The following is a 57671-nucleotide window of genomic DNA, read 5'->3' on the forward strand; positions in this document are numbered from 1 at the left end:
TCGTCGTGACGTTCATCAGCCGCTACACCCGCGACAGGTTCGCCTCGGCGTTCGGTCCCCGTGCGGCGCTGGAGCATCTGCCGCCGGGCGTCGACACCGACCGCTTCGTACCCGATCCGGTGGCCCGGGCCGAGTTGCGCGCCCGCTACGGGCTGGGGCAGCGCCCGGTGGTGGTGTGCCTGTCCCGGCTGGTGCCGCGCAAGGGTCAGGACATGCTCATCCGGGCCTGGCCCGCCATCCGGCGCCGCGTCCCCGATGCGGCGTTGGTCATCGTCGGCGGGGGACCGTATCTACAGCGCCTGCAACAACTCGCGCAGACGCACGATGTGGCCGCCGACGTCACCTTCACCGGTGCGGTGCCCGCGGCGGAACTGCCCGCCCACCATGCGATGGCCGACGTGTTCGCCATGCCGTGCCGTACCCGAGGGGCGGGTCTGGACGTCGAGGGACTCGGCATCGTCTACCTGGAGGCCTCGGCCTGCGGCGTGCCGGTGATCGCCGGAACCTCTGGCGGTGCACCGGAAACCGTGCTCGACGGTCAGACCGGCACCGTGGTGGACGGCACCGATGTGGCGGCGGTGGCGACGGCCGTGGGCGACGTGCTGGCCGACCCCGGCCGCGCCGCCGCGATGGGGGTGGCAGGACGCCACTGGGCAGTCGACAACTGGCAGTGGCGCTCGCAGGGCGCCCGGCTGACCGGGCTGCTCTCGGGCTGAGCCCGCGGGATCAGCCGTAGAGCGCCGCGATGTCGGTGGCGAACTTCTCGGCCACCACCTTGCGCTTGACCTTCAGGGTCGGGGTCAGTTCGCCGGTGTCCTCGGTGAAATCGACGGGCAGGATCCGGAACTTGCGGATCGACTCGGCATGCGACACCGCCTGATTGGCCTCCTTGACCGCCAGGTCGATCTCGGCCAGCAGGTCCGGGTCGTCGGACAGATCGCCGACCGAGGCGCCGGCGTCCTTCCCGTTGCGCTGCTTCCACCCGGGGAACGCCTCCGGGTCAATGGTGATCAGCGCGGCGATGAACGGCTGCTGGTCACCCACGGCCATGGCCTGGCTGATCAACGGGTGGGCCCGCAGCCGATCCTCGAGCAGCGCGGGTGCGACGTTCTTGCCGCCCGCGGTGACGATGATTTCTTTCTTGCGCCCGACGATGGTCAGGAAGCCGTCGTCGTCGATGGCACCCAGATCGCCGGTGTGGAACCAGCCGTCGGAGAACACCGCGTTGGTCTCGGACTCGTTGCCCCAGTAGCCGCTGAACACCACGCCGCCCTTGACCAGCAGCTCGCCGTCCTCGGCGATACGCATGCTGTTGCCCGGCATCAGCTTGCCGACCGAGCCGACCTTGAGGTCGTTGACCCGGTTCACGGTAATGGCCGCACTGGTCTCGGTGAGGCCGTAGCCCTCGTAGATGCTCAGCCCCACACCGCGATAGAAGTGGCCCAGCCGCGCACCCAGCGGTGCGCCGCCGGAGATCGCGGCCCGGCATTCGCCGCCGAGGGCCGCCCGCAGCTTGCCGTAGACCAGCTTGTCGAACAACGCGTGCTTGGCGCGCAGCAGTAGACCGGCGCCACCGGTGTCCTGGGCCTTGCTCCACTCGATCGCGGTGTCGGCGGCGATCGAGAAGATCTTGCCCTTGCCGTCGTTGCGGGCGTTCTGCTCGGCGGTGTTGTAGACCTTCTCGAACACGCGGGGCACCGAGACGACGAGCGTCGGCTTGAACACCCGAAGGTCGGGACCAGGTTCTTGATGTCGCTGGTGAAGCCGAGGGTCACCTTGTTGGTGAAGGCCGCGATGGTGATGGCCCGCGCCAGCACGTGGGCCAATGGCAGGAACACCAGCATCCGCTCACCCGGGGCCAGCTCGGCGGGGAAGCAGGCCTTGGCTCCCCGGATCTCGTAGAGCAGGTTCGAGTGGGTCAGCTGGCAGCCCTTGGGCTGACCGGTGGTTCCGGAGGTGTAGATGAGGGTCGCCGGGTCGGCCGAACGGATTCCGGCCAGGCGCTTGTCGAGTTCGGCGCCGTCGGTTGACTTACCAGCGTCGGCCATGGCCTCCAGCGCGGGCGTGCCGGTGCCGTCGATCCGCAGCACCTTGCGCAACTCGGGCAGCTGGCCGCGGAGCTGTTCCACGGTCTCCGCGTGCCCGTCGGTCTCGGCGAAGATGATGCGCGCCGCGGAGTTGTCGAGGACGAACCGCACCTGTTCGGCAGAGGACGTTTCGTAGATCGGCACAGTCACCGCGCCGACCGACAGGATCGCGAAGTCGATGATCGGCCACTCGTAGCGGGTGGCCGACAGGATGGCCACGCGATCACCGGGCTGGATTCCCTCGGCGATCAGGCCCAGGGCGACCGAACGAATCTGGTCGGCCGCTTCGGCGCAGGTCACGTCGGTCCAGGTGCCGTCGACCAGGCGCCGGAAGATGACGTGGTCGGGACTGTCCGCCGCGTGCGCGGATACCGAGCTGACGATGCTGTCGTGCTCGTCGACGGCAAATGACGCGGGCACGCTGTACTCCCGCATGAACTCAGGCACGATCTTGCCCTCCAGGCTTGTGGTACCGGCTTTGCGGGTCAGCCTAGTCGGCCCCGGTATGCAGGCGATCACGCATATGTGAAGCTAGTCCGCGATGAACAGCATTCAGATCGCCGACGAGACGTTCGTCTGCGCCGATCCGGTCGCCGTGGGCGCCGCGGTCGCCGATCCCGCCAGCTGGCGGCGGTGGTGGCCCGACCTGGTGCTCAAGGTCGTCGAGGACCGCGCTGACAAGGGCCACCGCTGGAATGTGACCGGTGCGTTGACCGGCACGATGGAGGTCTGGCTGGAGGCGGTGATGGACGGAGTGGTGCTGCACTACTTCCTGCACGCCGAACCGTCCGGCGCCACGGCCAAGCAGCTGGCCGAGATGGATCTGGCAAAGATGAACCACGAACGCCGGGTGGCGGGCAAGGCGATGTCCTTCGGCATCAAGCAGCGGTTGGAGTCGGCTCGCCCGGTCGGGGTGTCCCGACTGGCCTGACCTCTGGCGTGTTTGACCGGGTCTATCTGCGGGAGGGTAGATTTCTCGGCGAGAGCCAGGGCACCCCCGCGGGGCGGGGGAAGTAGGGGACCCCCGCGTGCGGGGAGATAGGGCGATGCGGTGGCCGACAAAACGACACAGACCATCTACATCGACGCCGATCCGGTGACGGTGATGGATGTCATCGCCGACATCGCCTCGTATCCCGAGTGGGTCAACGAGTACAAGGAAGCCGAGGTCCTCGAGACCGACGCGCAGGGCAATCCCAAGACCGCCAGGCTGGTGCTCGACGCCGCGGTGCTCAAGGACACGATGGTGCTGACCTACGTGTGGCCCGCGGATCGCGCCTCGGTGACCTGGTCGCTGGTGTCCAGTTCGCTGCTGCGGTCGCTGGAGGGGGCATACCGCTTGGCGCCCAAGGGATCCGGCACGGAAGTCACCTATGAGTTGTCGGTCGACCTCATCATCCCGATGATCGGGCTGCTCAAGCGCAAGGCGGAGCGCAGGCTCACCGACACCGCGCTCAAAGACCTCAAGAAACGTGCCGAGGCTGAGTGACGTCCTCGACTCCTGCGAGGATCAGCCTGTTCGTCGGCAAGGGCGGAGTAGGTAAGTCGACGCTGGCGACAGCCACCGCGGTTCGCGACGCCGCGTCCGGTCGGCGGGTGCTGATCGTGTCTACCGATCAGGCCCATTCCACGGGCGACGTCCTCGGGATCACGCTCGCTCCCACGGGGCAGCGGGTCCCCACGCGGGTGCTCAGCGATCTGGACACCGGACTGACCGACGCGGGCGGTGTCCTGGACGCGCTCGCGCTCGACACCCTGGCCCTACTCGGCGCGCGCTGGGTCGAGACGGCCGGCCCGCTGGCGGCCCGTTTCCCCGAGTCTGATCTGGGAGATGTTGCCCCCGAAGAACTTTCGGCGCTACCGGGAATCCAGGAAGTGCTGGGGCTGCACGAGGTGGGCGAGCTCGCTGAATCCGGGCATTGGGATCACGTGGTGGTGGACTGCGCCTCGACCGCCGATGCCCTGCGGATGCTGACGCTGCCGGAGACCTTCGGCCTGTACCTGGAGCGGGCCTGGCCGCGGCACCGACGGCTGTCGGGCTCACCGGATGCGGTGAGTGCGGCGATCGTGGCCCTGATCGAACGCGTGGACTCCGGTATCCGCCGGCTTTCGACCTTGCTCACCGATGGGTCCCGGGTGAGTGCGCATCTGGTGCTCACCCCCGAGCGGGTGGTGGCGGCCGAGGCCTCGCGGACCCTGGGATCGCTTGCCCTGATGGGTGTCGAGGTCGCCGAGATCATCGTCAATCAGATTTTGGTGCAGGATGATTCGTTCGAGTACCAGAATCTTCCGGCGCATCCCGCGTTCGACTGGTACACCGAGCGGATCGCCGAGCAACAGACGGTGCTCGACGAGCTCGATGCCACGATCGGCGATGTGCAGCTGGTGCTCGTACCGCACGTGCCGGGGGAGCCGATCGGTGCCAAGGCGCTGGGGGAGTTGATCGACAGTGCGCGACGGCGTGACGGGTCGCCGCCTCCGGGTCCGCTGCGTCCCATCGTCGATCGGGAGTCGGGGTCTGGACTCGAAGCGGTGTACCGATTGCGGCTAGAGTTGCCGCAGATCGATTCGGCCGGCCTCACGCTCGGTCGCGTCGATGACGACTTGATCATCGGCGTCGCGGGAATGCGGCGCCGGGTGCGGTTGGCCTCTGTCCTGCGTCGGTGCATCGTGACAGACGCGCAATTGCGGGGTAGCGAGCTGACGGTACGTTTTCGTCCGAATCCGGAGGTGTGGCCGGCATGACGGGGTCTCATCCCGAGCTGGGTTCGGAGCTGCGGCAATTGGCGCAGGACATTCTGGACCGGCTGGATCCGGCGGTGCGGTTGGCAGCGGCCAACTTCGCGGCGTCTGCCGGCGACAGCCCGGGCAAGTGTCAGCAGGTGTGGTGCCCGGTGTGCGCACTGGCCGCGGTGGTCAACGGTGAGCAGCATCCGCTGCTGTCGGTGATCGCCGAGCACAGTGTGGCCCTGCTGACGGTGATCCGCGCGGTCCTTGATGATGGGAGCGATGGGTCCGGCAGTGGTGGGGATAGTGGTCCCGGCGGAGATAGCCCGCCGCCTGACGGTGGGCCGGATGCGCCGCCGCCCGACGATTACCCGCCCCCGCCTCCTCCCGGTCGCTACCAGCACATCCCGGTCACGGTCGAAGACTGAGGCATCGCTGAGACTCAGCAGGCATCCAGGGCTTGCTGTGGTAGCCACAACATGGCCTGGGTACAGTTGTCGCAGAGCATTGCGCGGTGCGCACAAGGTGGAGGGTCCATGTGGTATTGGCTGTTCAAGTACGTCCTGTTGGGCCCCGTGCTGGCCGTCCTCGGCCGGCCCAAAATCACTGGGCTGGAACATGTTCCGACCGACGGACCGGCGATTCTGGCCAGTAATCACCTGGCGGTGATGGACAGTTTCTACCTGCCGCTGGTGGTCAGCCGCCGCATCACCTTCCTGGCCAAACAGGAGTACTTCACCGGTACCGGGATCAAGGGCCGGTTCCTGGCCTGGTTCTACACCGTCGTCGGCCAGGTGCCGATCGACCGCACCGACGCCGATTCGGCGCAGGCGGCGCTGACCACCGCCAAGCGCATCCTGGGCGAGGGCAAGCTGCTCGGCATGTACCCCGAGGGCACCCGCTCACCGGACGGCCGCCTCTACAAGGGCAAGACCGGGTTGGCCAGGCTGGCCCTGGAGACCGGTGTGCCGGTGATCCCGGTGGCCATGGTCGGCACCGACGTCGTCAACCCGCCGGGGTCGAAGGGGCTGCGGTTCGGCCGGGTCGAGGTCAGGTTCGGCAAGCCCATGGACTTCAGCCGGTTCGACGGTCTGGCCGGTAACCGCTTCATCGAGCGCGCGGTGATCGACGAGGTGATGTACGACCTGATGGATCTGTCCGGTCAGGAGTACGTCGACATCTACGCGGCCGCGATCAAAGAAAGCGTGCAGCAGACCAACGGCCAGCCGGTCGACGCGAGCAAGCCCGCGGCCCGGCTGCCGCACGCCGCAGCGGGTTAGGACGTTTCGCCGCCGCTGAGCGGCACCAGCGGGCTGGTGGTCACCGCGGTCGTCTTGGCAGCCTCGGAGGTCGACACGGCGCCGATGACGACGATGACCGCCAGCGCCCACCACAGGTAGGAATCGCCGGCCAGCTGCCGCACGACTGACGCCGCGGTCTCGTGATGCGGGGTCAACAGTGCGATGGGCGTCCACACCATCAAGGCCAGGCCGATCACCGTCACCAGGGCCAGATACAGCGACGCCATATGCATCCCGCGCATCCGGTAGGCGAGCACACCGGTCACCAACAGGGTGGGTAGCGACCAGACCCAGTGGTGCGACCACGACACGGGCGACACCACCAGGCCGAACATCGCAACACAGATCAGTGCGACCACAGGGCCCTCATCGGCTCCGGAGCGCAGGACTCGCCGGGCCGCCCAGACCGTCAGGGCCAGCACCGCGAAGCAGAGGGCCACCCACAACAGGAACCGCGGCCCCTCGGACAGGCCGAGCCGGGCCAGCGTGCCTGCGATGTTCTGGTTGGTGTTGAGCGTGGCCGTGCCGATCCGGTCGGTGTTGCGCACCGTCTCGGTCCAGTACTCGATCGAGTCGGTCCAGGCCAGCACGAATCCGGCGATGGTCGCCACCACTGCGGCCGCGGCGGTCCGCAGCAGGGTGTGGACGTCGCGGCGCAGCAGGAAGTACAGGAGGAAGACCGCGGGAGTGAGCTTGAGGGCGATCGCCAGGCCCAGCAGCACACCGCGTGGCCACGGCGTCCGACGCGGTACGCAATCGGCGACCACCAGCGTCATCAGCACCACGTTGATCTGGCCGAACTCGAAGTTCGACCGGATCGGCTCCAGCCAGAAGACCGCAGGCACCACCAGCGCGGTCGCCAGCCAGCAGCGGCGCAGCCAGGCCGGCTCCGAGGTGATCGTGGTCTCCGGCCAGACGTTCAGCCGGGTGAGCACGATGACGATCGAGACGACCAGGAGCGCCAGCGTGGTGGCGGTGATCGCCACACTTGCCGCGGGCAACGACAGCCAGGCGAACGGCGCGAACATGATCGCCGCCAGCGGGGGATAGGTGAACGGCAGGTCGAGGCCGCCCTGGGTGTGGAAAATCGCGCCGTCGGCGTACAGCGGCTGGTTGTCCAACCAGGCCCGTCCGCCCATCCGGTACACGTCGATGTCGATGCGATAGGGCACGTGGCCCAGTAGCCGCCAGCCGACCAGGATCAACCCGGCCACTGTGAGCAACTGAAAAAGCCGCCACCCGATCGTCGGTGCCCAACCAGCCCCGCCGGGCGACTGCCGCTTACTCATGTCCTCAACAGACTATCGGGGGCATCCCCGTGTGGGCGCATCCGCACTCGCGACGCGCGCAGGTCGGCGTAAGTTCTCTGTGCGTGCACGCGACCGTTCACCTCGATTTCCTCACGCGCGATCGCCTGCCGCTGCTGTGCTGCCTGGTGGCGTTCATCCTCACCTTCTTCGTGACCCGCATCGTGGTGCGTTACATCCGCAGGAACGCCGGCAGCGAACGACCGCCCCGGTGGTGGCAGCCCCGCAACATGGGCCACGGTTCGGTGCACATCCACCACATGGTGATCGGCGTGGTGCTGGTGATGGTGTCGGGGGTGACGATGGTGACGCTCGCGGTCAACGGCGGGGTACCGGAGTTCACCGTGGCCGCGATCTTCTTCGGCATCGGCGCGGCCCTGGTGCTCGACGAGTTCGCGCTGATCCTGCATCTGTCGGATGTGTACTGGGCCGAGGACGGCCGCACCTCGGTGGATGCGGTGTTCGCCGCGGTGGCGGTGGCGGGGCTGCTGATCCTGGGTTTCAACCCGCTGTCATTCTTTGATATCGGTATCTGGCGCGAGGACCAGTCTCTGGCCATGCGCGCATTCGTGGCCGCGGTGGCGGTGCTGACCCTGGCGCTGGCGGTGGTCGTCCTGCTCAAAGGCAAGGTGTGGACTGGATTGGTGGGCATGTTCATAACCCCGTTGTTGTTCGTCGGGGCGGTGCGGCTGTCGCGGCCGCATGCGCCGTGGGCGCGCTGGCGCTACACCAGCCGCCCCCGCAAGATGCACCGTGCGCTGGAACGGGAGCGCTGGCTGCGCCGGCCCGTCGTGCAGGCCAAGCTGTGGTTGCAGGATGCGATCACCGGGATGCCGAAGATCCCTGACGACGCCGCTGTCGACGCGCAGCTCGACCGGGAGATCCATGCGGCCCCGGCCCCGATCACATCGCCGGCCACGAAGACGGAGCAGATCGCCTGATGCGCTACTTCTACGACACCGAGTTCATCGACGACGGTCGCACCATCGAGCTGATCTCGATCGGCGTGGCCGCCGAGGACGGCCGCGAGTACTACGCGATCTCGACAGAGTTCAATCCGGACCGGGCGGGTCGGTGGGTGCGTAAGCACGTGCTGCCCAAACTGCCGTCCCCGTCCTCGCAGTTGTGGCGATCACGCCGGCAGATCCGGTCGGAGCTGGAGGACTTCTTCGACATCGACGGCGACGAGCCGATCGAGTTGTGGGCCTGGGTCGGCGCTTACGACCATGTGGTGCTGTGCCAGCTATGGGGCCCGATGACCGATCTGCCTCCGGCGATGCCGCGGTTCACCCGTGAGCTGCGCCAGTTCTGGGAGGAGCGCGGATCGCCGCGGATGCCCGCCCGGCCGACCGAAGCGCACGATGCGCTGGTCGACGCGCGGCACAATCTGCACCGGTTCCAGCTGATGACGGGTTTGGATCTCACACCCACGCGAGATCGCGGCATAACACAGCCCTGAAAACCGCCGTTCACCGGCGGCTACCATGAACGGGTGAACTGGACCGTCGACATCCCCATCGACCAGCTGCCGCCACTTCCTCCGCTGACCGACGAGCTGCGTCAACGGCTCGATGCGGCGCTGGCCAAGCCGGCCGTTCAGCAACCCAGCTGGGACCCCGAGGCGGCCAAGGCCATGCGCACGGTGCTGGAGAGCGTGCCGCCGGTCACCGTGCCCTCGGAAATCGAGAAGCTGAAAGGCCTGCTGTCCGACGTCGCGCAGGGCAAGGCGTTCCTGCTGCAGGGCGGTGACTGCGCCGAGACCTTCGTCGACAACACCGAGCCGCACATCCGGGCGAACATCCGCACGCTGCTGCAGATGGCCGTGGTGCTGACCTACGGCGCCAGCATGCCGGTGGTCAAGGTGGCGCGGATCGCGGGCCAGTACGCCAAGCCGCGGTCGTCGGATCTCGACGCGCTGGGCCTGAGGTCCTACCGCGGTGACATGGTCAACGGCTTCGCACCGGATGCCTCGGTGCGCGAGCACGATCCGTCGCGGCTGGTGCGCGCCTACGCCAATGCCAGCGCCGCGATGAACCTGGTCCGCGCGCTGACCTCGTCCGGATTGGCGTCTCTGCACCTGGTACACGACTGGAACCGTGAGTTCGTCCGGACCTCGCCCGCGGGCGCCCGCTACGAGGCGCTGGCCGGGGAGATCGACCGGGGCCTGAAGTTCATGTCCGCGTGTGGGGTGGCCGACCGCAATCTGCAGACCGCCGAGATCTTCGCCAGCCACGAGGCGCTGGTGATCGACTACGAGCGTGCGATGCTGCGGTTGTCCGACCCGGCCGAGAACCCGGACGGACCGGCCAAGCTATACGACCAGTCGGCGCACTACCTGTGGATCGGCGAACGGACGCGTCAGCTCGACGGCGCCCACGTGGCGTTGGCCGAGGTGATCGCCAACCCGATCGGCATCAAGCTGGGGCCGACGACGACGCCGGAACTCGCCGTCGAGTACGTCGAGCGGCTGGATCCCAACAACGAGCCGGGCCGGCTGACGCTCGTGACGCGGATGGGCAACAACAAGGTCCGCGACCTGCTGCCGCCGATCATCGAGAAGGTCCAGGCGACGGGCCATCAGGTGATCTGGCAGTGCGACCCCATGCACGGCAACACCCACGAGTCCTCGACCGGGTACAAGACCCGGCACTTCGATCGCATCGTCGACGAGGTGCAGGGGTTCTTCGAGGTGCATCACGCGCTGGGCACCCACCCCGGCGGCATCCATGTCGAGATCACCGGCGAGAACGTCACCGAGTGTCTCGGTGGGGCGCAGGACATCTCAGATGACGACCTGGCCGGCCGTTACGAGACCGCGTGCGATCCGCGGCTCAACACCCAGCAGAGCCTGGAGCTGGCGTTCCTCGTCGCCGAGATGCTGCGCAGCTAGCGCGATTTCGGGCGGTCGGCCGGCTAGAACAGGGCGCCGACGTTGCTACCGAGCGTCCAGGCCGCGGCGGCGATCAGGCCGGTCAACGTGAGTACCGCGATCACCCAGAATGCCAGCACCCGTTTGGCGCGCTGGCGGGCCCAGTAGAACTCGCTCAGCTCGATACCGGCGAATTGGCTTTCGCCGAGGGGTGTTCAGTGGGATCGGCCGGGACCGGTGCCCAGTCGTGCTGGTCCCGGGTGATCTCGCGAGTGGGCTGGCGCGGCGCAGGCGCCACCGGCGGGGTGGCCGGTGCGGCCGTCACGGCCGTGGTGGCCTCGACGCGGGCACTTTCAGGTTCCGCGAGATCATGCACGCGGGTGGCGGCCAGGTGCTGCGCCGAATACTGCGGTGCGGGCACCCGGAACGCGGGCAGGCCGAGGTCGTCGACGATGTGGAGCAGTTCGGCCCGCATGTCGTTGGCGTCGGCGAATCGCTGCCCGGCGTCGCGCGCGGTGGCCCGGCGCACGAACTGGTCGAATTGCGTTGGTACCCCTGCGATTACCGCACTGGGCGCCGGCACGTCATTGTCCATGCGCTGGTAGGCCACGGTGAGTGCGGAGTCGCCGGTGAACGGAGTGACGCCCGTGAGCAGTTCGTAGGTGAGGATGCCGACCGCGTACACGTCGCTGCGTGGGTCGGCATCACCGGTGCTGACCTGCTCGGGGGACAGGTAGGCGGCGGTGCCCAGGATCACGCTGGTCGATGTGATCTTTGCCTCGGCGACGGCACGCACCAGACCGAAGTCGGCGATCTTGACCTCGCCGTCATCGGAGATCAGCACGTTCTCGGGCTTGATGTCGCGGTGCACCAGCCCGGCCCGATGCGCCACCGCGAGCCCGCCGAGCACCGGTGCCAGGACGGCAGCGACCGCGTGCGGGGGCATCGGGCCGCGTTCGGCCAGCAGTTCGCGAAGCGTCCCGCCCTCGATCAGTTCCATCACCAGGAACGGTGGCTGACCACCAGGGCTTCCGCCGCCCTGGTCGTAGACCGCCACCAACCCGGGATCCTTCAACCGGGCCACGGCCTTGGCCTCGCGGCCGAACCTGGTCAGGAAATGGCTGTCGCCGCTGTAGCGGGAGTCCATCACCTTGAGCGCCACGGGACGGTCCAGGCGGACGTCGAGGCCGCGGTAGACGGTGGACATGCCACCGGTGGCGATGGCCGTGTCCACGCGATAGCGCCCGTCGAGCATGGTGCCGACGAGTGGATCCGATTGCTGCTCCACCGGACACATGTTACGAGTTGCCGCGGTGGCCCTAGAATCAGTGCGGTGAGCAGCATTCCAGCGGCCGATGACATATTGGACCCCGACGAGGCCGTCTACGACCTACCCACGGTGTCGGATTTGCTCGGCATTCCCGTCACCAAGGTGCACCAACAGCTGCGCGACGGGCAGCTGATCGCGGTGCGCCGCGACCGCGTTCTGGTGGTGCCGAAGCTCTTCTTCGATGACAACGGCCATGTGGTCAAGCCACTGCCCGGCCTGCTGGTCGTGCTGCGCGACGGCGGCTACCACGACACCGAGATCGTGCGCTGGTTGTTCACCCCGGACGAATCGCTGACGATCACCACCGACGGCAGCACCGAGCGGGTGTCCAATGCCCGGCCGGTCGACGCGCTGCATTCCCACCAGGCACGCGAGGTGCTGCGCCGCGCGCAGGCGCTAGCCTACTGACGGCTGGTTCTGAGCCTCGGCCTCAGCGGGCGCCTCAGGTGCGCGGTAGAGCGAGTACCACGCCACCAAGGCGCACGCCGTGGTCAGCAGGACATGGGCCCACGAGTACATGCCGTGCGCCCCATCGGGTTTCCACATCACCATGATCCAGGTGGAGAATCCGGCGACAGCGGCGATCGCCGGCCGGGTCTGGATCAGTGCGGCGGCCACCGCCAGCGGCCAGGTGTAATACCAGGGCAGTGCGGCCGGTACGAACAGCACGACCACCACCATGGCCAGGGTGATACCGGTCAGGGCTTCGCGGTCGGTGTGCCGGTAGCGCCACCACAACAACGGCAGCGCGATGACGATGGTGAGGATGCCGATGATGCGGGCGACCTCGAGTACCGCGTAGAAATTGACCGGAAAAAGCAGGCCGCCAATGGCATTGATGAGGTTGGCGGCCGCGGTGGGCACTGTCAGCCAGTTGATGATCTTGACCGAGCCGGCCAGCGCGGTCAGCCAGCCCAGGCCAACGCCTGCCAGCAGGGAGATGACCGCGAACACCGCCACGAAGATCAGAACCGAAGCGGCGGTGGCGACCGCGAACGCGCGCACCGCGGGCATGTCCCGCTTGTCCCTCAGTTGGCGCATCCACACCCAGACCAGGAACGGAAGGGCAAGCCCGGCGGTCGCTTTGACCGCGACGGCTATCGCGATGAGGCTGACCCCGATCACCGGCCGGCCGGCGAAGGTCAGTGCGATCGCGGCCATCATCAGGCCGACCATCAGCATCTCGTTGTGAACGCCGCCCATCAGGTGCACGATCACCAGCGGATTGAGCACGCAGATCCACAGTGACGCAGCCCCGTTGGCGCCGACATGGCGGGCCACGCGTGGTGCGGCCCAGATCAGCAACAGCAGACCGGGCAGCATGCACAGCCGCAGCAGCATGGTGCCGGCCACGACGTCGTCGCCCACCAGGATCGTGACGAACTTCGCCACCAGGATGAATGCAGGCCCGTAGGGCGCGGTGGTCGTCGTCCAGATCGGACTCACGTTGTCCAGCAAGGAGTTCGGATTGTCCACCGGACCCACCACATAGGGGTCGAAGCCGTCGCGCAGCAGCGCGCCCTGGGCCAGGTAGGAGTAGGTGTCGCGGCTGAACAGCGGCACGCTCAGCAGCAGCGGCGCGAGCCAGAAACCGGTGGTGGCCACCATGGTGTATTCGGTGGCGGTGCCGTCGATCACGCGTCGGCCCAGCCAGAGCCAGGCGATCAGCATCACTGCGACGCCGGCCCACAGCAGGATCGAGGACAGCACCAGGCCGTGCCCGAACCGCAACCAGGACAGGTGCAGTGACTCCAGGAGCGGGTCGTGCAGCCGGGTGCTGCCCGCGCCGAGCCCGCCGATGGTCAGCAGGGCCGCGCCCAGGCAACCCAGCCGGGCCGGTCGGGCTTCGGCGGACACCGCGAATGCGGCCAGACGCGAGATGTGTTGCGCCACCCCGGTGCTCGGGGTCTCGGTTGGCAAGGGTGTCATGAGAGAGATGTCATGTTGCGGTGACGGTCTTCTACGCCGACCGGTTCGCCGCGAACCGGGCGATCTCGGCCAGGCCGGTTTTCGCCGATTCGTGGATCGGTGCGGCCGCCAGCGTCTCGAGCGCGCGGCGGGTGAGCAGCTCGATGTGCTCCTCGACCGCCGCCAGGGCGCCGACAGATTCGATGGCCCCGCACAGCTCGCCGACCTGTGCGTCGGACAGCTCGGTGCCCACCGACGTGCGCAGCAACTCGGCGGCAGGAGGGTCGGACTTGTCGGCCAACTCGAGTGCCTCGGCCAGCAGCACCGTGCGCTTGCCTGACCGCAGGTCGTCACCCGAGGGCTTACCGGTCACCGCCGGATCGCCGAACACCCCGAGGACGTCGTCGCGGAGCTGGAAGGCGACGCCGAGATCGTTGCCGACCTGGTGGAAGATCTGCTGCACGTCGGGCCGGTCGGCCGCCGCGGCGGCGCCCAGCTGCAGCGGCCGGGCAACCGTGTAGGACGCGGTCTTGTAGGTGTTGACGTTCATCGCCGAGGCCACCGATTCGGCGCCGCTGGCCTCCGCGACGATGTCGAGGTACTGGCCACCGAGCACTTCGGTGCGGATGTGGCGCCAGACCTGCTGAACGCGCTGCTGCGCGTCGGCCGGGATGTCGGCGTTCGCGACGATGTCGTCGGCCCAGGACAGGGCCAGGTCGCCGGCCAGGATGGCCGCAGAAAGGCCGAACTGCTTGGACGAGCCGTGCCAGTTGCGGTCGCGGTGCCGGTCGGCGAAGGTCCGGTGCACGGTCGGCAGGCCACGACGGGTGGCCGAATCGTCGATGACGTCGTCGTGCACCAGGGCGCAGGCCTGCAGCAACTCCAGCGCGGCGAACAGCCTCAGCACGCCGGGCTCGGCGGGGCGGTCGGCCGGATCGATCACCGCGCGCCAGCCCCAGTAGGCGAACGCCGGGCGCAGTCTCTTGCCGCCGCGCAGGACGAATTCCTCGAGGGCCTCGGTCAGCTCTGCGTAGTCGGTTCCGATGTACTCGCAGTCGCGGCGGCGCTCGCGCAGGTAGTCGCGCAATTGGTCGGTGACGGCTCCGGCCAGCTCGACGGTTGACGGTGCCGATGTTTGCACGCTCAGCGCCCGCCCCTTTCTGTGTCAACGGTGTGTCCCCGAGTGCACTCAGCGTAGAGCGTGCCACGGGTTTTGTACCAAGCGAGTGTGGCGTAGCTGTGAGCTCGGCCGGGACGGTGCTGCCGGTCAGTCGCTGCCGGCGACCGGCTCACCCGGCTTGGGGGAGGTGTCACGGCTCATCCACGCCAGGGCCCCGATCACTCCAGCAACCAGAAACGCGCCGACGATGAGCCAGATGGTCGCGGTGGTGAACGACCGGGCACTCGGATCGGTGTAACGGGCCTGGGCGTTCATGGTGCTGACGATTCCCGGCCGTAGTTTCCATTCCACGATGGAGGAGCTCACCTGGTCGCCATTGGTCGATGTCACTTCGCCGGGGAACGACACGGTCAGCAGCACATCGGCCTGCGGATCGGACAGCGAGGTGAGATCGACCCGGCCTTCCAGGATCACCAGGTCACCGGCGCGGCGCAGGGATATGTCGACCCCGGCGGCATCTCGGCTCATCCCGGCCAGCTGCGGCAGCTCGGCGAACGTGAGGTCGGAGAACACCGCCTGGGAGCCGACGAAGTCGTCGCGGCTGTACTCCGAGACCGCGACCTTCGTGGCGAACGGGAGGTTGTTCAGCAGCTGCGGGCCCTTGTCGTCGGCGTCCCGCGGCTTTGCCGCCGCGATGATCTGGCCCGACACCCGGTCGTCGGGGGAGACCGTGATGGACGTGCGGACCCGGACGCAGCCCACCGCCATGGGCAGGATCAGCAGCAACATCACCAACGTCAGGAAGCGGGTCCGTCGGCTACGTCTGGGAAGGCGGCTCGGTGGTCGGACGTGCACGCTGGTCATCGTGCCAGATCTCACAGCGGCAGTGGGCGACCGAGGATGGCGAACGGTCGGGGATCACCGGCGAAGTGGTATCCGCGGATCACGTCGGTGAAGCCGAGCCGCCGGTACAACTGCCACGCGCGATTGGCCTCGCCGTTGATCTCAGGAGTCGACAACAGCACGTGCGATTCGTCGCGGCCGGCCAACAGTCGCCTGGTCAGGGCCTCGCCGAGGCCTTTGCCCTGGGCGCGGGGCTCGATGTGCAGCTCGGTGAGTTCGAAGTAACTGGCCATGAGTTCGGCGATGCGCCCGGGGCTCGCGCCCACGCGCTGCAGGCCGGAGATGACCTGTTGTTGCCACCATTGATCGGGCGCCCCGCTGTATCCGTAGGCGATTCCCAGCAGCGGGGCGTCGATCAGGTCCGCACCGGATTCAGTGCCCGCATCCGTGCCGGAGTCGGCGTTCGCGCCGGATTCGGCGACCTCGACGGCGGCCACACATTTCCAGCCCGCGCGCCGGGTGTGTTCGAGCCACAGGGCGGCGCGCTGCTCCTCGGTTCCGCGTGGATAGCGCATGGCGTCGACGTACACGCGCAGCGCCTCGGGGAGCCGGCGCTTCATGTCGTCCGGCGACAGATCTATGAGATACGTCGCCAATGCTTTCGCCTTTCGCCCGCCGGTGTCTGCCGAACTCATTATCTTCAGCATTATCCGGTTGGGATGCTGTCGGTCCCATCGACCGGGGCTATCTCGGAACGACTTACAATCGAAGGTGAACAAGGTGGTACGGCTCGGATCGACCTCGTATCATTAGGCTTAGGTGTCCGTGATTGCGGGCATGTGAAATGTTGAACAGCGACGGCGGCGTCGGCAAGGAGGGACGAATGCCACTCTCCGATCATGAGCAGCGCATGCTCGATCAGATCGAGAGCGCGCTCTATGCCGAGGATCCCAAGTTCGCGTCGAGCGTGCGCGGTGGGACCTTGAGGGCGCCATCGGCTCGGCGCAGGCTTCAGGGTGCGCTCCTGTTCGTGGTGGGCCTGGCACTACTGGTTGTCGGGGTGGCCGTGAAGGCCACCATGATCGGTGGTTTCCCGATCTTGTCGGTGGTGGGTTTCGTGGTGATGTTCGGCGGCGTGGTGTTCGCCGTCACCGGACCGCGTGTCACCGGGGGCCGTGACCGTGCGGCGCAGGGGTCCGGCAATGCGCCGCGCCAGCGTCGTCAGCGCGGTGGGTCGTTCACCACTCGGATGGAAGATCGGTTCCGCCGCCGGTTCGACGACTGAGCCGCTCGACGGCATCAAGGGGTAGCCCATAGCGGGCTGCCCCTTTTTTTGTGTTTTCTGTCGGTCCGGACCCGATGTCGGCGTCGTCCAGCGACACGCCGGGGCCGCCCGCCCGCGCACGGGTGTGGGGCGGTGTGGGGGACCCCGGCAGATTCTCAGGGATTTTTCGCCCCACAACGCCCCACCTTCTCGCCGCAGGTTCCTACCTGCGGTTTTTCTGTTTTCTGCTGCCCCGCGCCGGCGTTTGAGCGGTCGGTGTGGGTGGTGCTGGGGGGCGTTGGTGGGGAGAAACCCCAAACTGGACGACTCAAATGGAGCAAAGTGGGGGATCGTGGGGTAAAGTGGCGGCCAACGGGGAAAACGGAGTCCCGTTCGGAGGGCAGAAGGCCTGGCCTGGATCTCGCAAGCGACTCGGAGATCCGAACCGGGTGGCGGGAGGTGTCCAGATGTTTCTGGGTACCTACACGCCCAAGCTCGACGACAAGGGGCGGCTCACGTTGCCCGCCAAGTTCCGCGACGCACTGGCAGGAGGGTTGATGGTCACCAAGGGCCAAGATCACAGCCTGGCCGTGTATCCGCGCGACGAGTTCGAAAAGGTCGCCCGGCGCGCTGCTGACGCATCGCGCAGGAACCCCGACGCTCGGGCGTTCCTACGTAACTTGGCGGCCGCCACCGATGAGCAGCATCCCGACGCGCAGGGCCGGATCACCCTGTCGGCGGACCACCGTCGCTACGCGAGCCTGTCCAAGGAGTGCGTGGTGATCGGGTCGGTCGACTATCTGGAGATCTGGGACTCAGAAGCCTGGCAGGAGTACCAGCAGAACCACGAAGAGAACTTCTCCGCGGCCACCGATGAAGCTCTGCGCGACATCCTCTGATGCGACCCATCAACCGGCGGCTGGCCTGGACCTAGCCCGTGCAGCGAGGCCTCTGCCCGAATTGGCCCTGGCGTACTTCCCCAACGCCAGGTCCGTTAATTCGGACAGAGACCCCGGTGCAGGGGCCAATCCGAGCGGAGGTGTTTCAGCGGTGCCAGATTCCCCAGATCAGCCAGACTCCCAGGACCGCGAGGAACCCCAAGGCGCGGACTCCGATGGATACGGCCACGTCCCGGTCCTCCTCGACCGCTGCGTCGAGCTGCTGGCTCCCGCACTCACCCGCCGCCACGCCGACGGGGCGGACGCGGTTCTGGTGGACGCCACCCTCGGTGCGGGCGGCCACTCCGAACGCTTTCTGACCGACTTTCCCGGCTTGCAGGTCATCGGCCTGGACCGCGACCCCAATGCGCTCGGCATCGCCGGCGCCCGCCTTGCCCCGTTCGGCGACCGGATGCGGGCGGTGCGGACCCGCTACGACGGAATTGCCGGGGCAATCGCGGAATCGGGTTTCCGTCAGATCGACGGAGTGCTGTTCGACCTCGGTGTGTCCTCGATGCAGCTGGATCAGACCGAACGCGGCTTCTCCTACTCCGCGGACGCACCACTGGACATGCGGATGGATCCCGACGCGCCGCTGACCGCCGCTGACATCCTCAACACCTGGGACGCCAAGTCGATCGCCCGGGTTCTGCGGGATTACGGCGAGGAGCGCTTCGCCGGCCGGATCGCCGACAAGGTGGTCAAACGGCGTGCACAGCAACCGTTTTCCACTACCGGAGAGCTGGTGGAGTTGCTGTACGAGGCGATCCCGGCGCCGGCGCGCCGCACCGGAGGACATCCGGGCAAGCGGACTTTCCAGGCGTTGCGGGTCGCGGTCAACGGCGAATTGGATTCGCTGCGTGCTGCGCTGCCCGCCGCGCTGGCCGCGTTGACCGACGGCGGACGGATCGTGGTGATGTCCTACCAGTCGCTTGAGGACCGGATCGTCAAGCAGGCGTTCGCCGCGGCCACCGCATCACGGACCCCGCCCGGCCTGCCCATCGAATTGCCAGGCCACGAACCCGAATTCGTCACGTTGACCCGCGGTGCCGAGAAGGCCCGCCAAGTTGAGATCGATCGCAATCCGCGTAGCGCTCCGGTGCGGCTGCGGGCACTGGAAAAGGTGGGGGAAGGGGGCAACTCATGAAGGTGAAGCGACCCGAACAGCTGCGGGAGTCAGATCGCAGGCGTCCGGTGCGTCAACCCGCGCGAGGGGGCGCGCGGCGCACCGAACAGGCACCGCCGCGCAAGCGCCGGCCGGGTTCCGAGCAGCGCCCCGCGCGCACCGCGCCGGGTACCGGACCGATTCAGCGGCCGGGCACCCGTCCGGCCCGCCCCAAGAGCGCCAGTCAGGCCAAGGCCCGGGCGAAGGCTCGTAAGGCCAAGGCTCCCAAGGTTGTCCGCCCGCCACTGCGGGTCCGGTTGCGGGAACGCATGCTGGTCCGGCTCGCCTCGATCGAGCTCAATCCGCGGGTCCTGATCTCCCGGGTCCCGTTCGTCGTCCTGGTGATCGCGGCGTTGGGCCTCGGACTCGCGGTCACCCTGTGGCTGTCCACCGGTTCGGCCGAGCGGTCCTACCAGCTGGGTCACGCTCGCCAGGTGAATCAGGGTCTGATGCAACAGAAAGAGGCGCTGGAGCGCGATGTGCTCGAAGCGCAGGCTGCTCCGGCGCTGGCCGAATCTGCCCGCAACCTGGGCATGATCCCGTCGCGCGACACCGCGCACCTGGTGCAGGACGCGACTGGCAACTGGACCGTCGTCGGCACCCCGAAGCCCGCCGAAGGCGTCCCGCCACCCCCGCTGAACACGCCGCTGCCCGAGGAGGCCCCGCCGGCCCCGCCTGCGCCCCCGGCACCCAGGGTGCTCGATCCGCGCGAGTTGACTGTGCGGACGCCGAGCGCGGGTTCCCCTGTCGTACCGGGTGTTCCGGTCCCGCAGGCCGATGTGCTCCACGGCCTGCCGGGAGCCGTACCGCCGGTGCCCGGGCCGGTACCGGCTGCTCCCGCGCCTGACGTGCTCGCGGCTCCCGCCCCGGCGGTCGCCGACCCCGCGCAACAGGCGCCGGTACCGATGCATCTGCCCGGTGTGCCGACCGCGCCCGGTCCGGCAGTCGCCCAGGCACTTCCGGCTCAGCCGGAACCGGTGGCTCCCGCCCCGGCTCCGGCCGCACCGGCGCAGGCTGCGCCAGGACCCGCTGTCCCGCTGGAGCAGTTCAGCCCACCCGCGGCGCCCGCAGCACATGTCCCGGCCGTTGCCGTCAACGCCCCGGCGCCCGCGGCATGAATCGCCGCCCGGGCCGCCAGGGTCAGTCGCCGAAGCAGCAGGGGGCCAAGAAGGCCTCGCCCGGGCCGGGGCACGAGGCCCGCGTCCGCCGTACCAGGGTTGCCGCCGAAACCGGTTTGCGCAGCTCGTCTTTCGTGTTCCGGCACCGCGCCGGAAACCTGGTGATGCTGTCGGTGCTGGTGATTGCCGCCGTGCAGTTGTTCAGTCTGCAGGTGCCGAGAGCGGCGGGTCTGCGCGCCGAGGCGGCCAGCCAGCTCAAGGTCACCGATGTGAACCCGGCCATGCGGGGCAGCATCGTCGACCGCAACGATGACAAGCTGGCGTTCACCATCGAGGCCAAGGCGCTGACGTTCCAGCCGGTCCGGGTCCGCAAGCAACTCGCGGAGGCCAAGGCCAAGTCCAGTGAGGCCCCCGATCCGGATCACCGGCTCACCGAGATCGCCAAGGAGATCTCGACCCGGCTCGACAACCGGCCCGATTTCAAGACCGTGCTCAAGAAGCTCAGGAGCAACGAGACTTTCGTGTACCTGGCCCGTGCGGTCGATCCCGCGGTCGCCGGCGCGATCATGGACAAGTTCCCCGAGGTCGGTGCCGAGCGCCAGGATCTGCGGCAGTACCCGGGTGGTTCGCTGGCGGCCAACATCGTCGGCGGGATCGACTGGGACGGCCACGGCCTGCTCGGGCTGGAGGATTCGCTCGACGCCGCGTTGGCCGGTTCCGACGGCTCGGTCACCTATGACCGCGGTTCGGACGGCGTGGTGATCCCCGGTAGCTACCGCAACCGGCACGACGCGGTCAACGGGTCCACGGTGCAGCTGACGCTTGACGACGACATCCAGTACTACGTCCAGCAGCAGGTGCAGCAGGCCAAGGATGCCTCGGGGGCCAAGAACGTCTCCGCGGTGGTACTCGATGCCAAAACCGGTGAGGTGCTGGCGATGTCGAACGACAACACGTTCGATCCGAGCCAGGACCTCGGTCGGCAGGAGAGCCGGCAGATGGGCAACCTGCCGGTGTCCTCGCCGTTCGAGCCCGGTTCGGTGAACAAGATCATCACGGCCTCCGCCGCGATCGAGTACGGGCTGGCCAATCCGGACGAGGTGCTCCAGGTGCCCGGCTCGATCGACATGGGCGGGGTCACCGTCCGCGACGCGTGGAACCACGGCGTGATGCCCTACACCATGACCGGCGTGTTCGGGAAGTCGTCCAACGTCGGAACCCTGATGCTGGCGCAGCGGGTCGGCCCGGATCGGTTCTACGACATGGTCCGCCGGTTCGGGCTCGGTCAGCGCACCGGTGTCGGCCTGCCCGGTGAGAGCGGGGGCCTGGTGCCGCCCATCGATCAGTGGTCGGGCAGCTCGTTCTCCAACCTGCCGATCGGGCAGGGTCTTTCGATGACGCTGCTGCAGATGACCGGGATGTACCAGACCATCGCCAACGACGGGGTGCGCATGCCGCCCCGCATCATCAAGTCCACCATCGCGCCGGATGGCACACGTACCGATGAGCCGCGGCCGGAAGGTGTTCGGGTGGTGACACCGGAGACCGCCCGCACGGTGCGAAACATGTTCCGCGCCATCGTGCAGCGTGACCCGATGGGCGCCCAGCAGGGCACCGGTCCACAGGCCGCGGTCGAGGGCTATCAGATCGCGGGGAAGACCGGAACGGCGCAGCAGATCAATCCGGCATGCGGCTGCTACTACGACGACGTCTACTGGATCACGTTCGCGGGCATGGCGCCTGCCGACGATCCGCGCTACGTCGTCGGGATCATGATGGACGCACCGCACCGCGCGGCCGACGGGGCACCTGGTTCCTCGGCGGCGCCGTTGTTCCACAACATCGCGTCGTGGTTGCTGCAGCGTCACAACGTTCCGTTGTCGGCGGATCCGGGGCCGCGGCTGACCCTGCAGGCGACCTGACCGCGATAGTCGTGGGTGGTGCGGTCGGCGGACCGCAGATGGGTACTGTGGCATGGCCATGAAGCTGCGTCCCAGCCGTCCCGCCGGCCAATACCTTCTGCCGCTCGCCGAACAGGTCCAAGCGGTATCCGCTAGCGGAAATCCCCTGCCGGAACTTCGGGTGACAGGCGTGACCCTGCGCGGTCAGGATGCCCAGCCGGGAGATCTGTTCGCCGCGCTCCCGGGCGCGGCGGTGCATGGTGCGCGCTATGCGGCGGACGCGGTCGCCGCCGGTGCGGTGGCGGTGCTCACAGACGCTGCCGGCGCCGCCGAACTCGATGGCCTCGACGTCCCGATCCTGATCCATCCCGACCCCCGCTCGGTGCTCGGTGAGGTGGCGGCCGAGGTGTACGGGCGTCCGTCGGAGCGGCTGACCGTGATCGGGGTGACCGGAACCTCGGGGAAGACCACCACGACGTATCTGGTGGAGGCCGGCTTGCGGGCCGCTGGCCGGGTGGCCGGACTGATCGGCACCGTCGGGGTGCGGATCGCCGGACGCGATCTGCCGAGTGCGCTGACCACACCCGAGGCGCCGGATCTGCAGGCGCTGCTGGCCGTGATGGTCGAGGGCGGCGTCGACACCGTGGTCATGGAGGTGTCGAGCCACGCGCTGACTCTGGGCCGCGTCGACGGGATCCGGTTCGCACTCGGTGGGTTCACCAACCTGTCGCGCGACCACCTGGATTTCCATCCCACGATGGAGGACTACTTCGAGGCCAAGGCCCGGCTCTTCGATCCCGCGTCGCGCAACCATGCCGCGGCCGCGGTGGTCTGTGTCGACGACGAGGCGGGCGTCGCGATGGCCGGCCGGGCCGGGAACGTGACGACCGTCAGTGCCACGGGCGCGCCGGCCGACTGGCAGGCGCGGGACATCTCGCTGGTCGGCGTCGGATCCCAGGAATTCACCCTCGTCGACCCGGCCGGAATGTCCCACCACCTCGGGATCCGGCTGACCGGCGGATACAACATCGCCAATGCGGCCCTTGCGATCGCGCTGCTGGCCGGGGCCGGGGTGTCGCCCGAGCAGGCCGCTCCCGGGCTGCGTACGGCGACCGTGCCGGGCCGGCTGCAGCCGATCGACCGCGGGCAGCCGTTCCTGGCTCTGGTCGACTACGCGCACAAGCCCGGGGCGTTGCAGGCGGTGCTCGAGACATTGAGGGCGAGCGGAGCGACGGGAGAAGACGGCCTCCGCAGCTGCGGCCCGGGCCGCATCGCGGTGGTGTTCGGGGCCGGAGGCAACCGGGACACGGGTAAGCGCGCGCCGATGGGGCGGGTCGCGGCCGAACTGGCGGATCTCGTCGTGGTCACCGATGACAATCCCCGTGACGAGGACCCGGCAATGATCCGGGCCGCGATCGTGGCCGGAACCGCCGAAGCGTCCGGAGGCGCCGAGGTCGTGGAGGTCGGCGACCGGCGGGCGGCGATCGACCATGCGGTGGCTTGGGCGGGGCCCGGCGACATCGTGCTGATCGCGGGCAAGGGCCACGAGAGCGGGCAGACCGGTGGCGGCCAGACCCGGCCGTTCGATGACCGTGACGAGCTGGCGGCGGCGTTGGAGGCACTCAAGGCAGGGGAGTCGGGCTCGTGATCGAGATGACCATCGCCAGGATCGCCGACATCGTCGGCGGCGAGCTGGCCGACATCACTGCCGAAGAGGCCGCATCCACCCGCGTCACCGGAACCGTCGAGTTCGACTCCCGCGCGGTCGGCCCCGGCGGATTGTTCCTGGCGCTGCCCGGCGCCCGCTCCGACGGACATGACTTCGCGGCGGCGGCGGTGGCGTCCGGGGCCGCGGCCGTGCTGGCCGCCCGCCCGGTCGGGGTACCCGCGATTGTCGTCTCTCCCGAACCCGGGGCGGCCGATGCCGCTTCTGGCGCTTTGGAATTCGACACCGACGGTTCCGGTGCGGCCGTGCTGGCCGCACTGGCCAAGCTCGCGGCGGCGGTGGCCGCCGAGCTCGTCGCCGATGGCCTGACGATCGTCGGCGTGACCGGATCCTCCGGCAAGACCTCGACCAAGGATCTGCTTGCCGCGGTGCTGGAGCCGCTCGGGCAGGTCATCGCACCGCCGGGTTCGTTCAACAACGAGCTGGGGCATCCGTGGACGGTGCTGCGTGCCACGCCCGAGACCGACTACCTGATCCTGGAGATGTCGGCCCGGCATCCGGGCAACATCGCCGCCCTGGCCGCGATCGCCCCGCCGCAGATCGCCGTGGTGCTCAACGTGGGCACCGCCCACCTCGGCGAGTTCGGCTCGCGCGAGGCCATTGCCAATACCAAAGCCGAGTTGCCGCAAGCTGTTCCGGCCTCGGGCGTGGTCATCCTCAATGTCGACGACACCGCGGTGGCGGCCATGGCCGCCAAGACCGAGGCCCGCGTGGTGCGGGTGTCGCGCGAGCCCGGCTCCGAGGTCGACGTGTGGGCCGGACCGGTGGCCCTCGACGATCTGGCCCGCCCGCGGTTCACCCTGCACGCGAACGGTGGGGAAGTCGAGGTGGCGCTGGCGGTGCACGGCGATCACCAGGTCGGCAACGCGCTGTGCGCGGCGGCGGTCGCGCTGCAGTGCGGCGCCGGTCTGGACCAGGTGGCCGCGGCACTGGCGGGCGCCGGTCCGGTCTCGCGGCGCCGGATGCAGGTGGGTACCCGCGCCGACGGTGTGACGGTGATCAACGACGCCTACAACGCCAACCCGGATTCGATGCGCGCCGGGCTGAAGGCACTGGCGTGGATGTCCCGCCAGAGCCCCGGTGACCTGCACGGAAAGCGGCGCAGCTGGGCCGTGTTGGGCGAGATGGCCGAACTCGGTGACGACGCGATAACCGAGCACGACGCCATCGGACGCTTCGCGGTGCGCTTAGATGTGTCTCGGTTAATCGTCGTCGGAACCGGGAGGACTATGAACGCCATGCACCACGGCGCGGTGATGGAGGGTTCGTGGGGATCTGAGTCCACGATGGTCGACGACGCCGATGCTGCACTGGCCGTGCTGCGGGCCGAGCTGCAGCCGGGGGATGTGGTGCTGGTGAAGGCATCCAACTCGGTCGGGTTGGGTGCGCTGGCGGACGCGCTGGTCGCCGCTGAGGACGCAGACGATCGGAATGCCGACCGATGAAACTCATCCTGATTGCCGTCGGCATCGCACTGACGGTCTCGATCCTGCTGACGCCCGCGTTGATCCGGCTGTTCACCAAGCGTGGGCTCGGCCATGAGATCCGTGAGGACGGTCCGGCCAGTCACGCCAAGAAGCGCGGCACGCCGTCGATGGGCGGTGTGGCGATCGTGGCCGGCATCTGGGCGGCCTATCTGGGCACCCATCTGGTCGGGGTGGCGCTGGGCGGAGAGGGCCCGTCGGCGTCGGGCCTGTTGGTGCTGGGACTGGCCACGATGCTCGGCCTCGTCGGATTCGTCGACGATCTGATCAAGCTGCGGCGCTCCCGCAACCTGGGGCTGAACAAGACGGCCAAGACGGTCGGTCAGCTGACTGCCGCGGTGTTGTTCGGTGTGCTGGCGCTGCAGTTCCGCAACGGCGACGGGCTCACTCCGGGCAGCCCCGAGCTGTCCTATGTCCGCGAGATCGCCACCGTGACGCTGGCGTCGTGGGTGTTCGTGTTGTTCTGCGTGGTGATCGTCAGTGCGTGGTCCAACGCGGTGAACTTCACCGACGGCCTGGACGGGCTGGCGGCCGGCGCGATGGCGATGGTGTGTGCGGCCTACGTGCTGATCACCTTCTGGCAGTACCGCAATGCGTGCGCGACGGCGCCGGGGCTGGGCTGCTACAACGTGCGCGACCCGCTGGACCTGGCGATCATCGCGGCCGCGACCGCCGGCGCGTGTATCGGCTTTCTGTGGTGGAATGCCGCGCCCGCCAAGATCTTCATGGGTGACACCGGCTCGCTGGCCCTGGGCGGCATCATCGCCGGGTTGTCGGTGACGAGCCGCACCGAGATCCTCGCGGTGGTTCTGGGGGCATTGTTCGTGGCCGAGGTGACCTCGGTGGTGGTGCAGATCCTGGCCTTCCGCACGACGGGCCGCCGGGTGTTCCGAATGGCGCCGTTCCATCACCATTTCGAGTTGGTGGGTTGGGCCGAGACCACGGTCATCATCCGGTTCTGGCTGCTGACGGCGATCGCCTGCGGTCTGGGCGTGGCCCTGTTCTACAGCGAGTGGCTCACTGCAGTCGGGGCCTGACGTGGCCGGCCCATCCGGCGGGCACGGCGGTGACGACGATCTGTCGCTGCTGACCCCGGGAGCTCCGGTGTTGGTCACCGGCGCGGGGGTGACCGGACGCGCCATACTGGCGGCGCTGGCACCCCTCGGCGTCGCTGCGACGCTGTGCGACGACCGCGCCGAGGCTCTGCAGTCCTACGCCGAGCAGGGCACCGCGGTCATCGATCCTGCCTCGGCGATCGCCGGCATCGCCGACTACGCGCTGGTGGTTACCAGCCCGGGATTCCCGCCCACTTCCGCTGTCCTGGCCGCCGCCGCCGAGGCCGGTGTGCCGATCTGGGGCGATGTGGAGCTGGCCTGGCGGCTGGACGCCGCGGGCCGCTACGGTCCGCCCCGGCGCTGGCTGGTGGTCACCGGTACCAACGGCAAGACCACCACCACCTCGATGCTGCAGGAGATGCTGCTGGCCGACGGGCGGCGAAGCCTGTTGTGCGGCAACATCGGTGATCCCGTGCTGGCGGTGCTCGATCAGCCCGCGGAGTTGCTGGCGGTCGAGTTGTCGAGCTTCCAGCTGCACTGGGCGCCCTCGCTGCGCCCGGACGCCGGTGTGGTGCTCAATGTCGCCGAGGACCATCTGGACTGGCACGGTTCGATGGCCGCCTACGCCGCCGACAAGGCCAGGGCGCTGGCCGGCCGGGTCGCCGTGGTGGGCCTCGACGATCCGGTGGCGGCCGGCCTGCTGTCCACCTCCCAGGCCCTGGTTCGGGTGGGATTCCGGCTGGGCGAACCGGCCGACGGCGAACTGGGTGTCCGCGCCGGCAAGCTCGTCGACTGTGCCTTCGGCGCCGACGTGGAGTTGGCTGATGCCGCGACGATCAGTGTGGCCGGGCCGGTCGGCCGGCTCGACGCGCTGGCGGCTGCGGCGCTGGCCCGCGCCGTCGGGGTGGCTCCCGAATCGATCGCGGCCGCATTGGCGTCGTTCCAGGTCGGCAGGCACCGCGCCGAGGTGGTCGGGGAGGCCGACGGGGTGCGCTACGTCGACGATTCCAAGGCCACCAACCCGCACGCCGCGCAGGCCTCGATCACCGCGTTCGACCGCGTGATCTGGATCGCCGGGGGCTTGCTGAAGGGTGCCTCGGTCGACGAGCTGGTGCGCCAGGTGGCGAATCGGCTGGTCGCGGTGGTGTTGATCGGGCGGGATCGGCAGATGGTTGCCGATGCGTTATCGCGACACGCCCCGGATGTCCCCGTCGTCGAGGTTGTGACGGGGGAGGATTCTGGGGTGCTTGAGACAAATGAGTCTATTGGTGATCATGTGACTCGTGTGATCGAAGTCGCAGACCGTCCGGTCTCCGACGCGGTCATGACGGCGGTCGTTGATGTCGCGCGCGGCCTGGCGGCCTCGGGTGACACCGTGTTGCTGGCCCCGGCAGGCGCGTCCTTCGATCAGTTCAGCGGCTACGGCCAGCGCGGCGATGCGTTCGCCGGTGCCGTCCGCGCCGCGATCGGGTAGGCGAGGTGGCCAGCATTCTGGCCCGGTTGCGCGGCCGTGACGGTGACGCAACCGGCGAAGCCGCCGATTCCGCCGCGGGTTCAGCGGGTGGCTCCGCCGAGTCGACGGCTGCCTCCACCGCGCCGCGCACCCGTTTCGGGGCGTGGCTGGGGCGGCCGATGACGTCGTTCCACCTGATCATCGCGGTCACCGCGCTGCTCACCACCCTGGGCCTGATCATGGTCCTCTCGGCGTCGGGCGTGTACTCCTACGATTTCGACGGGTCGCCCTGGGCCGTGTTCGGCCGCCAGGTGATGTGGACCGTGGTCGGACTGGTCGCGTTCTACGTGGCGCTCCGGATGCCGGTGCGGACCCTGCGCCGGCTGGCTTTCCCCGGGTTCGCCTTCACGATCGTGCTGCTGATCCTGGTGCTGATCCCTGGGATCGGCAAGGTGGCCAACGGTTCTCGCGGTTGGTTCGTCGTCGCGGGTTTCTCGATGCAGCCGTCGGAGCTGGCCAAGATCGCCTTCGCCATCTGGGGCGCGCACCTGCTGGCGGCCCGCCGGATGGAACGGGCCTCGCTGCGCGAGATGCTCGTCCCGCTGGTGCCTGCCGCGGTGATCGCACTGGCGTTGATCGTCGCTCAGCCCGACCTCGGGCAGACCGTGTCGCTGAGCATCATCCTGCTGGGTCTGCTGTGGTACGCGGGCCTGCCGCTGCGGGTGTTCCTGTCCTCGCTGGCGGCCGCCATCGTGGCGGCCGGGGTGCTGGCGGTGTCCGCCGGTTACCGGTCCGACCGGGTGCAATCCTGGCTGGACCCGGCAGCAGACTCACAGGGGATCGGCTACCAGTCCCGGCAGGCCCGGTTCGCCCTGGCCAACGGCGGCATCTTCGGTGACGGGCTGGGGCAGGGCACGGCCAAGTGGAACTACCTGCCCAACGCCCACAACGACTTCATCTTCGCCATCATCGGCGAGGAGCTGGGATTCGTCGGTGCGCTCGGACTGCTCGGCCTGTTCGGGTTGTTCGCCTACACCGGGATGCGCATCGCCCGGCGTTCGGCCGATCCGTTCCTCCGTCTGCTCACGGCCACCACCACGCTGTGGGTGGTCGGCCAGATGTTCATCAACGTCGGCTACGTGGTGGGGCTGCTGCCGGTCACCGGGCTGCAGCTGCCGCTGATCTCGGCTGGTGGATCTTCGCAGGCGACAACGCTTCTGATGATGGGCCTGGTCACCAACGCGGCCCGGCACGAACCGGAGGCGGTGGCGGCGCTGCGGGCGGGGCGCGACGACCGGATGAACCGGCTGCTGCGGCTGCCGCTGCCGGAGCCGTACATCCCGACTCGCTTGGAGGTCGCCCGCAACCGGCTGCACGACCGGCGCAAGACGCCCTCGCGCACCGCGGGCAAGCCCAACGGCAAGGCCGGTGCCAAGCCGGCCGCCAAGCCCGCGGCCAAGCAGGCGGGCAAGCAGGCCAGGGCCAAACAGTCGGGTGCCAAACAAGCGGGGACCCGCCGCGCGCCGCGCAGCGGGGACCGGCCCGTGCGCCGGTCCGGACACGGTGCCGGTCAGCAGGCGGCCGGGGGCGGTAGGTCCTCGGTCCGATATCCTGCAGGCCAGCACAAACAGGGGCAACGAGCCCGAACTTTGGAAGGTCAGCGTTACGGGTGAGCGACGGTAAGACGGACCGGGGGATGTCTGGTCCTCGGGGGCAGGAGCGCAGCGAGCGCGGGATATCTGGTCCTCGGGGGCAGGAGCGCAGCGACCGGGGGATATCCGTTGTTCTCGCCGGTGGTGGCACGGCAGGTCACGTCGAGCCGGCCATGGCGGTGGCCGACGCGCTGCGTGAACTCGACCCGCAGGTGCGGATCACCGCTCTCGGAACCGCCCGCGGCCTGGAGACCCGACTGGTTCCGCAACGCGGCTATGACCTCGAGCTGATCACCCCGGTGCCCTTGCCGCGCAAACCGTCGGGAGATCTGGTGCGGCTGCCACTGCGCGTCCGCACCGCGATCCGCCAGACCCGTTCGGTGCTGGCCGGCGTCGAGGCCGATGTGGTGATCGGGTTCGGCGGCTATGTCGCGCTGCCCGCCTACCTCGCCGCCCGGGGCGGCTTCGGCCTGCACGGTCGCCGGCGCGCCGTCCCGGTGGTGGTCCACGAGGCCAACGCCAGCGCGGGCCTGGCCAACCGGGTCGGTGCGGTATCGGCGCGGCGCGTGCTCTCGGCGGTACCCGAACCGGGACTGCGCAAGGTCGAGGTGGTCGGAGTACCCGTGCGCGCGGCGATCACCTCGCTGGACCGCGCCGCGTTGCGCGCCGAGGCCAGGGCTTTCTTCGGCTTCGCGCCCGACGCCAAGGTGCTGCTCGTGTTCGGCGGTTCGCAGGGGGCGCAGTCGATCAACCGGGCGGTGTCCTCGGCTGCCGAAGCCCTTGGTGCTGCCGGTGTTTCGGTTCTGCATGCACACGGGCCGAAGAACACCCTCGACCTGCCGCCGGCCGCGGCGGGCGCGCCGCCGTATGTCGCGGTGCCGTATCTGGACCGCATGGACCTGGCTTATGCCGCAGCCGATCTGGCGATCTGCCGTTCCGGTGCGATGACGGTTGCCGAGGTGACCGCCGTGGGATTGCCCGCGGTGTACGTCCCGCTGCCGATCGGCAACGGTGAGCAGCGGCTCAACGCGCTGCCGGTGGTGTCGGCCGGTGGCGGCATCGTCGTCGACGATGTTCAGCTCACCGGTGGATTCGTGGCCGATACGGTCGCCGGTCTGATGACCGACGATGCGCGGTTGGCGGAGATGACTGCCGCCGCCTCGTTGTCGGGTCACCCCGATGCCGCACGGCGGGTGGCGCAGGTCGCCCTGGACATCGCCCGTGCTCAACGAAAGAAGCTGCAGTGAACGGTAATTCACTTCCGGCTGAACTTCAGCGGGTACACATGGTCGGGATCGGGGGAGCCGGGATGTCGGGCGTGGCCCGGATCCTGCTCGACCGGGGTGGCCTGGTGTCCGGCTCGGACGCCAAGGAGTCGCGCGGCGTGGTGGCCCTGCGGGCCCGCGGTGCCGAGGTCAGGATCGGTCACGACGCGTCGTCACTGGATCTGCTGCCGGGCGGGCCGACCGCGGTCGTCACCACCCACGCCGCGATCCCCAAGACCAATCCGGAACTGGTCGAAGCCCGGCGCCGCGGAATCCCGGTGATTCTGCGTCCGGTGGTGCTGGCCAAGCTCATGGCCGGTTACACCACGCTGATGGTGACGGGCACCCACGGTAAGACCACCACCACCTCGATGCTCATCGTGGCGTTGCAGCACAGCGGTTTCGACCCGTCGTTCGCCGTGGGCGGCGAACTGGGCGAGGCGGGCACCAACGCCCATCACGGCAGCGGGAAGTGCTTCGTCGCCGAGGCCGACGAGAGTGACGGCTCGCTGCTGGAATACACACCGAATGTCGCGGTGGTCACCAACATCGAGGCCGACCACCTGGATTTCTTCGGTAGCGAGGAGGCCTACACCGCGGTGTTCTCCGCGTTCGTCGACCGCATCGCGCCGGGCGGAGCCCTGGTGGTGTGTACCGACGATCCGGGCGCCGCCGCGCTCGCCGAACACACTGACTCACTGGGCATCCGGGTGTTGCGGTACGGCAGCACACCTGCGGACGGTCTGGCAGGCACCTTGCTGAGCTGGGAGCAGCAGGGGACCGGGGCGGTGGCTCACATCCAGCTCGCCGGTGAGCCTCATCCGCGTGCGGTGCGACTGGCGGTGCCAGGCAGGCACATGGCGCTCAACGCCCTGGCCGCCCTGCTGGCCGCCGTCGAGGTCGGCGCACCGGCGGAGACCGTGCTCGACGGGCTGGCCGGATTCGAAGGTGTGCGAAGGCGTTTCGAGCTGGTGGGTGCGCTCGGCGGCATCCGCGTGTTCGACGACTACGCGCACCATCCCACCGAGGTGCGAGCCACCCTCGAGGCGGCCCGAACCGTGGTCGACCAGACCGGCGGCCGCGTCATCGTCGCCTTCCAACCACATTTGTATTCGCGCACAGCGACTTTCGCGACCGAGTTCGGTGCGGCGCTGAGCGCCGCCGACGAGGTCTTCGTGCTCGACGTCTACGGTGCGCGTGAGCAGCCGCTGCCCGGCATCAGCGGCGCCACGGTCGCCGAACATGTCAGCTCTGCGGTCACCTACGTTCCCGATTTCTCGGCGGTCGCCGCTGTGGTGGCGGCCGCGGCCCGCGCCGGTGACGTGGTGCTCACCATGGGTGCCGGCGACGTGACCATGCTCGGCAAGGAGATCCTCACCGAGCTCGGCATCAAGGAGAATCGCACCGCACCGGGCCGGCCGTCGGCGGATTCACCGTGACCGATCCGGGTCCTGACCGTCCCGGCGAGGCTGCCGAGGAGCCAGGTCCGGCTCCGGAGGAGTCCGGCGGGTCGGAAGCGCCGCCCACGCCCGAGGCGGATCCTGACGCGCCGCCCGCGGCAGATCCTGATGTGCCGCCCGCGGCAGAAGCCGACTACGAGGGTCCACGCCGCCGCGCCCGCCGCGAGCGCGAGGAACGCCGGGCCGCGCGGGACCGGGCCGTGGCGATCGAACATGCCCGCCGCGAGGCCAAGCGCCGGGTGGTCGGGCAGTCCGCGGATGCTCCGAACGCCGTGGCCCGCAGCACTATTCGTGGCCTGAAGGTGTTGTTGTGGTCTGCGCTGGCCAGCGTGGTCGCGGTGGCGTTGGGCCTGGTCCTGTATTTCACGCCGGTGATGTCGGTGCGCAGCGTGGCGGTCAGCGGTGCGGCCGTGGTGCCCCAGGAACAGGTGCTGGCGGCCGCCGCGGTGGCACCGGAGACCCCGCTGCTGCAGGTCAACACCGACGCGGTCGCCGAGCGGGTGGCCACGATCCGGCGCATCGCCACCGCCCGGGTTCAGCGCGAGTATCCCTCGACCCTTCGGATCACGGTCGTCGAGCGAGTGCCGGTGGTGGTCAAGGACTATCCCGACGGTCCGCATCTGTTCGACCGCGACGGGGTGGATTTCGCCACCGAGCCGCCACCGCCGACGCTGCCGTATCTGGATGCCGACAACCCGGGGCCGACCGATCCGGCCACCAAGGCCGCGCTCGAGGTGATGCTGGCCCTTCCGCCGGATGTCGTCGCACAGGTGGGCCGGATCGCCGCGCCTTCGGTGGCCTCGATCGCGCTGACGTTGGCCGACGGCCGGGTTGTGGTGTGGGGGACCAACGATCGGACCGATGAGAAGGCGCTGAAGCTGGCGGCCCTGCTGACCCAGCCGGGTCACACCTATGACGTGTCGAGCCCGGATCTGCCGACTGTCAAGTAGATCCGGCAAAAATTGCCGCGCGGCGCGTCGGCGCGCCTGCCGCGAACACCGGCGTTGGCCCCCTACCGTTCTGTTTGCGCGGAACTACTTGACATAACTCTAAGCCTATGGTTGAGGTTGAGAGTTTGCCCCGGGGAGATTCGGCGCCAGGAACACTGAGAACACCCAACCTGGGAGGAAGACGATCGATGACCCCCCCGCATAACTACCTCGCGGTAATCAAGGTGGTTGGTATCGGTGGCGGCGGTGTCAACGCCGTCAACCGGATGATCGAACAGGGCCTCAAGGGCGTTGAGTTCATCGCGATCAATACCGACGCACAAGCACTGCTGATGAGCGACGCCGACGTCAAGCTCGATGTCGGCCGGGACTCCACCCGTGGACTCGGCGCCGGAGCGGACCCCGAAGTGGGCCGCAAGGCCGCCGAGGATGCCAAGGACGACATCGAGGAGCTGCTGCGCGGCGCCGACATGGTGTTCGTCACCGCGGGTGAGGGCGGCGGCACCGGCACCGGTGGCGCGCCCGTCGTCGCGTCGATCGCGCGCAAGCTCGGCGCGCTCACGGTCGGTGTCGTGACGCGGCCGTTCTCGTTCGAGGGCAAGCGGCGAAGCAACCAGGCCGAGAACGGTATTCAGTCGCTGCGCGAGAGCTGCGACACCCTGATCGTGATCCCCAACGACCGGCTGCTCCAGATGGGCGATGCCGCGGTGTCGCTGATGGACGCCTTCCGCAGTGCCGACGAGGTGCTGCTCAACGGCGTGCAGGGCATCACCGACCTGATCACCACGCCGGGCCTGATCAACGTCGACTTCGCCGACGTCAAGGGCGTGATGAGCGGGGCGGGCACGGCGCTGATGGGCATCGGCTCGGCACGCGGCGACGGCCGTGCGCTCAAGGCGGCCGAGATCGCGATCAACTCGCCGCTGCTGGAAGCTTCGATGGAAGGCGCGCAGGGCGTGCTGCTGTCGGTGGCCGGTGGCAGTGACCTGGGCCTGTTCGAGATCAACGAGGCCGCCTCGCTGGTGCAGGATGCGGCCCATCCCGAGGCCAACATCATCTTCGGCACGGTGATCGACGACTCGCTCGGCGACGAGGTTCGAGTCACGGTCATCGCGGCCGGCTTCGACAGCGCCGGACCCAGCCGAAAGCCGGTGGTCAGTCCGAGCGCGGCACAGACCCAGCCGATCGCCTCGGCGCGGGCGGGCAAGGTGACCACGTCGTTGTTCGAGCCGACGGACGCGGTGAGCGTCCCGGCCCACACGAATGGCGCCACCGTGAGCGTCGGTGGCGACGGAGACGGCGGGATCGCCGACGACGATGTCGACGTGCCGCCGTTCATGCGGCACTGAGCCGGGCCCGGCAGCGGGTTCGGATACTGGGATTGTGAGTGTTCGTATTCGGCGGGTGACGACAACCCGCGCCGGCGGCGTCTCGGCACCGCCCTTCGATTCGTTCAACCTCGGCGACCACGTCGGCGACAATCCTGCGGCCGTGGCCCAGAACCGGAGGCGGCTGGCCGCCGCCATCGGGGCCGACGCGCTGGTCTGGATGAATCAGGTTCACAGCGATCACGTCGTCACCGTGGACGGCCCGCGCGACACCGCGGTCGATAATGCCGACGCATTGGTGACGACGACCCCGGGTTTGGCATTGGTCGTCGTGACCGCGGATTGCGTCCCGGTTTTAATGGGCGACGCGCGCGCCGGCGTCATCGCGGCCGTCCATGCCGGCCGGGTCGGCGCCCAGAAGGGCATCGTGGCCAGGACCCTGGAGGCGATGCTGGCCGCCGGGGCACGTGCCGAGGACGTCTCGGTGCTGCTCGGTCCCGCGGTCAGCGGCGCCAACTACGAGGTGCCCGAACAGATGGCGACCGACGTGGAGGCGGTGCTGCCCGGCTCGCGCACCCGTACCTCGCGTGGCACGCCGGGCTTGGACCTGCGGGCCGGAATCGCCCGGCAGTTAACGGCTTTGGGTGTCACCGCGATCGACGTCGACCCGCGGTGCACCGTCGCCGACCGCGCGCTGTTCAGTCATCGCCGTGATGCGCCGACCGGGCGCCTGGCGAGTGTGGTGTGGATGGAGCAGCGCCGGTGAACAATCCCCGGATGGGCCTGGAGTGAGGGTGAGATGAGCACCGTGCAGCGCGGGCGTGACGCGGATCGGACGGCCGAGTTGACCGCTGCGCTCGGTGCGGCGCGGGCGCGCCTGGCACGCGCCGCAGAATCTGTCGGGCGAAATGTCAATGAAATTGAATTACTCCCGATCACGAAATACTTTCCGGCCTCCGATGTCATTATTCTCAATCAATTAGGGTGCCTCGCATTTGGTGAATCCCGCGAACAAGAAGCCGCCGATAAAGTCGAATCTGTTCGCACGGAATTGCCGGATGTGCCGATTCGCTGGCATATGGTCGGGCGCATCCAGCGCAAGAAGGCGCGGGCCGTCGCGGGGTGGGCGCACACCGCGCACTCGGTCGACAGCACCCGCCTGCTGACGGCGCTGGACCGGGCCGCCGGTGACGCGCTGGCCGCCGGCCGCCGGCCGCAGCCGCTGCGCGTCTACATCCAGATCAGTCTGGACGGCGATACCGAACGGGGCGGTGTCGATGTGAATGCCTCCGGCCTCGTCGACGAAATCTGTGCGTCAGCGAACGCCGCAGAGGCGTTGCAGTTCGTCGGATTGATGGGAATCCCGCCGCTGGAATGGGATCCCGACGACGCGTTCGCACGTCTGGCCGCCGAACGGGACCGGGTGCAGCGCGACTACCAGCACCGGCTCGAACTTTCGGCGGGTATGTCCGGAGATCTCGAAAGCGCGGTCAAACACGGATCGACATGTGTGCGTGTCGGTACCGCGCTCATGGGGCAACGCCCGCTAACGTCACCCGCAGTAGTCACTCCAGTCACATCTTCATCACAGACATCACCACCCCCACCGTCCGCAGAAGGGTCGCCGAGATGAGCACACTGCACAAGGTCAAGGCCTACTTCGGCATGGCGCCGATGGAGGACTACGACGACGAGTACTACGAGGACGACGACCGTGGCGCTGCCCGCAGCTACGCCCGGCGTCCCCGTGACGAGCGCTTCGAGGACGACAGCTACGGCTACGAGGCTCCCGAGTACGACGAGGGCCCGGCCTACCGGGGCGGCTACCCGGGCGGTTTCGCCGACGAGCAGCGGTTCGATGCCCGGATGCGCGGCCCCCGCGAATTCGACCGTCCCGCACCGCGTCTCGGTGGACTGGCCGGATCCACCCGCGGTTCGCTCGCGATGGATCCCCGCCGGATGGCCGAACTGTTCGAGGCGGGCAGCCCGCTGGCAAAGATCACCACGCTGCGGCCCAAGGACTACAGCGAGGCGCGCACCATCGGCGAGCGCTTCCGCGACGGCACCCCGGTGATCATGGACCTGGTGTCGATGGACAACGCCGACGCCAAGCGGCTGGTCGACTTCGCCGCCGGTCTGGCGTTCGCGCTGCGCGGCTCGTTCGACAAGGTGGCCACGAAGGTCTTCCTGCTGTCGCCGGCTGACGTCGACGTCAGCGCTGAGCAGCGGCGCCGGATCGCCGAGGCCGGCTTCTACGCCTACCAGTAGGGCCGCGACGCCAGTCGCGGCACCGTGTCGCCGCCGCGCTACCCGATCCCCAGGATGGGGCCCGGGTAGGCTGGCGGCGTCGCACTATCGGCTGACCACGTCTTCTGTGTGAGATGTGTCCGGCCTACGGCGACCTGTATCCAATGTCACACATCCTGCTGTAGTGAGGTCGGCTCAGTTGTCGCTGTTCTTCGAAATTCTCGGTTTCGCGCTGTTCATCTTCTGGCTGCTGCTCATCGCGCGCGTCGTCGTCGAGTTCATCCGGTCGTTCAGCCGCGACTGGCACCCCAAGGGTCTGACCGTCGTCGTGCTTGAGGTCATCATGACCGTGACCGATCCGCCCGTGAAACTTCTGCGGCGGCTCATTCCCCAGCTCACGATAGGCGCCGTGCGCTTCGATCTGTCGATCATGGTGCTGCTGCTCGCGGCGTTCATCGGGATGCAGCTGGCGTTCAACGCGGCGATGTAGACCGTCGACGCGAGCGGGCGGGGGAGACGCGATCTCGCCGTTTGCCGAATGGTCCACAATTGCGTAAGAAGATTGAAATTCGTTCTTAAAAATAGGCCTCCACTGCAACCGCCGGGTCTGGTGTGACAGGATGGACTCCAGTTGCGATCAAGCAAGGCTTTACACTTTGAGATCGGTTGACGGTCCAAGACTTCAAGGGGGCAGACAATGCCGCTCACACCAGCGGACGTCCATAACGTCGCGTTCAGCAAGCCGCCCATCGGCAAACGTGGCTACAACGAGGACGAGGTCGATGCCTTTCTCGATCTGGTTGAGAACGAGCTGACTCGGCTCATCGAGGAGAACGCCGATCTCCGGCAGCGCGTGTCCGAGCTCGATCAGGAGCTGGCATCGGCGCGGGCCGGCGGTGGCGCCCAGGCCACCCAGTCCATCCCGCTCTACGAGCCGGAGCCCGAGCCGACCCCGGCGCCCCAGCCGGTGTACGAGGCCCCGCCGGCGCCGGTTGCCCCTGCCGCGCCGCCCAGCGAGGACACCGCTGTGCGTGCCGCCCGGGTGCTCAGCCTGGCGCAGGACACTGCCGATCGCCTGACCTCCACGGCCAAGGCCGAGTCGGAGAAGCTGCTCTCGGATGCCCGCGCCCAGGCCGACGCCATGGTCAGCGACGCCCGCAAGACCGCCGAGACCACGGTCTCGGAGGCCCGCACCCGTGCCGACGCCATGCTGGCCGACGCGCAGACCCGCTCGGAGACCCAGCTGCGTCAGGCCCAGGAGAAGGCCGACGCCCTGCAGGCCGACGCCGAGCGCAAGCACTCCGAGATCATGGGCACGATCAACCAGCAGCGCACGGTCCTGGAGGGCCGCCTGGAGCAGCTGCGGACGTTCGAGCGTGAGTACCGGACGCGTCTGAAGACCTACCTGGAGTCTCAGCTGGAAGAGCTGGGCCAGCGCGGTTCGGCCGCACCGGTGGATTCCAGCGCCAACAACGACTCGGCCGGTGGTTTCAGCCAGTTCAACCGCGGCAACAACTAGCCGGCAAGACTGACTTCCTCACACTGTCGTGAACCGGCCCGATCCCGGGCCACCACACTTAGGGTTGAACGATGTTGATCATTGCGCTCGTGCTTGCCGTCATCGGCCTGGCCGCGCTGGTGACCGCGGTGGTCACCAGCAATGAGTTGATCGCCTGGGTCTGTATCGGTGCCAGCGTGATCGGCGTGCTGCTGCTGATCGTCGACGCATTGCGGGAACGCTCGCGCGGTTCGAAGGCCGGCGACGGCCACGACGCCGGCGCGGCCTCGGATACGCCTGATGCCGACGCCACCGAAACGACCGAGACCTTCGACGCGGTGGACGCGCCGGTGGACTATCCCGACGATTTGGTCGCCGAGCCCGAATCAGATGTCGCCGTGGAGTCCGACGCCGCGGACGTCGACGTCGAGGCCGACGATTCCACCGAGAAGTACAAGAACTAACTCTCGCCCGGCTCCGTGGTGGGCTCGGCCAGCAGACGGCGGACCTCGTCGTCGCTGACCTGGTGGAAATCCACGAACGCCTGACCCACCGCGTCGAACTGGGGCGGGGTACTGGCGCACACCACGTCGTCGGCCTCATCCCGTAGTTGGCTGCTCAGGGTCGGTGGCCCGACCGGCACGGCCACCACGACCCGCCGGGCCGCCCGCACGGCGCGGACCGCGGCCAGCATGGTGGCGCCGGTGGCGATACCGTCGTCGACCAGGATCACCGTCCGGCCGGACAGGTCGGGTGCGGGTCGTCCTCCGCGGTAGGCCTGTTCCCGGCGCTCGATTTCGGCGGTCTCCCGCCGGATCGTGTCGAGGATGGTGTCCTGGTCGATGCCGAGCCGATCCACCAGGCCGTCGTTGATCACCAAGCCGCCGCCGGAGGCCACCGCGCCCATGGCGAGTTCCTGCCACTGCGGCACGCCCAGCTTGCGGACCACGAAGACATCCAGCGGTGCGTGCAGGTGGGAGGCGACTTCCCAGGCGATCGGGACTCCGCCCCGGGCCAGGCCCAGGACGAGGACGTCGGGTTGATCCCGGTAGGACACCAGCTGTTCAGCCAGGACCCGGCCCGCTTCGTGGCGGTCCTGGTAGATGCGTTCTCTGCTCGCTCGCAGACCCCAGGCATTCATCAGCGCTGTCGCCGGCCACGGAGATTTTCGCCGGCTGATGTCAGCCTACGTCGACGGCTGCGCCCGGACCACCCGGTTCAGGAAGCCGCGGACCAGCGTGGTCAGCCGGGCGGCCGCGTCTTCGGTGAGTTCCTTTGTTTGCAAGCGTAATTCGTCGTGGGTGCGGCCGATTCCGGCCGCATCGCCGTCGCGGTCGTGGGCCAGCCAGACTTCCAGCAGCTCGGAATCGAGCTCGGGGTGGAACTGCAGCGCCAACGCGGTGCCCAGGACGAACGCCTGTGAGGCATCGGGCGTCCGGGCGATCTCGGTGGCGCCGGGCGGAAGTGTCCAGCGGTCGAAGTGCCACTGGAACCACCGGCCACCCGGGACCAGCCCCTCGTCGTCGGTGACCACGTCGTACCAGCCGACCTCGGGTGCCGGCGACCTGCTGACCGATCCGCCGAGGGCCTGCGCGATGAGCTGTCCGCCGAAGCACACGCCGAGTACGCCGACCCCGGACTCGACGGCGTGGCGCACCATGGCCATCTCGGCACCGACCCAGCTGCTGACCAGGGGTTCGTCGTAGACCGCCCAGCGAGCCCCGAGCGGAACGATCACGTCGTAATCGGTCGGGTCGGGGAAGGTCACCTCGCCGGCGGGGTTGTCGTCCCGCTCGGGCGAGACGACGTCGAACGTGTCGATGTCGAATCCGCACCCGGAGAAGACGTCGGCCAGCATGGCCTCGGTGGCCGTGCGGTCGTTGCGCAGGAACAGAACCTTCGGTGTCACGCCGTCATTATTTCGCCCGCCGGAGACGATCGCACTTCAGGTCCAGTTTTTGGACCTTCAGGCCGCTTCGAAGGTCACGGGCAGTGAGGCGGGCCCGGTGATCCCGGTCATCGGCTTCCACCGGGCGCGGCCGACACAGTGCGGGTTGTGCAGCTTCCCGGTCAGCACGCGCAAGGCCTCGGTGAGCTCGACGCGGGCCAGGTGGACGCCGAGGCAGTAGTGCAGGCCGCCGCCGAACGTCATCATGGGCGGCGGTCCGATCCGGTTGACGTCGAAACGCTCCGGATCGTCGTACACCTGCGGATCGCGGTTGGCCGCAGCGAAGTTCACCGCCACGTGGGTCCCGGCCGGGATGGTGAACCCGGCCAGCTCGACATCCTCGCGGGCAATCCGCACGCTGCTCAGGGCGATGGGGGTGTGACGCAGCAGTTCGTCGACGAAAAGCGGTGCCATATCAGGATTCTCGGCCAGCAAAAGCCACTGCTCGGGGTAGTCGCAGAGCACCTGGACGGCTGCCGCGAGTTGGTTGCGGGTGGTGTCGGTACCGGCCAGCAGCACTCCACCAGCCAGCATCAACAGCTCGGAGTGAGTGAGGCGGTCTCCGTCCACCTCGGCCCGGATCAGATCGGAGAGCAGGTCGTCGGTGAGGGTGGAGTTCCGGCGTGCCACCATGGCATCGACGTAGTCGTCGAGCTGCAGCCAGGCCGCTTCGACCGCGTCGGCGTGGTCGCCGAGATTCCAGCTGAACATCTTGAAGATGTCATCGGCCCACCGGGAGAACAGATGCCAGTCCTGGCGCGGAGCTCCGAGCAGCGCGCAGATCACCGGGATCGGATACTGCACCGCGATATCGGCCACCACATCGCAGCGCCCTACGGACAGGTGCGGGTCGGTGAGTTCCGTGACGACGTCGATGCAGGTTTCGCGCAGTTTCTCGGCGTTACGGGGTGCGAACGCCTTGGCGATCAGACGCCGCAGCCGCGTGTGTGATTCGGCGTCGACACCCAGCAGACTGCTGTTCGCGCGGTCCCACAGCGGACCGGAGGTGATTCCCTGTGCGGCCAGGAACATGCCTCTGGGGACCTCGAAGCGCGCGTCGCGCAGCGCGGCGCGGACCAGGTCATAGCTCAGCAGCTCGGGGCCGTGCGGGCCCATCGCGATCGGGGACCGGGCGCGGGCCACGGCGATCAGACGATGCACTTCCTCCGGGTCGGTCTCGTTCTCGTAGTCCAGCGCGGGAAGGGCAGCATCGGTTACCAGGGTCATGACAGCCTCCGCGTGATCGGGCCAGAACCTGCTGATATCGATGCTGGTCTCCTCGACCCCTGTGGGTCGTGAGTAGCGTGCTACCCCAGTTCTGCCGCGGGGGCACGCTCACCTTGCCCGGTAGCGTCGCGCGGGTCGGCCCGCGCCGTACTGCAAGCGCAGCTCGAGCGCCCCGGTGCTCAGGTAGTACTCCAGGTAGCGCCGTGCGCTGACACGTGAAATGCCCACCAGTTCAGCGCATTCCGTGGCGGATACCTCGCCTGCCGTGCGTACCGCGTCCATGACCAGCCTGCCGGTTTCCGTGCCGAGCCCCTTGGGCATGACGGCGGCCGGGGCGCCGAACAGCGCGTCGATGGTCGATTGATCCGCACCGCCTGCCGCCGCCAGCGCATCGGCGCGCGCCGCGAAGGCCGCCAGTTTCGCCTGCAGCTGATCGAAGTCGAACGGTTTGATCAGGTAGTCGGCGGCGCCGCCGTCCAACGCGCCACGTACCGTGTCGAGTTCGCGGGCGGCGGTGACCATGATGACGCCGACGGGGTTGCCCTCGGCGCGGAGACGTCGCAGCACCTCCAACCCGGTCATGTCCGGCAGGTAGACATCGAGCAGGATGAGGTCGGGACGGAGATCGGCGGCGGCCGCCAGGGCCTCGGTTCCGTTGCGCGCCACGGACACCGTGCGGTATCCATCGATGCGGTCGACGAAGCGGCGATGTATCTCGGCGACCATGAAGTCGTCGTCGACGACGAGTACGTCACGCATGGAGCCGCACCACGAACAGGGCGCCGCCGCCGGGAGCGTCGGTGACTTCGACCTCGCCCCCGTGCTGTGCGGTCACCAGGCGTACCAGGGCCAGCCCGATGCCCCTGCCGCCGGGTACATGGGCCTTGGACGTGACGCCGCGGGAGAAGATGGACTCCCGAAGATGTTCGGGTACACCGGGTCCCGAATCCGATACGGCCAGCAGCAGCCCGGCCGAGTCGTCGATGCGGACGGTCACCTGTGCCGCCGCCGAGCCGACCGACACGTCCACAGCGTTGTCGATCAGGTTGCCCAGCAGCGTGATCACGTCGGTCGCCAGGGCCGGGTCGAGCGCGCTGAGGTGGCTGTCGCCGGTAAGGGCCAGGGCGACCCCGCTCTCGGCGGCCAGCGATGTCTTGGCGATCAGCAGTGCCGCCACCGCGGGGTCGGAAACATGTTGGGTGACAGCCTCGTTGATCTCGGCGCGGCGCCGGGTCAGGGTGCCCACCAGATCGCGCACCGCATCGAACTCGCCCAGCTGGACCAGCCCGGAGATGGTGTGCAGCTGATTGGAGAACTCGTGGGTCTGGGCCCGCAGCGTATCGGTCACGCTGCGGTGTGAGGACAGTTGTGCCTGCAGTGCGGCGAGCTCGGTGCTGTCGCGCATGGTGGTCACCGTACCGATGCGCTGGCCCTGGCTGCGGGCCGCACGGCGGTTGAGCGCCAGCACCCGGGTGCGGGTGGTGATCACCACATCCGAATCGTCGGCGCGAGTTCCCCGGCCGGACAACAGGAATGCCACCACGGCCGGCTCCAATCCGACCTCGTCGGCACGGCGGCCCACCGCATCCGCGCTGATACCCAGCAGATCGGATGCGCTGTCGTTGACCACCGTGATGACTCCATCGTTGTTCACCGCCACCACGCCCTCACGGATGCTGTGCAGCAGCGCTTCCCGGTGATCGGCCAGGCTGGCGATCTCGGCGATGTCCAGGCCGCGGGTGTGACGGGTGATGCGCCGCGACAACAACCACGATGCGAGCATCCCGAGCGTCGCGCCCAGTCCCAGGTAGATCAGCAGCCGTTCGCCGGCCCCGCCCAACAACTCCCACACCGACGGGTAGCGCTCGCTGACCGAGACGATCGCGAGCACCGCTCCGTCGGCGGCCAGAATCGGCACCTGTCCCACCAGGCGATGCGTGCCGTCGACGTCGGTGTCGCCGGACCAGGCGCGGCCTTCGTCGGCCCGGGTGGTGCTGAGGTCGAGTCGTTGCCCGACACGGGCGGGATCTGACGACACCCGCACAACCCCGGCCGGATCGGTGATCTCGGCCAGCTCGGCGCCCGACAGTGCCACCGCGCGGTCGACCTCGGGGGCCAGGACCTGGGCGGCGAACGGGTCGTCGTACCGGTCCCGGACGATCGGCGTGGACGCCACGTTCTCGGCGACCGCGATCATCCGTTGCCCGCGCACATCGCGGAACTCACGGGTGGATTGCGTCACCGACACCGCGGCCACCGCGATCAGTACCACCGCGACCACCAGCAGCTGGAACACGAGGAAGCGACCGGCCAGGCTGCCGCCCCGCAGCGACCGAGCCCGCGCGGACGGTGATGAACGCCCGACCAGTGAACTCAACGAACAAAACTTCCTTTGCGTCCGAATGGGTGACCTACGTCACGTCGTGGGTCCAGTATTGCTGAACATGAGGTTTCGACGTCTAGGTGCCGCGCTGATGGTGGCCGTGGTCGCACTGATGCTGGTGACGGCGTGCGGTGTCACCCGCGGCGATCAATCCCGCGGCCTGCACCGACTGCGCATGATGGTGCCCAACAGTCCGGGTGGTGGCTACGACCTGACGGCGCGCACCGCGGTGAAGATCATGGAAGACAACGACATCACCGGGCGCATCGAGGTATTCAACGTCATCGGGGCCGGCGGCACTGTCGCGATGGCCCGGCTGATGAACGAAAAGGGCAACGACGACCTCATGATGATGATGGGGCTCGGCGTGGTGGGAGCGGTGTACACCAACGGCTCCTCGGCGCGCGCCTCGGACGCCACCGCACTGGCCAAGATGGTCGAGGAGCAGGAAGGCATTCTGGTGCCGGGGGATTCGCCGTTCCGCACCATCGGCGATCTGGTCGCGGCGTGGAAGGCCGATCCGGCCAAGGTCACGATCGGTGGCGGATCGTCACCGGGCGGACCGGATCACCTGTTCCCGATGGAAACCGCACGCGCGGTCGGAGTCGACCCGCGCAAGGTCAACTACATCACCTACGACGGCGGCGGTGACCTGCTGACGGCTCTGCTCGGCAAGAAGATCGCGGCGGGCACCACCGGACTCGGCGAATTCGTCGACCAGATCGAGGCCGGCCAGGTCCGGGTACTTGCGGTGTCGGGGGCCAAGCGCGTGGACGGGATCGATGCGCCCACCCTGACCGAGGCCGGTATCGACCTCACGTTCACCAACTGGCGCGGAATACTCGCGCCGCCAGGAATTTCCGGTGAGGCCAGGGATGCGATGGTGCGCGCCCTGACCGATCTGCACGGCACCCAGCAGTGGCGCGACGCGCTGGTGAAGAACGGCTGGAGTGACGCGTTCAGCACCGGCGCGGACTTCGAACAGTTCCTGCGGGATCAGGACAAGCGCGTCTCGACGACGCTGAGCGAATTGGGGTTGTTGTGAAGGTCGACAAGGCCCAGTATCTGGTCTGTGCGGTCCTGGTGGCCGTCGGCGGGTTCCTGATCTATGACGCGCTCACCTTGACCGGCGGGTTCGCCAAGGTCGACCCCGTTGGGCCGCGGGCATTTCCGCTGGGAATCGGGATCGTCCTGATCGTGCTCGCGATGATCCTGGCGATCGCGATACCACGCGGATCGGTCGGCGAGGCGGACGCCGGTGAGGACGTCGACCCGAACATGCCGGGGGACCGGCGCACGGTGGGACTGTTGGTCGGACTGTTCGTATTGGTGATCGTCCTGGTCAAGCCGTTGGGGTGGGCCATCACCGGTGCGCTGTTGTTCGCCGGGGCGGCAACGATTCTCGGCAATCGCCACTACATCCGGAACCTCGCGATCGGCACGGTGCTGTCGGTGGGGAGCTTCTACGCGTTCTACTCCGGGCTCGGAATCCCGCTGCCCGCAGGCATTCTGGACGGGATTCTGTAAATGGGTAACTTTGAATGGTTGCTTCAGGGGTTCGCCGAGGCCGCGACCCCGATGAACCTGATGTACGCCGTGATCGGCGTGCTGCTGGGCACCGCGGTCGGTGTGCTGCCGGGCATCGGCCCGGCCATGACGGTGGCCCTGCTGCTGCCGGTGACCTACAACGTCAGCCCCAGCGCCGCCTTCATCATGTTCGCCGGGATCTTCTACGGCGGGATGTACGGCGGGTCGACCACCTCGATCCTGCTGAACACCCCGGGTGAATCCTCGTCGGTGATCACCGCGATCGAGGGCAACAAGATGGCCAAGGCCGGCCGGGCTGCGCAGGCGCTGGCCACCGCCGCGATCGGCTCCTTCGTGGCGGGCGCGATCGGCACCGCGCTACTGGCCGCCTTCGCGCCGCCGATCTCGCGGTTCGCGGTGACCCTCGGTGCGCCGTCCTACCTGGCCATCATGCTGTTCGCCCTGGTCGCGGTCACCGCCGTACTCGGCTCCTCCAAGCTGCGCGGTGCGATCTCGCTGTTCCTCGGGCTGGCGATCGGCGTGGTCGGCATCGACTTCCTCACCGGCCAGCCGCGCGCCACCTTCGGCCTGCCCCAGTTGTCCGACGGCATCGACATTGTGGTGATCGCCGTGGCGATCTTCGCGCTCGGCGAGGCGCTGTGGGTGGCGGCGCATCTGCGCCGCAGGCCCGCCGACGTGATTCCGGTGGGGCGACCATGGATGAGCCGCGAGGATTTCGGCCGGTCGTGGAAACCGTGGCTGCGTGGCACCGCGTACGGGTTCCCGTTCGGCGCACTGCCCGCCGGTGGCGCCGAGTTGCCGACGTTCCTGTCGTACATCACGGAGAAGCGGCTCTCCAAGCACCCCGAGGAGTTCGGCAAGGGCGCCATCGAGGGTGTGGCCGGACCCGAGGCGGCCAACAACGCCTCGGCGGCTGGCACCCTGGTGCCGATGCTGTCGCTCGGGTTGCCTACCAACGCCACGGCCGCGGTGATGCTGACGGCGTTCGTGTCCTATGGGATTCAGCCCGGGCCAACGCTTTTCGAGAAGGAACCGCTGCTGATCTGGACCTTGATCGCCAGCCTGTTCATCGGCAACTTCCTGCTGCTGGTGCTCAACCTGCCGCTGGCGCCGCTGTGGGCCAAGCTGCTCCGCACGCCGCGGCCGTACCTGTACGCGGGCATCCTGTTCTTCGCCACGCTGGGGGCGTTCGCGGTCAACGTGCAACCCCTGGATCTGGTCCTGCTGCTCGTGTTCGGGCTGCTCGGTTTGATGATGCGCCGATTCGGATTGCCGGTGCTGCCGTTGATCATCGGGGTGATCCTGGGCCCACGCATCGAGCGGCAACTGCGTCAGAGCCTGCAGCTCGGCGGGGGTGACTGGACCAGCCTGTTCACCGAGCCCGTCGCGATCGTCACCTATGTGCTGATGGCCATCCTGTTGTTGATGCCATTGGTGCTCAAGATGATGCACCGCAGTGAGGAGACGCTGTTGATCGTCGAGGATGACGCGGATCAGCAGGAGAAGGCGACCCAGGCATGACAACCGGCGAGCGTTTGCGAGAGGGGAACTCATGATCGTGGTCGGCTACACCGCGGATGCCTTCGGCATCGCCGCGGTCGAGCACGCCATCGCCGAGGCCGCCCTGCGGGGCACCCGCCTTCTGGTGATCAACGCGACCTCGGGCGAGGCCTACGTGGACTCCCGGTTCGCCCGCTCCGGTCAGGTCCACGATGTCGAGGAACGGCTACGGGAGAGCGGCGTGCCGTTCGAGTTGCGCCAGCCGGTGGGGGTCGATGCGGCCACCGAACTTCTCGATGCGATGGACGCCGCCGATGCGGAGTTGCTGGTGATCGGTATCCGGCACCGCAGCCCGGTGGGCAAGCTGTTGCTGGGCAGCGTGTCGCAACAACTGCTGCTGGAATGCCCCAAACCGGTTCTTGCGGTCAAACCCGAGCACCACTAATACTCTCTGAACTGGGACTTTTCTCCTCACACGGGCCATCTTCGCGCGGTGAGGATCAGTTTTCGTGGCGATAACGTCGCTGGAAAGATCCGACAACACCCTCACCGCACGATGGGGGCATGGCGGACGGCGCGGCCCCGGGTTCGGTCCCGGACAAGACACACCGGACTGCGTGTTCGTACTGTGGCGTCGGCTGCGGTATAGAGGTCACTACCAGGGTCGACGACGGCCGCACGGTGATCGCCCGGGTGAGCGGCGACAAGCTTCACCCCACGAATTTCGGCCGGCTGTGCACCAAGGGGGCGATGCACGCCGAGATGATGGCCGCCGACGACGACCGGCTCACGTCCGCTTTGCTGCGGCCCACGCGTTCCGATGAACTGCTGCCGACGCCGGTGGACGACGCGGTAGCCGAGGCGGGGCGCCGGCTGCGGGCCATCGTCGACGAGCACGGCCCCGACGCCGTCGCCCTGTATGTGTCCGGCCAGATGACGCTGGAGGCGCAGTACCTGGCCACCAAACTTGCCAAGGGTTTCCTGCGTACCGTGCACATCGAATCGAATTCCCGGTTGTGCATGGCGAGTGCGGGCACGGGTTTCAAACACTCGCTGGGCTCCGACGGGCCGCCGGGGTCCTACACCGATTTCGACCGGGCCGACCTGTTCTTCGTCACCGGTGCCAACATGGCCGACTGTCATCCGATCCTGTTCCTGCGCATGGCCGATCGGCTCAAGGCCGGCGCCAAGCTGATCGTGGTGGACCCGCGCCGCAACGCGACCGCCGAACGTGCCGACCTGTTCCTGCAGATCAACCCGGGAACCGATCTGGCCCTGCTCAACGGTCTGCTGTACCTGTTGGTGGAGAGCGGTGACATCGACCATGAGTTCATCGCCGAGCACACCGCGGGCTGGGAGACGATGCCGGAGTTCCTGGCCGACTACCCACCGGACCGCGTCGCCGACATCACCGGAATCCCCGAGTCCGACATCCGCACCGCCGCAGCGATGATCGCCGAGGCCGGGGAGTGGATGAGTTGCTGGACCATGGGGCTCAACCAGAGCACGCACGGCACCTGGAACACCAACGCGATCTGTAATCTGCACCTGGCCACCGGCGCCATCTGCCGCCCGGGCAGCGGGCCGATGTCGTTGACCGGTCAGCCCAACGCCATGGGCGGCCGAGAGATGGGGTACATGGGGCCGGGTCTGCCCGGCCAGCGGGCGGTGTTCGCAGCCGATGACCGGGCGTTCGTCGAAACCCGGTGGGGGCTTGCGCCGGGCACCATCCGCTCCGAGGTCGGTCCCGGCACCATCGGCATGTTCGAGCAGATGGAGCAGGGCTTGATCAAGGCCTGCTGGATCATCTGCACGAATCCCGTTGCCAGCGTGGCCAACCGCAAGACGGTGATCAACGGTCTGGAGGCCGCCGAGCTGGTCGTCGTCCAGGATGCCTACCGGTCCACGGCCACCAATCACTACGCGGACATCCTGCTGCCCGCCGCGTTGTGGGCGGAATCCGAAGGCGTCATGGTCAATTCGGAACGAAACCTGACCCTGCTGTCCCCGTCGCTCGCGCCGCTGGGACAGGCCCGGCCGGACTGGCAGCTGATCTGCGAGGTGGCCGCGCAGCTGGGATTCGCCGAACACTTCGATTACCAGTCCGCAGAAGAGGTCTTCGCCGAGATCCGCGGGTTCGCCAACCCGAAGACCGGATATGACCTGCGCGGCGCCGATTACGAGAGGCTGCGCCAGAGCCCCCTGCAGTGGCCGGTTCCACCGGTCGACGGCCCCGGTGGGGAGGACGACCGGCACCCGATCCGCTACCTCAACGACGGCATCAGCCAGGAGCTGTTCGTCGACGCCGACGGCCACCGGCCGCGGCTGGCCTTCGCGACGCCGTCGCGGCGGGCCGTTTTCCACGCCCGGCCGCACATGGATGCCGCGGAACTGCCCGATGACGATTATCCGATGGTGCTCAACACCGGTCGGCTGCAACATCAATGGCACACCATGACCAAGACCGGCAAGGTGGACAAGCTCAACAAGCTCAACCCCGCGCCCTTCGTCGAAATCCACCCGCTGGACGCTCTGGACCTCGACATCGTGGAGGGGCAACCGGTCGAGTTGACGTCCCGGCGGGGGCGCGCGGTGCTCCCCGCGGTGCTGTCGGACCGGGTGCGGCCCGGCAACTGCTTTGCGCCGTTTCACTGGAACGACGAACACGGTGAGTACCTGACCGTGAACGCCGTGACCAACGACGCCGTCGACCCGGACTCGTTGCAGCCCGAGTTCAAGGTGTGCGCGGTCAGCCTGCGTCCGGTCCGGTCGGTCGACGGCACGCCTGCGCTGCATCCGCTGGCCGCGGAAATGGGATTGAGTGCCGCGCACAAGCCGGCCCTGAGCCAGGACGAAAAGATCTATCTGGCCGGATTTTTCACCGGTCTTCCGGAAGATCCCGCGGGAGTGCCGGTACTTCCGGACGTGGCACCGATCAGCAACAAGGTGCGGCTGTGGGTGGACGGGGTGCTGGCCGGACGCTACTCGCGGGCCGGCGACCGTGCGCCGAGCGCGCTTTCGGTGCCAGGCGGGCCGCTGGTGTTGTGGGCTTCACAGACCGGTACCGCCGAGGAGTTCGCGGCCGGGCTGGCGGGCCGCATCGACGGTGCGTCGTTGGTCAACATGGATGAGCTCGCACTGGCCGACCTGGCCGCCGCACGCGACATTCTGGTGGTCACAAGCACATTCGGCGATGGTGGCCCACCGGACAACGGCGCCGACTTCTGGAGCCGGCTGCAGGCCCCGGACGCCCCGCAGTTGCACGGGGTTCGCTATGCGGTTCTCGGGATCGGTGACAAGTCCTACGACAACTTCTGCGGACATGCCAAATCCCTGGACCAGCGGCTGGCCGATCTGGGCGCCACCAAGCTGCTCGAGCGCGCCGACTGCGAGGCCTACGACGACGAGCCGTTGCGGCGCTGGGCCGATTCGGTCACCACGGCGCTCACCGGGGCCACGCCCGTCCCAGCGATCGCCGGCGGCGGCGCCCGCACGGTCATCCCCACCGAACCTGACGAATTCACCAGGGCCAAGCCGATTCTGGCCGTGCTGGCGCGCAACGAGCTGCTGACGACGGCGAGCGCGGCCAAGGAGGTTCGCCAGTTCGGCTTCGACATCTCCGAGTACGACGTGAGCTATTCGGTCGGTGACTCACTGGGCGTCTATGCCAGCAACGATCCGGCCGTGGTCGACTCCTGGCTTGCGGCCACCGCGCTCAACCCGGACTCGGTGATCGAGGTCGACGGCGTCGAGCAGTCGCTGCGCGACGCCCTCATCTCTTCCTATGACATCTGCCGCGTGACGCCGGACCTGCTGCGGTTCGTCGCGGACTCCTGCGCCGACAAGTCCGCGGCCAAGATCTTGCGCAATTCGGGCGAGCGGCGCAGCAATTGGCTGCGCAACCGCAACGGTCTCGACGTCGTGAGCGAGTTCGCGGTGCGCGCCGAACCCGAACAGTGGCAAGAGGTCCTGGTCCGATTGACCCCGCGCAACTACTCGATCTCGTCGAGCTCGTTGGTCAGTCCGCACGAGGTCCAGCTGACGGTGTCGGTGGTGCGTTACCGCGGGGCCGGCGGCTCGGCCAGGGGCGGGGTGTGTTCCACCTTCATGGCGGACCGGGCGGCTGCGGCGCCGGTGTTTCTGCAACGCTCACCGCATTTCCGGCCGCCCGAGGATGCGGGCACACCGATGATCATGGTCGGCCCGGGCACCGGCGTGGCGCCCTTCCGGGGATTCCTTCAGGAGCGACGGGCGCTGGGGCACGGCGGCCGCAACTGGTTGTTCTTCGGGGACCAGCACCGCAACGAGAACTTCTACTATCGCGACGACCTGGAGGACATGGTCTCCGACGGCTTCCTGAGCCGGCTGGACCTCGCGTTCTCCCGGGATCAGGCCGACCGGGTGTACGTGCAGCACAAGATGCTCGACCGCGGTGCCGAGGTGTGGCGCTGGCTGGACGACGGCGCCCACTTCTACGTCTGCGGTGACGCCTCCCGGATGGCCAAGGACGTGGACACGACGCTGACCACGATCCTGCGCACCCACGGCGGGATGTCCGAGGACGCCGCCCGCGACTACAAGCGGGAACTGGTCGCCCAGAAGCGGTACGTGCGCGACGTCTACTGACCCAGGTCGTTCCACACGATCTTGGCGAGCTCGTCACGGTCGGCCACGCCGAGCTTGATGCAGGCCCGGTAGATGTGACCCTCCACGGTGCGGACCGAGACGGTGAGCCGTTCGGCGATGTCGCGGTTCGACAACCCCTGGGCCACCAGCCCGGCCACCTCGCGTTCGCGCGCCGTCACGGGCAGGGGGCGGGCGGCCGATCGAATCGCCGGGGTGGCGGCACCGCCGCACTTCGACGCCAATTGCAGTGCGTGAGCGGCGGATTCGGTGCTGTTGCGGCGATGTCCGGCCTTGTCGTGCAGGGGCACCGCCTGGGCGGCCGAGTCGGCGGCAGACAGCAGCAGGCCGGCTTCCTCGAAGGCGGTGGCCACCTTGTCCAGTTCGACCGGGTCGGCGGCGGCCACGGCTGCGGCGTGCCGGGCGTACAGGGCGGGCAGTGGACCGTCCGTCCGTTCGACCAGGTCCTGCAGGCGACGGGTCACGCTGCGGTCGCCGAAGCGTGCCGCGCTGTGCAGGGCCTCGGCCTCGACCGCGAACTGGCCCGACGAGTGCGCCGCATCCGCGGCCGCCCTAGCCTGGTCGATGGCCGACCGGTGCCCGCCTTTGGCGGCGGCCAGCCAGGCCTTGGCGAGCATCCGAAGAGGCTCGTGCAGCGCCATGAACTCACCTGAGTGTTCCTTGGCGTCGTCAAGTACCCGCTCTGCCTCGGCGGGGTTGCCCACCCCGGCGTAGGCGCGGGCCAGCAGCAACCGCCCTGGCAGCTGCCAGGGCAGGGAGCTCTCGGCGTTCAGTGCGGCCAGGGCCTGTTCGATCGCCAGGATGGCGTCACGGAAGCGGCCGCTGTGCGTGGCCGCCACGCCTTCCATGATCTTGGCGATGGCCCAGCCGGCGAACTGGCCGGCCGAGGAGAACTCGGCGTACTCGGTGGCGCGCTGCTGGGCCAGATCCAACCGGCCGGTGTAGGCCAGAGCCAGCACCTCGCCGTAGAACACCATGATCCGGACCATGCCGTCGGTGGTCTTGCGCTCGGTGCGGCACCGCGATGCGATCGGCAGGAAATCGTTGCCGCGACCGATCAACGGCATCGACAGGCCGGCCGCGAACGCCGCGAAATCCACGGCCTGCCGGGGCGCCTCAGGGTTTGCCAGCACCCGTTCGGCGATCTCCAGCCCCTCGGGGATCTTGTTCCGGTGAACGGCCATGCCCGCACCGGTCGCATCGACGATCAGCTTCAGGATGGGATGGGTGACCCGCTCCCGCAGGAGAGCCAGCACCTGATCCGCGCGCCCCACATCGCCCATGGACCAGAAGAGGTTGGACAGCCGGGGAATGCCCCACTGCACGAGCTCCATCTCGTTGAGGTCGGCAGGGGAGAACTGCTCGAGGATGGCGTCGGCCTGCACGGGGTGCCCCTGCCACAACAGCGCCCGGGACAGCAGTGCGGCTGCGCTCAGGCCACCGCCGTGGGCGAAGGCCGCACGGGCCAGTTTCTCGCCGAGCGGAAGGTTGGACAGGAACACCGCGTCCTTGGCGGCCGTGATCAGCAGCTCGATGTCGGTGCCCTGGTCGCTCTCGATGGCCAACTCGGCCAGCTTGATTCGGCTGGCGGGCGAGTCGAGGTTGCGTTCGTGCAGGATCTTGGCGATCCGGCCCCGCAACTTGCGGGCTGATGCGGTGCCGACCCGCCGGCGCACCGCCTCGCCGAACAGTGGGTGGCTGAAACGAACGTTGATCTGACCGTCGTCGGCGACGATCCGGATCAGGCCGCGCATCTCGGCCGCATCCACCGCGTCCTCCCCGGCCAGTTCGGCCAGGGCATCGATGTCCAGAGGTTCGCACAGTGCCAGCAGTTTCAGGGCGTGCAGTACATCGTCACCGGCGTGCGCCAGCCGCTCGTCGAGCAGTTCGACCAGCCCGGACGGAATGACGGTGGGGCCGCGGAACTGCCACACCCCGTTGACCTTGGTCAGCGTGCCCGCGTCGACCGCGCCCTCGACCATGTTGCGCAGGAACAGCGGGTTGCCGCCCGAGGTCTCCCACATCACGTCGGCGCTGAGCCCTTCCAGGGTTCCGCCGAGCACGGTCTCGATGAGGGCGATGCTCTGCTGCTTGGTGAACGGGCTGAGTTCGAAGCGCTGGAGGTAGCCGTCCTTCCACAGCGAGGTGACGGCGTCGGGTACCGGCTCGCCGGTGCGTACCGTGGCCACCACATGGCCGGAGCGTTCCACGGCGATCTGGTGCAGCAGTGTCGCCGACAACTGGTCCAGCAGATGCGCATCGTCGATTCCGACGATGGTGTCTCCATCGGCCACAAGGGATTCGCGTGCGGATCCGATGAGGGCGATCGGGTCTCGCGATCCCGACGACGACACCCAGTGGGCGAACGCGCCGAGCGGGATGCTCCGAGACGACTCGGTGCATGCCGTCCAGTGCACCTTGCGGCTCAAGGACGCGGTGACGGTGCGCGCCAACGTGGTCTTGCCGACTCCCGCGGCTCCGACGAGGACGACTCCGCAGCTGTCCGTCCCGCTGAGGGCGGCCCGAATGGCCTCGTGCTCGGCGGGCCGGTCCAAAAGCTGCCACTGACCAGGCATGAATCCTGAGTCTAGGGGCACCGGGGCCGGATCGCTGCCGAACAGGGGGTCGGTGGGGCGGTGTTTGTCGGGGGTGGGGGCGAATGTTCTTCCCATTGCAAGTATTTCCCGTTCGCTGGGTCAGTCCGGAAGTTCGGCGATATTGGACGGCTCGTGCCGGTCGATGCGATTCATCTTGTGCCGGAAGTCGCTCGATGCCTCGTACACCTTGAGCTTCAGCCGGTTGATGGATCCCAGAGGCCGGTGTGCCTCCAGGCCTCGCCATGAGTTGAAGGACAGCACGTCGTCGCCATAGGCGCGGCGCAGTGCGCTGTACGGGTTCTGCTTGGGGAACACCACCTTGGCCACCGGTAGGTATGGGGATGATTTCCAGGGCTTGGTGGCGTTCTCGATCGGCATCTCCTTCGCGTCGAGGCACAGTTGCACGCTGAATGTGTATTCCGCGGAGTGCTTTTCGAAGAACCCCATGATCAGATCGCGGTGCTCGTCCTGCCCGGGATTTTTCGGAAGATTCTGGCCGACAAGCGCTTTCAGTTCGGGCGAGGTCGGTTCGTACTTGAAGCGGGCCACGTAGTCGCCGTACCGAATGGGGGCCGAGGAGAAGAAGGTCTCGCCCAGGATCGGGCGGTTGGGTGCGACGAACACGGCCAGATTGTCCGGTAGTTTGAGGCCGATCTTCTGCAGCCCGCCGAGCAGTTCGCTGCCGACCCACAGCGCACGGTCGGACAACCGGGCCAGCAGGGTTGCGCTCAGCATCCCCAGCTTGCGGTACGCGTGAGCGTCGGCGAACAGGAATTCCTCGTGGGTGACGAGCACGAAGTCCTGGGTGACGTTCTGTGCATCCTTCGGGTCCTTCATCGCGCGCTCGCCGTGCACGCCGATGGCTTTGATGCCGAGTCCGCGCACGCCGCGATTCCGGTCGCTGCGCAGTACCCCCGAGGTGGTCGAGATGCGGGCGATCACCGGGTAGCTGCGCGCTTCAGCGAACATTCCCTGGGCGAGTACCTCGGGCAGGTCCGGATTGACGATGAACTCGCCGCGCAGGATGGCATGGCTCTTGGCATGCGCGTCACGGAGGCCGTGTTTGAACTTCTTGTAGGCCCGTTCGTTGTTCTTGTGCAGTGCCTTCACGATCTTCTCGATGTCCTTGGCCTCGCCGGGCTTGGGTTGCTCGAGGTCGTCGCGGTAGCGAACCGGGTCGAGGCTCGAGACGATACGACGTACGTCGGCGGGGGCCATGGCTTCGGTCATGCGGATGCCTTTCTGGTGGGGGAGACGGGAGTCCACGGGGCGAACGGGTTGGTCACACCGGCCAGGGCCGGCGTCAGCTCGGGGAAGTGGCGCAACAACACCGAGCGCATGTCGTTGTCTCGGACCCACTTCATGCCGGCGACGGTGTAGGTCTCTTCACGGAAGTCGGTGGTGAAGAAGCGGTCGCTCTCCAGCCGGCGGGTGGCCATCAGGATGAAGACGCGGAATGCGGTGTCGCTGAAGCCGAATCCGGGTGGTTTGGGCTCGGCGTACAGGCCGATCACCAGGTCTACGAGGTCGATGTCGTCGTCGTAGACCTCGCGCAGCTCGGCCGCCAGCGCGGTCTCACCGGTCAGCTCCTCGAACGTCTTGACCCGCTTGAGCCGGAACAGCTCCCGGAACTCGTTGTAGCGCGGTACGCCGCGTTCCCGGCATCTGATCAGGTCGATGGTGGCCAGATCCATCAGCGTGCCGTCGACGCGATGCATGTGCTGCAGGTGACGCGGGAAGTTGTGCAGCGACAACGCCCCGGGATGGGCTCGACCGAAGGAGTACAACAGGTCCGCCATGGGGCTTTCCGCCAGCCGGGCACGCACATTGAGCACCGACAGCTCGGGTAGCTCGTGCTGTGCGGTGACGCTGTCGTCGGCCAGCGAGCGGAACGTGAACTCGTCGGGGATCAGCGGGTGCATCCGGTACACCGCGACGAACTCCTCGGTCAACGAGTACGGCACACCGTGATGCGTGGTGGGCGAGCCGGGGATGCCGTGCAGCAGCGGGCTGGTGCTGACGAGTCCGAAGCTGCGCCGGAACCGGGGGCCCGACCGCTGGCCCAGCAGCCCGAACCAGTTGACACGCATGGCCGTCACCGTTGTCGGGTGCGCGATGATCGCCGGAGTCCAGTCGACGGTGTGGATCTTGGCCATCAATGCGGAATTGACCAGGCGTGCCTTGTCGTAGAGCTGCTGGCCGGTCAGATAGGGGTACGCCCGGGCCAGGTGCTCGCAGATGGCGTTGTGCTCACGCATGAACAGCGAGTGCAGCAGGGCCAGACCCACCCAGAAGTTTCCCGCGGTGCCGGTCAGGTCCGCGGTCGCCTCGACATCGGGTGGCGGCAGGCCCGACTCGTCGATTCGCAGCTTGCCGTGCTCGGGTGCGCGCAGGGCGCTGGCGAATGCCGGTGTGGTCCCGTAGATCTGGGAGGCGTCCCACCAGTGCGATTCCTGTGTGACGAAGGTGGGCGGCCCGGCCGGGCTGGGGTGGGGATCAGGTGGGGTGCGCTCGACCCGCATCGGCCGTTCGGGCCACGGATCGTCGTCGCGCAGCGGAACGACCCAGGGTTGGGTGGGGACCGAGCCGTGGGCGAACCAGTCGTGCACCTCGAACTGAATCCACGCCGCGGCCAGGAGATTGAGCGTCGTCGCGGGCTGGAAGCTGTCCCGGGTCAGCAGTGCGCGGCTGACCAGTCGCGGGTTGGGATCGAGCAGCCGCTGGGCGGATTCCGGATACGAGTGTTCGGGTGGGACGTTGCGGCCGAACCGGCACCCCACCGCACCCATCCTGGGGTCACTCAGGTCGTTGTAGGAACCGTCCCGGGTGCGCGCACCCAGGTAATTGCCGATGTCGACGGGTCCGGTCGGCAGGATCGGGGCGGGTTCGGCGGCATACAGATTCGACGTACGCAGCTGGTGCCGCAGCCCGATCAGCACAGCAAGGCCGATGGCCTTGGGCAGCCGGGCCCAGCCCACCGACTGATCGACATACTGGGCGATCCGGGCCGCGAATGTGACGGACACAGATCGGGACCGGGACCAGGCAGCGGCGATGAACGCTGGAGCCTGTCTCGCCGTGGTCACCATTCCTTCGTTTCCCTCCGGCCGGAATGCGTTTCTGCCTCCCGGTACACGATTGTTATTCACGGAGGCGGAAATGACATGAGTAGTGGGCTACTCGATCCGGCATTGCTGATCCGTGCGCGTTTCGAGTAGTCGAATACGCGTGTACGTGCGGCCCGGCTGAGCGACGATCAATCGACGCAGGAAAACCTGGGGTGGCGGATCATGCCGAGGAGCGCGGTGAGTTCAACTGGGGAAGTCTGGGCAGATCGGGTACTGGTTGCGTTGGGGGATCTGGGGAAGTCCCCGAAACCGGTGGACATGACGTTGTTGACCGAGACCGTCGCCGCCAAGTTCGCGTCGCAGTTCGACGAACGCGACCGGCAGTACGAGAACGACAACCCGTACTGGCACAACCGTGTTCGGGATGCCGTCGCGTCGCTGCGCAGACGGAAGCTGGTCGCCCCGAAGGTGGCCAGGAGCGACGCGGTGCGGTTGACCGAGGCGGGCGGCGACGCCGTCGCGGGTGCCCGGGACCGGACCGAGGCCCCGCCCACGCCGGCGGTGCGGAGCGCGGCTCCTTCACACGAGCCCACCCTGGCCCCGGAGGTCGGGACCACCGAACCGCCCAAGCGAGATCCGGTCCTGGCGGGTGTCGTCACACCGCCGCTGCGCACGGCGATGGCGGAGGAGAGCAACGACACTCCGATACCGATCATGATCGAGCTCAACTTGACCTTCCAGCCGTCGGTGGCTGCCGCCA

At 68.1% G+C, this 57671-nt stretch carries 49 protein-coding genes and 2 pseudogenes (1 of these 51 cut by a window edge); 36 read left to right on the plus strand and 15 right to left on the minus strand.

Annotated elements, in window-relative coordinates:
- The coding region (locus TX88_RS30220; protein WP_044523653.1) for a glycosyltransferase family 4 protein at positions 1-716 on the plus strand (716 nt) is incomplete at its 5' end.
- Positions 717-726: 10 nt separating this feature from the next.
- Here the strand turns inward: TX88_RS30220 and TX88_RS30225 are convergent.
- A pseudogene (locus TX88_RS30225) lies at positions 727-2522 on the minus strand (AMP-dependent synthetase/ligase).
- A 106-nt stretch (positions 2523-2628) separates the two neighbouring features.
- On the opposite strand from TX88_RS30225, the gene TX88_RS30230 reads away from it, so the two are divergent.
- The 5 genes from TX88_RS30230 (at position 2629) to TX88_RS30250 (ending at position 6094) form a co-directional block, all read left to right on the plus strand.
- A complete protein-coding gene (locus tag TX88_RS30230) occupies positions 2629-3018 on the plus strand; it encodes a hypothetical protein (protein ID WP_044523658.1) in 390 nt (129 codons plus the stop codon).
- A gap of 120 nt (positions 3019-3138) precedes the next feature.
- Positions 3139-3576 (plus strand): SRPBCC family protein, encoded by a 438-nt coding sequence (locus TX88_RS30235; RefSeq protein ID WP_044523665.1) that lies wholly within the window; start codon positions 3139-3141, stop codon positions 3574-3576.
- Entirely contained in the window at positions 3573-4832 is a 1260-nt protein-coding gene (locus tag TX88_RS30240; RefSeq protein WP_044523667.1) for an ArsA family ATPase, read from the plus strand. The genes TX88_RS30235 and TX88_RS30240 overlap by 4 nt, the downstream gene beginning before the upstream one ends.
- The gene (locus TX88_RS30245) at positions 4829-5242 is read left to right on the plus strand and encodes a hypothetical protein (RefSeq protein ID WP_044524382.1); all 414 of its coding nucleotides are present in this window, start codon (positions 4829-4831) and stop codon (positions 5240-5242) included. Before TX88_RS30240 ends, TX88_RS30245 begins: the two co-directional genes overlap by 4 nt.
- Positions 5243-5350: 108 nt before the next feature.
- Positions 5351-6094 carry a lysophospholipid acyltransferase family protein gene (locus TX88_RS30250; protein WP_044523669.1) on the plus strand — a complete coding sequence of 248 codons (744 nt, stop codon included), beginning with the start codon at positions 5351-5353 and terminating at the stop codon, positions 6092-6094.
- Here TX88_RS30250 and TX88_RS30255 read toward each other — a convergent pair.
- Positions 6091-7404: a glycosyltransferase family 87 protein gene (locus TX88_RS30255; RefSeq protein WP_044523677.1), complete on the minus strand. Its 1314-nt coding sequence runs from the start codon at positions 7402-7404 to the stop codon at positions 6091-6093. The genes TX88_RS30250 and TX88_RS30255 overlap by 4 nt on opposite strands.
- An 83-nt stretch (positions 7405-7487) precedes the next feature.
- Here TX88_RS30255 and TX88_RS30260 point away from each other — a divergent pair, with 83 nt between their 5' ends.
- The 3 genes from TX88_RS30260 to TX88_RS30270 are packed head-to-tail and all read left to right on the plus strand — an operon-like array spanning position 7488 to position 10312.
- Positions 7488-8363, plus strand: coding sequence for a hypothetical protein (locus TX88_RS30260; RefSeq protein ID WP_044523680.1), 876 nt, complete (start codon positions 7488-7490; stop codon positions 8361-8363).
- Positions 8363-8881: a polyadenylate-specific 3'-exoribonuclease AS gene (locus tag TX88_RS30265; protein ID WP_044523682.1), complete on the plus strand. Its 519-nt coding sequence runs from the start codon at positions 8363-8365 to the stop codon at positions 8879-8881. The genes TX88_RS30260 and TX88_RS30265 overlap by 1 nt, the downstream gene beginning before the upstream one ends.
- A 33-nt stretch (positions 8882-8914) precedes the next feature.
- Positions 8915-10312 carry a class II 3-deoxy-7-phosphoheptulonate synthase gene (locus tag TX88_RS30270; RefSeq protein ID WP_044523683.1) on the plus strand — a complete coding sequence of 466 codons (1398 nt, stop codon included), beginning with the start codon at positions 8915-8917 and terminating at the stop codon, positions 10310-10312.
- A gap of 23 nt (positions 10313-10335) precedes the next feature.
- On the opposite strand, the pseudogene TX88_RS30275 reads toward TX88_RS30270, so the two are convergent.
- Positions 10336-11588, minus strand: a pseudogene (locus TX88_RS30275) (protein kinase domain-containing protein).
- 36 nt (positions 11589-11624) lie between these two features.
- On the opposite strand from TX88_RS30275, the gene TX88_RS30280 reads away from it, so the two are divergent.
- Positions 11625-12029, plus strand: coding sequence for an Rv2175c family DNA-binding protein (locus TX88_RS30280; RefSeq protein ID WP_044523684.1), 405 nt, complete (start codon positions 11625-11627; stop codon positions 12027-12029).
- On the opposite strand, the gene TX88_RS30285 is transcribed toward TX88_RS30280, so the two are convergent.
- From TX88_RS30285 to TX88_RS30300, 4 genes are all read right to left on the minus strand, one after another.
- Complete coding sequence (locus TX88_RS30285) at positions 12018-13550, minus strand: alpha-(1->6)-mannopyranosyltransferase A (protein ID WP_044523686.1); 1533 nt, start codon at positions 13548-13550, stop codon at positions 12018-12020. The two genes, TX88_RS30280 and TX88_RS30285, sit on opposite strands and share 12 nt — an antisense overlap.
- Before the next feature lie 31 nt (positions 13551-13581).
- Complete coding sequence (idsA2, locus tag TX88_RS30290) at positions 13582-14670, minus strand: bifunctional (2E,6E)-farnesyl/geranyl diphosphate synthase (protein WP_044523688.1); 1089 nt, start codon at positions 14668-14670, stop codon at positions 13582-13584.
- A 126-nt stretch (positions 14671-14796) separates the two neighbouring features.
- Entirely contained in the window at positions 14797-15513 is a 717-nt protein-coding gene (locus tag TX88_RS30295) for an LppM family (lipo)protein (RefSeq protein WP_044523689.1), read from the minus strand.
- A gap of 11 nt (positions 15514-15524) precedes the next feature.
- Positions 15525-16148: a GNAT family N-acetyltransferase gene (locus tag TX88_RS30300; protein ID WP_044524383.1), complete on the minus strand. Its 624-nt coding sequence runs from the start codon at positions 16146-16148 to the stop codon at positions 15525-15527.
- 227 nt (positions 16149-16375) lie between these two features.
- On the opposite strand from TX88_RS30300, the gene TX88_RS30305 reads away from it, so the two are divergent.
- From TX88_RS30305 to TX88_RS30400, 20 genes are all read left to right on the plus strand, one after another.
- Positions 16376-16777, plus strand: a complete 402-nt coding sequence (locus TX88_RS30305; protein WP_044524384.1) for an SCO2097 family morphological protein — start codon at positions 16376-16378, stop codon at positions 16775-16777.
- A 446-nt stretch (positions 16778-17223) separates the two neighbouring features.
- Positions 17224-17655 (plus strand): division/cell wall cluster transcriptional repressor MraZ, encoded by a 432-nt coding sequence (gene mraZ, locus TX88_RS30310; RefSeq protein ID WP_044523692.1) that lies wholly within the window; start codon positions 17224-17226, stop codon positions 17653-17655.
- Positions 17630-18841 (plus strand): 16S rRNA (cytosine(1402)-N(4))-methyltransferase RsmH, encoded by a 1212-nt coding sequence (gene rsmH, locus TX88_RS30315; RefSeq protein ID WP_110918234.1) that lies wholly within the window; start codon positions 17630-17632, stop codon positions 18839-18841. The genes mraZ and rsmH overlap by 26 nt, the downstream gene beginning before the upstream one ends.
- Positions 18838-19977 carry a cell division protein FtsL gene (locus TX88_RS30320; RefSeq protein ID WP_044523695.1) on the plus strand — a complete coding sequence of 380 codons (1140 nt, stop codon included), beginning with the start codon at positions 18838-18840 and terminating at the stop codon, positions 19975-19977. Before rsmH ends, TX88_RS30320 begins: the two co-directional genes overlap by 4 nt.
- A complete protein-coding gene (locus TX88_RS30325; protein WP_044523697.1) occupies positions 19974-21899 on the plus strand; it encodes a peptidoglycan D,D-transpeptidase FtsI family protein in 1926 nt (641 codons plus the stop codon). Before TX88_RS30320 ends, TX88_RS30325 begins: the two co-directional genes overlap by 4 nt.
- A gap of 52 nt (positions 21900-21951) precedes the next feature.
- Positions 21952-23526 (plus strand): UDP-N-acetylmuramoyl-L-alanyl-D-glutamate--2,6-diaminopimelate ligase, encoded by a 1575-nt coding sequence (locus tag TX88_RS30330; protein ID WP_044523705.1) that lies wholly within the window; start codon positions 21952-21954, stop codon positions 23524-23526.
- Positions 23523-25049, plus strand: a complete 1527-nt coding sequence (locus TX88_RS30335) for a UDP-N-acetylmuramoyl-tripeptide--D-alanyl-D-alanine ligase (RefSeq protein WP_044523706.1) — start codon at positions 23523-23525, stop codon at positions 25047-25049. The genes TX88_RS30330 and TX88_RS30335 overlap by 4 nt, the downstream gene beginning before the upstream one ends.
- Positions 25046-26125, plus strand: coding sequence for a phospho-N-acetylmuramoyl-pentapeptide-transferase (gene mraY / locus TX88_RS30340; protein WP_044523707.1), 1080 nt, complete (start codon positions 25046-25048; stop codon positions 26123-26125). The genes TX88_RS30335 and mraY overlap by 4 nt, the downstream gene beginning before the upstream one ends.
- 1 nt (position 26126) lies before the next feature.
- Positions 26127-27617: a UDP-N-acetylmuramoyl-L-alanine--D-glutamate ligase gene (gene murD / locus TX88_RS30345; protein ID WP_044523709.1), complete on the plus strand. Its 1491-nt coding sequence runs from the start codon at positions 26127-26129 to the stop codon at positions 27615-27617.
- Between the two features lie 5 nt (positions 27618-27622).
- On the plus strand, positions 27623-29269 hold the full coding sequence (ftsW, locus tag TX88_RS30350) for a putative lipid II flippase FtsW (protein ID WP_044523711.1): 1647 nt from the start codon (positions 27623-27625) through the stop codon (positions 29267-29269).
- A 23-nt stretch (positions 29270-29292) separates the two neighbouring features.
- On the plus strand, positions 29293-30495 hold the full coding sequence (gene murG, locus TX88_RS30355) for an undecaprenyldiphospho-muramoylpentapeptide beta-N-acetylglucosaminyltransferase (protein ID WP_044524386.1): 1203 nt from the start codon (positions 29293-29295) through the stop codon (positions 30493-30495).
- Entirely contained in the window at positions 30492-31952 is a 1461-nt protein-coding gene (gene murC / locus TX88_RS30360) for a UDP-N-acetylmuramate--L-alanine ligase (protein ID WP_044523712.1), read from the plus strand. The genes murG and murC overlap by 4 nt, the downstream gene beginning before the upstream one ends.
- Before the next feature lie 131 nt (positions 31953-32083).
- The gene (locus TX88_RS30365) at positions 32084-32923 is read left to right on the plus strand and encodes a cell division protein FtsQ/DivIB (RefSeq protein ID WP_409365904.1); all 840 of its coding nucleotides are present in this window, start codon (positions 32084-32086) and stop codon (positions 32921-32923) included.
- Positions 32924-33111: 188 nt separating this feature from the next.
- Positions 33112-34272, plus strand: coding sequence for a cell division protein FtsZ (gene ftsZ, locus TX88_RS30370; protein WP_039321525.1), 1161 nt, complete (start codon positions 33112-33114; stop codon positions 34270-34272).
- Between the two features lie 34 nt (positions 34273-34306).
- Positions 34307-35017 (plus strand): peptidoglycan editing factor PgeF, encoded by a 711-nt coding sequence (pgeF, locus tag TX88_RS30375; protein ID WP_110918236.1) that lies wholly within the window; start codon positions 34307-34309, stop codon positions 35015-35017.
- 33 nt (positions 35018-35050) lie between these two features.
- Complete coding sequence (locus tag TX88_RS30380) at positions 35051-35884, plus strand: YggS family pyridoxal phosphate-dependent enzyme (RefSeq protein ID WP_044523724.1); 834 nt, start codon at positions 35051-35053, stop codon at positions 35882-35884.
- Positions 35881-36519: a cell division protein SepF gene (locus TX88_RS30385; protein ID WP_044523729.1), complete on the plus strand. Its 639-nt coding sequence runs from the start codon at positions 35881-35883 to the stop codon at positions 36517-36519. The genes TX88_RS30380 and TX88_RS30385 overlap by 4 nt, the downstream gene beginning before the upstream one ends.
- 178 nt (positions 36520-36697) lie before the next feature.
- Positions 36698-36988, plus strand: a complete 291-nt coding sequence (locus TX88_RS30390; protein WP_029108797.1) for a YggT family protein — start codon at positions 36698-36700, stop codon at positions 36986-36988.
- A 207-nt stretch (positions 36989-37195) separates the two neighbouring features.
- Positions 37196-38017 carry a DivIVA-like cell division protein Wag31 gene (gene wag31, locus TX88_RS30395; RefSeq protein WP_044523734.1) on the plus strand — a complete coding sequence of 274 codons (822 nt, stop codon included), beginning with the start codon at positions 37196-37198 and terminating at the stop codon, positions 38015-38017.
- Between the two features lie 71 nt (positions 38018-38088).
- On the plus strand, positions 38089-38460 hold the full coding sequence (locus TX88_RS30400) for a hypothetical protein (protein WP_044523736.1): 372 nt from the start codon (positions 38089-38091) through the stop codon (positions 38458-38460).
- Here TX88_RS30400 and TX88_RS30405 read toward each other — a convergent pair.
- The 5 genes from TX88_RS30405 to TX88_RS30425 form a co-directional block, all read right to left on the minus strand.
- On the minus strand, positions 38457-39137 hold the full coding sequence (locus TX88_RS30405; RefSeq protein WP_044523742.1) for a phosphoribosyltransferase: 681 nt from the start codon (positions 39135-39137) through the stop codon (positions 38457-38459). The two genes, TX88_RS30400 and TX88_RS30405, sit on opposite strands and share 4 nt — an antisense overlap.
- Positions 39138-39182: 45 nt before the next feature.
- On the minus strand, positions 39183-39905 hold the full coding sequence (locus TX88_RS30410) for a type 1 glutamine amidotransferase (protein WP_044523744.1): 723 nt from the start codon (positions 39903-39905) through the stop codon (positions 39183-39185).
- A gap of 57 nt (positions 39906-39962) precedes the next feature.
- Positions 39963-41171, minus strand: a complete 1209-nt coding sequence (locus tag TX88_RS30415; protein WP_044523746.1) for a cytochrome P450 — start codon at positions 41169-41171, stop codon at positions 39963-39965.
- A 108-nt stretch (positions 41172-41279) separates the two neighbouring features.
- Positions 41280-41930: a response regulator gene (locus TX88_RS30420; RefSeq protein ID WP_044523752.1), complete on the minus strand. Its 651-nt coding sequence runs from the start codon at positions 41928-41930 to the stop codon at positions 41280-41282.
- On the minus strand, positions 41923-43548 hold the full coding sequence (locus TX88_RS30425) for a sensor histidine kinase (RefSeq protein WP_409365900.1): 1626 nt from the start codon (positions 43546-43548) through the stop codon (positions 41923-41925). Before TX88_RS30425 ends, TX88_RS30420 begins: the two co-directional genes overlap by 8 nt.
- Before the next feature lie 67 nt (positions 43549-43615).
- On the opposite strand from TX88_RS30425, the gene TX88_RS30430 reads away from it, so the two are divergent.
- The 5 genes from TX88_RS30430 to TX88_RS30450 all read left to right on the plus strand — a co-directional run bounded on the left by TX88_RS30430 (position 43616) and on the right by TX88_RS30450 (position 51228).
- The gene (locus TX88_RS30430) at positions 43616-44599 is read left to right on the plus strand and encodes a Bug family tripartite tricarboxylate transporter substrate binding protein (RefSeq protein WP_044523756.1); all 984 of its coding nucleotides are present in this window, start codon (positions 43616-43618) and stop codon (positions 44597-44599) included.
- Positions 44596-45081: a tripartite tricarboxylate transporter TctB family protein gene (locus TX88_RS30435; RefSeq protein WP_209447124.1), complete on the plus strand. Its 486-nt coding sequence runs from the start codon at positions 44596-44598 to the stop codon at positions 45079-45081. Before TX88_RS30430 ends, TX88_RS30435 begins: the two co-directional genes overlap by 4 nt.
- The gene (locus tag TX88_RS30440) at positions 45082-46623 is read left to right on the plus strand and encodes a tripartite tricarboxylate transporter permease (RefSeq protein ID WP_044523764.1); all 1542 of its coding nucleotides are present in this window, start codon (positions 45082-45084) and stop codon (positions 46621-46623) included.
- A gap of 31 nt (positions 46624-46654) precedes the next feature.
- Positions 46655-47047, plus strand: coding sequence for a universal stress protein (locus TX88_RS30445; RefSeq protein ID WP_044523767.1), 393 nt, complete (start codon positions 46655-46657; stop codon positions 47045-47047).
- A 119-nt stretch (positions 47048-47166) separates the two neighbouring features.
- Complete coding sequence (locus tag TX88_RS30450; protein WP_044523771.1) at positions 47167-51228, plus strand: bifunctional nitrate reductase/sulfite reductase flavoprotein subunit alpha; 4062 nt, start codon at positions 47167-47169, stop codon at positions 51226-51228.
- Here the strand turns inward: TX88_RS30450 and TX88_RS30455 are convergent.
- From TX88_RS30455 to TX88_RS30465, 3 genes are all read right to left on the minus strand, one after another.
- Positions 51222-53822, minus strand: coding sequence for a LuxR C-terminal-related transcriptional regulator (locus TX88_RS30455; protein WP_044524388.1), 2601 nt, complete (start codon positions 53820-53822; stop codon positions 51222-51224). The genes TX88_RS30450 and TX88_RS30455 overlap by 7 nt on opposite strands.
- A gap of 120 nt (positions 53823-53942) precedes the next feature.
- Positions 53943-55073, minus strand: coding sequence for a catalase family protein (locus TX88_RS30460; RefSeq protein WP_044523774.1), 1131 nt, complete (start codon positions 55071-55073; stop codon positions 53943-53945).
- Positions 55070-56932, minus strand: a complete 1863-nt coding sequence (locus TX88_RS30465; RefSeq protein ID WP_084622275.1) for a peroxidase family protein — start codon at positions 56930-56932, stop codon at positions 55070-55072. The genes TX88_RS30460 and TX88_RS30465 overlap by 4 nt, the downstream gene beginning before the upstream one ends.
- A gap of 216 nt (positions 56933-57148) precedes the next feature.
- Here TX88_RS30465 and TX88_RS30470 point away from each other — a divergent pair, with 216 nt between their 5' ends.
- A protein-coding gene (locus TX88_RS30470) for a S8 family peptidase (RefSeq protein ID WP_044524390.1) crosses the window boundary here: on the plus strand, positions 57149-57671 show its 5' end (the start). Its footprint extends 1316 nt past the window's final position; only the first 523 of its 1839 coding nucleotides appear in the window; the start codon lies at positions 57149-57151; its stop codon lies off the right edge, out of view.

This window comes from Mycolicibacterium septicum DSM 44393 (genome assembly GCF_000455325.1).
Classification (GTDB): domain Bacteria; phylum Actinomycetota; class Actinomycetes; order Mycobacteriales; family Mycobacteriaceae; genus Mycobacterium; species Mycobacterium septicum.

What these genes read in the sequence shown, in the direction of transcription:
- TX88_RS30255 (WP_044523677.1), bottom strand. Translation starts at nt 7,404, where the DNA reads ATGAGTAAGCGGCAGTCGCCCGGCGGGGCTGGTTGGGCACCGACGATC.
- TX88_RS30295 (WP_044523689.1), bottom strand. Translation starts at nt 15,513, where the DNA reads ATGACCAGCGTGCACGTCCGACCACCGAGCCGCCTTCCCAGACGTAGC.
- TX88_RS30320 (WP_044523695.1), top strand. Translation starts at nt 18,838, where the DNA reads ATGAAGGTGAAGCGACCCGAACAGCTGCGGGAGTCAGATCGCAGGCGT.
- TX88_RS30325 (WP_044523697.1), top strand. Translation starts at nt 19,974, where the DNA reads ATGAATCGCCGCCCGGGCCGCCAGGGTCAGTCGCCGAAGCAGCAGGGG.
- ftsZ (WP_039321525.1), top strand. Translation starts at nt 33,112, where the DNA reads ATGACCCCCCCGCATAACTACCTCGCGGTAATCAAGGTGGTTGGTATC.
- TX88_RS30250 (WP_044523669.1), top strand. Translation starts at nt 5,351, where the DNA reads ATGTGGTATTGGCTGTTCAAGTACGTCCTGTTGGGCCCCGTGCTGGCC.
- TX88_RS30430 (WP_044523756.1), top strand. Translation starts at nt 43,616, where the DNA reads ATGAGGTTTCGACGTCTAGGTGCCGCGCTGATGGTGGCCGTGGTCGCA.
- TX88_RS30305 (WP_044524384.1), top strand. Translation starts at nt 16,376, where the DNA reads ATGCCACTCTCCGATCATGAGCAGCGCATGCTCGATCAGATCGAGAGC.
- TX88_RS30285 (WP_044523686.1), bottom strand. Translation starts at nt 13,550, where the DNA reads ATGACACCCTTGCCAACCGAGACCCCGAGCACCGGGGTGGCGCAACAC.
- rsmH (WP_110918234.1), top strand. Translation starts at nt 17,630, where the DNA reads ATGAAGCTCTGCGCGACATCCTCTGATGCGACCCATCAACCGGCGGCT.
- TX88_RS30330 (WP_044523705.1), top strand. Translation starts at nt 21,952, where the DNA reads ATGGCCATGAAGCTGCGTCCCAGCCGTCCCGCCGGCCAATACCTTCTG.
- wag31 (WP_044523734.1), top strand. Translation starts at nt 37,196, where the DNA reads ATGCCGCTCACACCAGCGGACGTCCATAACGTCGCGTTCAGCAAGCCG.
- TX88_RS30440 (WP_044523764.1), top strand. Translation starts at nt 45,082, where the DNA reads ATGGGTAACTTTGAATGGTTGCTTCAGGGGTTCGCCGAGGCCGCGACC.
- TX88_RS30400 (WP_044523736.1), top strand. Translation starts at nt 38,089, where the DNA reads ATGTTGATCATTGCGCTCGTGCTTGCCGTCATCGGCCTGGCCGCGCTG.
- TX88_RS30415 (WP_044523746.1), bottom strand. Translation starts at nt 41,171, where the DNA reads ATGACCCTGGTAACCGATGCTGCCCTTCCCGCGCTGGACTACGAGAAC.
- TX88_RS30420 (WP_044523752.1), bottom strand. Translation starts at nt 41,930, where the DNA reads ATGCGTGACGTACTCGTCGTCGACGACGACTTCATGGTCGCCGAGATA.
- TX88_RS30230 (WP_044523658.1), top strand. Translation starts at nt 2,629, where the DNA reads ATGAACAGCATTCAGATCGCCGACGAGACGTTCGTCTGCGCCGATCCG.
- TX88_RS30465 (WP_084622275.1), bottom strand. Translation starts at nt 56,932, where the DNA reads ATGGTGACCACGGCGAGACAGGCTCCAGCGTTCATCGCCGCTGCCTGG.
- TX88_RS30405 (WP_044523742.1), bottom strand. Translation starts at nt 39,137, where the DNA reads ATGAATGCCTGGGGTCTGCGAGCGAGCAGAGAACGCATCTACCAGGAC.
- mraZ (WP_044523692.1), top strand. Translation starts at nt 17,224, where the DNA reads ATGTTTCTGGGTACCTACACGCCCAAGCTCGACGACAAGGGGCGGCTC.
- TX88_RS30265 (WP_044523682.1), top strand. Translation starts at nt 8,363, where the DNA reads ATGCGCTACTTCTACGACACCGAGTTCATCGACGACGGTCGCACCATC.
- murG (WP_044524386.1), top strand. Translation starts at nt 29,293, where the DNA reads ATGTCTGGTCCTCGGGGGCAGGAGCGCAGCGAGCGCGGGATATCTGGT.
- TX88_RS30380 (WP_044523724.1), top strand. Translation starts at nt 35,051, where the DNA reads ATGAGCACCGTGCAGCGCGGGCGTGACGCGGATCGGACGGCCGAGTTG.
- TX88_RS30385 (WP_044523729.1), top strand. Translation starts at nt 35,881, where the DNA reads ATGAGCACACTGCACAAGGTCAAGGCCTACTTCGGCATGGCGCCGATG.
- mraY (WP_044523707.1), top strand. Translation starts at nt 25,046, where the DNA reads ATGAAACTCATCCTGATTGCCGTCGGCATCGCACTGACGGTCTCGATC.
- TX88_RS30445 (WP_044523767.1), top strand. Translation starts at nt 46,655, where the DNA reads ATGATCGTGGTCGGCTACACCGCGGATGCCTTCGGCATCGCCGCGGTC.
- TX88_RS30450 (WP_044523771.1), top strand. Translation starts at nt 47,167, where the DNA reads ATGGCGGACGGCGCGGCCCCGGGTTCGGTCCCGGACAAGACACACCGG.
- TX88_RS30455 (WP_044524388.1), bottom strand. Translation starts at nt 53,822, where the DNA reads ATGCCTGGTCAGTGGCAGCTTTTGGACCGGCCCGCCGAGCACGAGGCC.
- TX88_RS30245 (WP_044524382.1), top strand. Translation starts at nt 4,829, where the DNA reads ATGACGGGGTCTCATCCCGAGCTGGGTTCGGAGCTGCGGCAATTGGCG.
- TX88_RS30460 (WP_044523774.1), bottom strand. Translation starts at nt 55,073, where the DNA reads ATGACCGAAGCCATGGCCCCCGCCGACGTACGTCGTATCGTCTCGAGC.